The 56,699-nt window shown below is 69.5% G+C and carries 54 protein-coding genes and 1 tRNA gene (1 of these 55 running past the window's edge); 36 read left to right on the plus strand and 19 right to left on the minus strand.

What is annotated here, in order from left to right:
- The 7 genes from pknB to Q1V88_RS06610 form a co-directional block, all read right to left on the minus strand.
- Positions 1 to 1,209: Stk1 family PASTA domain-containing Ser/Thr kinase (gene pknB, locus Q1V88_RS06580; RefSeq protein WP_300679547.1), on the minus strand; the 1,209-nt coding region annotated here is incomplete at its 3' end.
- Entirely contained in the window at positions 1,206 to 2,783 is a 1,578-nt protein-coding gene (locus Q1V88_RS06585) for a serine/threonine-protein kinase (protein WP_300679550.1), read from the minus strand. The genes Q1V88_RS06585 and pknB, both read right to left, overlap by 4 nt.
- Positions 2,780 to 4,276: a penicillin-binding protein 2 gene (locus Q1V88_RS06590; RefSeq protein ID WP_300679552.1), complete on the minus strand. Its 1,497-nt coding sequence runs from the start codon at positions 4,274 to 4,276 to the stop codon at positions 2,780 to 2,782. Before Q1V88_RS06590 ends, Q1V88_RS06585 begins: the two co-directional genes overlap by 4 nt.
- Complete coding sequence (locus tag Q1V88_RS06595) at positions 4,273 to 5,685, minus strand: FtsW/RodA/SpoVE family cell cycle protein (protein ID WP_300679555.1); 1,413 nt, start codon at positions 5,683 to 5,685, stop codon at positions 4,273 to 4,275. Before Q1V88_RS06595 ends, Q1V88_RS06590 begins: the two co-directional genes overlap by 4 nt.
- Positions 5,685 to 7,028 carry a protein phosphatase 2C domain-containing protein gene (locus tag Q1V88_RS06600; RefSeq protein WP_300679558.1) on the minus strand — a complete coding sequence of 448 codons (1,344 nt, stop codon included), beginning with the start codon at positions 7,026 to 7,028 and terminating at the stop codon, positions 5,685 to 5,687. Before Q1V88_RS06600 ends, Q1V88_RS06595 begins: the two co-directional genes overlap by 1 nt.
- Positions 7,025 to 7,492: an FHA domain-containing protein gene (locus Q1V88_RS06605; protein WP_300679561.1), complete on the minus strand. Its 468-nt coding sequence runs from the start codon at positions 7,490 to 7,492 to the stop codon at positions 7,025 to 7,027. Before Q1V88_RS06605 ends, Q1V88_RS06600 begins: the two co-directional genes overlap by 4 nt.
- Before the next feature lie 42 nt (positions 7,493 to 7,534).
- The gene (locus tag Q1V88_RS06610; RefSeq protein WP_300679564.1) at positions 7,535 to 8,245 is read right to left on the minus strand and encodes a DUF3662 and FHA domain-containing protein; all 711 of its coding nucleotides are present in this window, start codon (positions 8,243 to 8,245) and stop codon (positions 7,535 to 7,537) included.
- A gap of 161 nt (positions 8,246 to 8,406) precedes the next feature.
- Here Q1V88_RS06610 and Q1V88_RS06615 point away from each other — a divergent pair.
- The 3 genes from Q1V88_RS06615 (at position 8,407) to Q1V88_RS06625 (ending at position 10,572) form a co-directional block, all read left to right on the plus strand.
- Positions 8,407 to 8,490: transfer RNA gene (locus tag Q1V88_RS06615), tRNA-Leu, on the plus strand.
- Positions 8,491 to 8,933: 443 nt separating this feature from the next.
- Positions 8,934 to 9,467: a hypothetical protein gene (locus Q1V88_RS06620; protein WP_300679567.1), complete on the plus strand. Its 534-nt coding sequence runs from the start codon at positions 8,934 to 8,936 to the stop codon at positions 9,465 to 9,467.
- Between the two features lie 67 nt (positions 9,468 to 9,534).
- Positions 9,535 to 10,572: an ImmA/IrrE family metallo-endopeptidase gene (locus Q1V88_RS06625; RefSeq protein ID WP_300679569.1), complete on the plus strand. Its 1,038-nt coding sequence runs from the start codon at positions 9,535 to 9,537 to the stop codon at positions 10,570 to 10,572.
- 446 nt (positions 10,573 to 11,018) lie between these two features.
- Here the strand turns inward: Q1V88_RS06625 and Q1V88_RS06630 are convergent, their stop codons facing one another.
- Together Q1V88_RS06630 and Q1V88_RS06635 are read right to left on the minus strand one after the other, a co-directional pair.
- Complete coding sequence (locus Q1V88_RS06630; protein ID WP_300679572.1) at positions 11,019 to 12,239, minus strand: SIR2 family protein; 1,221 nt, start codon at positions 12,237 to 12,239, stop codon at positions 11,019 to 11,021.
- A gap of 198 nt (positions 12,240 to 12,437) precedes the next feature.
- Positions 12,438 to 12,836: a hypothetical protein gene (locus Q1V88_RS06635; protein ID WP_300679575.1), complete on the minus strand. Its 399-nt coding sequence runs from the start codon at positions 12,834 to 12,836 to the stop codon at positions 12,438 to 12,440.
- Positions 12,837 to 13,355: 519 nt separating this feature from the next.
- Between Q1V88_RS06635 and Q1V88_RS06640 the strand changes: the two genes are divergently transcribed.
- From Q1V88_RS06640 to Q1V88_RS06650, 3 genes are all read left to right on the plus strand, one after another.
- The gene (locus tag Q1V88_RS06640) at positions 13,356 to 14,285 is read left to right on the plus strand and encodes a hypothetical protein (RefSeq protein WP_300679578.1); all 930 of its coding nucleotides are present in this window, start codon (positions 13,356 to 13,358) and stop codon (positions 14,283 to 14,285) included.
- 83 nt (positions 14,286 to 14,368) lie between these two features.
- Positions 14,369 to 14,665 carry a hypothetical protein gene (locus Q1V88_RS06645; protein ID WP_300679581.1) on the plus strand — a complete coding sequence of 99 codons (297 nt, stop codon included), beginning with the start codon at positions 14,369 to 14,371 and terminating at the stop codon, positions 14,663 to 14,665.
- A gap of 116 nt (positions 14,666 to 14,781) precedes the next feature.
- Positions 14,782 to 15,447 (plus strand): methylenetetrahydrofolate reductase, encoded by a 666-nt coding sequence (locus Q1V88_RS06650; RefSeq protein ID WP_300679583.1) that lies wholly within the window; start codon positions 14,782 to 14,784, stop codon positions 15,445 to 15,447.
- Positions 15,448 to 15,512: 65 nt separating this feature from the next.
- Here Q1V88_RS06650 and Q1V88_RS06655 read toward each other — a convergent pair whose 3' ends face one another.
- Positions 15,513 to 15,680, minus strand: coding sequence for a hypothetical protein (locus Q1V88_RS06655; protein WP_300679586.1), 168 nt, complete (start codon positions 15,678 to 15,680; stop codon positions 15,513 to 15,515).
- Positions 15,681 to 15,947: 267 nt separating this feature from the next.
- On the opposite strand from Q1V88_RS06655, the gene Q1V88_RS06660 reads away from it, so the two are divergent.
- From Q1V88_RS06660 to Q1V88_RS06750, 19 genes are all read left to right on the plus strand, one after another.
- Complete coding sequence (locus Q1V88_RS06660; RefSeq protein WP_300679589.1) at positions 15,948 to 16,655, plus strand: hypothetical protein; 708 nt, start codon at positions 15,948 to 15,950, stop codon at positions 16,653 to 16,655.
- 89 nt (positions 16,656 to 16,744) lie between these two features.
- The gene (locus Q1V88_RS06665; RefSeq protein WP_300679591.1) at positions 16,745 to 18,097 is read left to right on the plus strand and encodes an MmgE/PrpD family protein; all 1,353 of its coding nucleotides are present in this window, start codon (positions 16,745 to 16,747) and stop codon (positions 18,095 to 18,097) included.
- Between the two features lie 124 nt (positions 18,098 to 18,221).
- Positions 18,222 to 19,058 carry an alpha/beta hydrolase gene (locus Q1V88_RS06670; RefSeq protein WP_300679594.1) on the plus strand — a complete coding sequence of 279 codons (837 nt, stop codon included), beginning with the start codon at positions 18,222 to 18,224 and terminating at the stop codon, positions 19,056 to 19,058.
- A gap of 45 nt (positions 19,059 to 19,103) precedes the next feature.
- Positions 19,104 to 20,270 carry a flavin reductase gene (locus tag Q1V88_RS06675; RefSeq protein ID WP_300679596.1) on the plus strand — a complete coding sequence of 389 codons (1,167 nt, stop codon included), beginning with the start codon at positions 19,104 to 19,106 and terminating at the stop codon, positions 20,268 to 20,270.
- The gene (locus tag Q1V88_RS06680) at positions 20,267 to 21,577 is read left to right on the plus strand and encodes an MFS transporter (protein ID WP_300679598.1); all 1,311 of its coding nucleotides are present in this window, start codon (positions 20,267 to 20,269) and stop codon (positions 21,575 to 21,577) included. Before Q1V88_RS06675 ends, Q1V88_RS06680 begins: the two co-directional genes overlap by 4 nt.
- An 87-nt stretch (positions 21,578 to 21,664) precedes the next feature.
- Positions 21,665 to 22,423: an IclR family transcriptional regulator gene (locus Q1V88_RS06685; protein WP_300679601.1), complete on the plus strand. Its 759-nt coding sequence runs from the start codon at positions 21,665 to 21,667 to the stop codon at positions 22,421 to 22,423.
- 120 nt (positions 22,424 to 22,543) lie between these two features.
- Entirely contained in the window at positions 22,544 to 23,722 is a 1,179-nt protein-coding gene (locus tag Q1V88_RS06690) for an acyl-CoA dehydrogenase family protein (RefSeq protein ID WP_300679604.1), read from the plus strand.
- A gap of 268 nt (positions 23,723 to 23,990) precedes the next feature.
- Complete coding sequence (locus Q1V88_RS06695; protein WP_300679606.1) at positions 23,991 to 25,175, plus strand: substrate-binding domain-containing protein; 1,185 nt, start codon at positions 23,991 to 23,993, stop codon at positions 25,173 to 25,175.
- The gene (locus Q1V88_RS06700) at positions 25,172 to 26,713 is read left to right on the plus strand and encodes a sugar ABC transporter ATP-binding protein (protein ID WP_300679609.1); all 1,542 of its coding nucleotides are present in this window, start codon (positions 25,172 to 25,174) and stop codon (positions 26,711 to 26,713) included. The genes Q1V88_RS06695 and Q1V88_RS06700 overlap by 4 nt, the downstream gene beginning before the upstream one ends.
- Positions 26,714 to 26,715: 2 nt before the next feature.
- A complete protein-coding gene (locus Q1V88_RS06705; RefSeq protein ID WP_300679612.1) occupies positions 26,716 to 27,795 on the plus strand; it encodes an ABC transporter permease in 1,080 nt (359 codons plus the stop codon).
- A gap of 29 nt (positions 27,796 to 27,824) precedes the next feature.
- The gene (locus Q1V88_RS06710) at positions 27,825 to 29,045 is read left to right on the plus strand and encodes a flavin reductase family protein (protein WP_300679614.1); all 1,221 of its coding nucleotides are present in this window, start codon (positions 27,825 to 27,827) and stop codon (positions 29,043 to 29,045) included.
- Between the two features lie 103 nt (positions 29,046 to 29,148).
- Complete coding sequence (locus tag Q1V88_RS06715) at positions 29,149 to 30,606, plus strand: aldehyde dehydrogenase family protein (protein ID WP_300679617.1); 1,458 nt, start codon at positions 29,149 to 29,151, stop codon at positions 30,604 to 30,606.
- Positions 30,606 to 32,138, plus strand: a complete 1,533-nt coding sequence (locus Q1V88_RS06720; protein ID WP_300679619.1) for a GMC family oxidoreductase N-terminal domain-containing protein — start codon at positions 30,606 to 30,608, stop codon at positions 32,136 to 32,138. The genes Q1V88_RS06715 and Q1V88_RS06720 overlap by 1 nt, the downstream gene beginning before the upstream one ends.
- A 160-nt stretch (positions 32,139 to 32,298) precedes the next feature.
- Positions 32,299 to 33,186 (plus strand): VOC family protein, encoded by an 888-nt coding sequence (locus Q1V88_RS06725; protein ID WP_300679622.1) that lies wholly within the window; start codon positions 32,299 to 32,301, stop codon positions 33,184 to 33,186.
- A gap of 2 nt (positions 33,187 to 33,188) precedes the next feature.
- Complete coding sequence (locus Q1V88_RS06730) at positions 33,189 to 34,403, plus strand: acyl-CoA dehydrogenase family protein (protein ID WP_300679625.1); 1,215 nt, start codon at positions 33,189 to 33,191, stop codon at positions 34,401 to 34,403.
- Between the two features lie 9 nt (positions 34,404 to 34,412).
- Positions 34,413 to 34,940 carry a VOC family protein gene (locus Q1V88_RS06735; RefSeq protein ID WP_300679627.1) on the plus strand — a complete coding sequence of 176 codons (528 nt, stop codon included), beginning with the start codon at positions 34,413 to 34,415 and terminating at the stop codon, positions 34,938 to 34,940.
- A complete protein-coding gene (locus tag Q1V88_RS06740; RefSeq protein WP_300679631.1) occupies positions 34,937 to 35,758 on the plus strand; it encodes a fumarylacetoacetate hydrolase family protein in 822 nt (273 codons plus the stop codon). Before Q1V88_RS06735 ends, Q1V88_RS06740 begins: the two co-directional genes overlap by 4 nt.
- Positions 35,751 to 36,326, plus strand: a complete 576-nt coding sequence (locus Q1V88_RS06745; protein WP_300679634.1) for a carboxymuconolactone decarboxylase family protein — start codon at positions 35,751 to 35,753, stop codon at positions 36,324 to 36,326. The genes Q1V88_RS06740 and Q1V88_RS06745 overlap by 8 nt, the downstream gene beginning before the upstream one ends.
- Positions 36,323 to 37,150, plus strand: coding sequence for an alpha/beta hydrolase (locus Q1V88_RS06750; RefSeq protein WP_300679637.1), 828 nt, complete (start codon positions 36,323 to 36,325; stop codon positions 37,148 to 37,150). Before Q1V88_RS06745 ends, Q1V88_RS06750 begins: the two co-directional genes overlap by 4 nt.
- Before the next feature lie 6 nt (positions 37,151 to 37,156).
- Here the strand turns inward: Q1V88_RS06750 and ygiD are convergent, their stop codons facing one another.
- Both ygiD and Q1V88_RS06760 read right to left on the minus strand, forming a co-directional pair.
- Positions 37,157 to 38,011 (minus strand): 4,5-DOPA dioxygenase extradiol, encoded by an 855-nt coding sequence (gene ygiD, locus Q1V88_RS06755; RefSeq protein WP_300679640.1) that lies wholly within the window; start codon positions 38,009 to 38,011, stop codon positions 37,157 to 37,159.
- Positions 38,011 to 39,279 (minus strand): M20 family metallopeptidase, encoded by a 1,269-nt coding sequence (locus tag Q1V88_RS06760; protein ID WP_300679642.1) that lies wholly within the window; start codon positions 39,277 to 39,279, stop codon positions 38,011 to 38,013. The genes ygiD and Q1V88_RS06760 overlap by 1 nt, the downstream gene beginning before the upstream one ends.
- 160 nt (positions 39,280 to 39,439) lie before the next feature.
- On the opposite strand from Q1V88_RS06760, the gene cls reads away from it, so the two are divergent.
- The 6 genes from cls (at position 39,440) to Q1V88_RS06790 (ending at position 45,727) form a co-directional block, all read left to right on the plus strand.
- On the plus strand, positions 39,440 to 40,918 hold the full coding sequence (gene cls, locus Q1V88_RS06765) for a cardiolipin synthase (RefSeq protein ID WP_300679645.1): 1,479 nt from the start codon (positions 39,440 to 39,442) through the stop codon (positions 40,916 to 40,918).
- A gap of 310 nt (positions 40,919 to 41,228) precedes the next feature.
- Entirely contained in the window at positions 41,229 to 41,609 is a 381-nt protein-coding gene (locus Q1V88_RS06770; RefSeq protein WP_300679648.1) for a hypothetical protein, read from the plus strand.
- Between the two features lie 35 nt (positions 41,610 to 41,644).
- Entirely contained in the window at positions 41,645 to 42,505 is an 861-nt protein-coding gene (locus Q1V88_RS06775) for a hypothetical protein (RefSeq protein WP_300679651.1), read from the plus strand.
- Between the two features lie 41 nt (positions 42,506 to 42,546).
- Positions 42,547 to 43,818 carry a peptidoglycan-binding domain-containing protein gene (locus Q1V88_RS06780; RefSeq protein WP_300679654.1) on the plus strand — a complete coding sequence of 424 codons (1,272 nt, stop codon included), beginning with the start codon at positions 42,547 to 42,549 and terminating at the stop codon, positions 43,816 to 43,818.
- Complete coding sequence (locus tag Q1V88_RS06785; protein ID WP_300679657.1) at positions 43,815 to 44,516, plus strand: ABC transporter ATP-binding protein; 702 nt, start codon at positions 43,815 to 43,817, stop codon at positions 44,514 to 44,516. Before Q1V88_RS06780 ends, Q1V88_RS06785 begins: the two co-directional genes overlap by 4 nt.
- Positions 44,516 to 45,727: an ABC transporter permease gene (locus tag Q1V88_RS06790; protein ID WP_300679659.1), complete on the plus strand. Its 1,212-nt coding sequence runs from the start codon at positions 44,516 to 44,518 to the stop codon at positions 45,725 to 45,727. The genes Q1V88_RS06785 and Q1V88_RS06790 overlap by 1 nt, the downstream gene beginning before the upstream one ends.
- On the opposite strand, the gene Q1V88_RS06795 is transcribed toward Q1V88_RS06790, so the two are convergent.
- A complete protein-coding gene (locus Q1V88_RS06795) occupies positions 45,711 to 46,037 on the minus strand; it encodes a hypothetical protein (RefSeq protein WP_300679662.1) in 327 nt (108 codons plus the stop codon). The two genes, Q1V88_RS06790 and Q1V88_RS06795, sit on opposite strands and share 17 nt — an antisense overlap.
- 68 nt (positions 46,038 to 46,105) lie before the next feature.
- On the opposite strand from Q1V88_RS06795, the gene Q1V88_RS06800 reads away from it, so the two are divergent.
- Positions 46,106 to 47,158 (plus strand): biotin/lipoate A/B protein ligase family protein, encoded by a 1,053-nt coding sequence (locus Q1V88_RS06800; RefSeq protein ID WP_300679665.1) that lies wholly within the window; start codon positions 46,106 to 46,108, stop codon positions 47,156 to 47,158.
- Positions 47,159 to 47,226: 68 nt separating this feature from the next.
- On the opposite strand, the gene Q1V88_RS06805 is transcribed toward Q1V88_RS06800, so the two are convergent.
- Positions 47,227 to 47,808, minus strand: coding sequence for a TetR/AcrR family transcriptional regulator (locus Q1V88_RS06805; RefSeq protein WP_300679669.1), 582 nt, complete (start codon positions 47,806 to 47,808; stop codon positions 47,227 to 47,229).
- 96 nt (positions 47,809 to 47,904) lie between these two features.
- Here Q1V88_RS06805 and Q1V88_RS06810 point away from each other — a divergent pair, with 96 nt between their 5' ends.
- A complete protein-coding gene (locus Q1V88_RS06810) occupies positions 47,905 to 48,975 on the plus strand; it encodes an ABC transporter permease (protein WP_300679671.1) in 1,071 nt (356 codons plus the stop codon).
- A gap of 101 nt (positions 48,976 to 49,076) precedes the next feature.
- Here Q1V88_RS06810 and Q1V88_RS06815 read toward each other — a convergent pair whose 3' ends face one another.
- The 5 genes from Q1V88_RS06815 to Q1V88_RS06835 all read right to left on the minus strand — a co-directional run bounded on the left by Q1V88_RS06815 (position 49,077) and on the right by Q1V88_RS06835 (position 53,961).
- Positions 49,077 to 49,739 (minus strand): hypothetical protein, encoded by a 663-nt coding sequence (locus Q1V88_RS06815; protein ID WP_300679674.1) that lies wholly within the window; start codon positions 49,737 to 49,739, stop codon positions 49,077 to 49,079.
- A gap of 1 nt (position 49,740) precedes the next feature.
- A complete protein-coding gene (locus Q1V88_RS06820) occupies positions 49,741 to 50,295 on the minus strand; it encodes a SigE family RNA polymerase sigma factor (protein WP_300679677.1) in 555 nt (184 codons plus the stop codon).
- Positions 50,296 to 50,460: 165 nt separating this feature from the next.
- Entirely contained in the window at positions 50,461 to 51,822 is a 1,362-nt protein-coding gene (locus Q1V88_RS06825) for an FAD-dependent oxidoreductase (RefSeq protein ID WP_300679680.1), read from the minus strand.
- A gap of 172 nt (positions 51,823 to 51,994) precedes the next feature.
- The gene (locus tag Q1V88_RS06830) at positions 51,995 to 52,945 is read right to left on the minus strand and encodes a 3-carboxyethylcatechol 2,3-dioxygenase (protein ID WP_300679682.1); all 951 of its coding nucleotides are present in this window, start codon (positions 52,943 to 52,945) and stop codon (positions 51,995 to 51,997) included.
- Positions 52,942 to 53,961 (minus strand): zinc-binding dehydrogenase, encoded by a 1,020-nt coding sequence (locus tag Q1V88_RS06835; RefSeq protein WP_300679686.1) that lies wholly within the window; start codon positions 53,959 to 53,961, stop codon positions 52,942 to 52,944. Before Q1V88_RS06835 ends, Q1V88_RS06830 begins: the two co-directional genes overlap by 4 nt.
- A 100-nt stretch (positions 53,962 to 54,061) precedes the next feature.
- On the opposite strand from Q1V88_RS06835, the gene Q1V88_RS06840 reads away from it, so the two are divergent.
- The 3 genes in view from Q1V88_RS06840 to Q1V88_RS06850 are tightly spaced (at most 18 nt apart) and all read left to right on the plus strand, a layout consistent with a single transcriptional unit that may run on beyond the window.
- Positions 54,062 to 55,387: an aromatic ring-hydroxylating dioxygenase subunit alpha gene (locus tag Q1V88_RS06840; protein WP_300679689.1), complete on the plus strand. Its 1,326-nt coding sequence runs from the start codon at positions 54,062 to 54,064 to the stop codon at positions 55,385 to 55,387.
- Between the two features lie 18 nt (positions 55,388 to 55,405).
- The gene (locus Q1V88_RS06845; protein ID WP_300679691.1) at positions 55,406 to 55,759 is read left to right on the plus strand and encodes a non-heme iron oxygenase ferredoxin subunit; all 354 of its coding nucleotides are present in this window, start codon (positions 55,406 to 55,408) and stop codon (positions 55,757 to 55,759) included.
- Positions 55,752 to 56,699: the 5' portion of an FAD-dependent oxidoreductase gene (locus tag Q1V88_RS06850; RefSeq protein ID WP_300679694.1), read on the plus strand. The gene runs 351 nt beyond the window's last position; only the first 948 of its 1,299 coding nucleotides appear in the window; its start codon is at positions 55,752 to 55,754; its stop codon lies off the right edge, out of view. The genes Q1V88_RS06845 and Q1V88_RS06850 overlap by 8 nt, the downstream gene beginning before the upstream one ends.

Here is a 56,699-nt window from a genome sequence, read left to right on the forward strand (position 1 = left end):
ATAGCTCTGCACGTCGGGCTGCAGCTGCGCGTCCCCGATCTTCTGGCGCGCCTGGCTCTCGCTGAGGTTCACCACGTTCGGCACCTGGACCTGGTCGGGCGCCGACGGGAAGAGCTTGGGCCAGAAGATGATCCCGGCGACGATCAGCGCGAGCACGGCGAGGGCGACGCCGATGATCACGCCCATGCGCGGGCCGCGGTCGTCATCAGCGTCGTCTACCAGCGGGACGAGCGAGGTCTGGCCCGTGGGCATCCCGGTGACGACCGTCGTACCGGCAGCAGGCGTGACCGGTGCGGCGACGACCGAGATCGGCCGGCCGTCGAGGTAGCGCTCGATGTCGTTGCGCATCGCCGCGGCCGACTGGTAGCGGTCCTCGACCCGCTTGGCCAGCGACTTCATCACGATCGCGTCGATCGCGGGCGGCAGGTCCCCGTCGTGGTCCGAGGGGGGAGCGGCCTGCTCGCGGACGTGCTGATACGCGACGGCCACCGGCGAGTCGCCGACGAACGGCGGCCGGCCCGTGAGGAGCTCGTAGAGGAGGCAGCCGGCGGAGTAGACGTCCGAGCGCGAGTCCACGGTCTCGCCACGGGCCTGCTCGGGCGAGAGGTACTGCGCGGTGCCGACGACGGCCGCGGTCTGGGTCATCGTGCTCGAGGCGTCGGAGACGGCCCGGGCGATGCCGAAGTCCATCACCTTGACGTCGCCGCTCGGGGTCAGCATCACGTTGCCGGGCTTGATGTCGCGGTGGATGATCCCGGCTCGGTGGGAGTAGTCCAGGGCCGACAGCACGCCGGAGGTGATCTCCAGGGCGCGCTCGGGCAGGATCTTGCGGCCCTCGCGGAGGATGTCGCGCAGCGTGCGGCCGGCGACGTACTCCATCACGATGTAGGGCTGCTTGATCTCGTGGCCCTCGTGATCGGCGTCCTTGACGGTCTCCTCGCCGGTGTCGTACACGGCGACGATCGCGGGGTGGTTCAGGCTGGCGCTGGACTGCGCCTCCCGGCGGAAACGGGCCTGGAAGGTCGCGTCGGAGGCCAGGTCGGTCCGCAGCCGCTTGACGGCGACGACACGACCCAGTCGCGCGTCGGTGCCCTTGCGGACCTCCGCCATCCCGCCCCGGCCCAGCAGCTCGCCGAGCTGGTAGCGGCCACCGACGGTGACCGGGGGTTTGGCGCCGCTGCCGGCGTTGTCGGCGTGGTCGGGGCTCATCGGATTTCCTTCCGGGCCGCGGGAGAGCTCGTCTCCGCGCTGGGGGTGGTGCTGGGCGACGTCGAGGTCGTCGGCGTCGGGGTCGGCGTGGGGGTGGGTGTCGGCGTCGGCGTGGGTGTCGGCGTCGGGGTGGGCGTCGGAGTCGGCGTCGTGCTGGGCAGCGGCCCGTAGTAGGCCACCGAGACGGTGTCGCCCGCGCTCAGACCCGTGGTCGGATCGACGGCGGCGACGGTGTTCGGTGTCTCGTTGCCGGGGTTCGGCACCCGGTGGCTGGTCGGCTTGAGACCCAGCGCCCGCAGATCAGCCAGTACGTCGTCCACGTTGCGCCCCACCATCTGGCTCTCGGTGAGACTGAACGTCGAGGCCGAGGCCGACGGCGAGCTGCTCGTCGACGGCGTGGTCGTGGGGGACGCGTCCGAGGTGGCCGACGGGGTGGTCGTCGGCGCCGGGGTGGACGGCGAGCCGTCGCCGCGCAGCATCAGCCAGCCCAGCAGGGCGATCACCGCGATCACGGCGACCGTGATGGCGATCGCCCAGCCGATCCGGGACCGCTCCTCGTCCTCAGCGGCCGCTGAGGCGCCCGCTGCCGTCCCCGCAGCCGTCGAGGGTCCCCGAGTGCCACCAGCCGCCGCTGCGGCGCCCAGGGCGCCCGCTCCGGCCGTCGGGAGGATCTGGGTCGCCGGCGTCACCGTCGTGACGGCGGTGGCGTCCGACACCGGCGGCACCGGGGCGATCACGTGCGGGGCGGTGGGGTCCATCGCGGCCCGCAGCGCTGCGGCGAAGACCGCACCGTCGGCGTACCGCTCGGCAGGCTTCTTCGTCAGGGCCTGCATCACCACCGCGGCGATCGCCGGGGGGACGCTGCTCGGCAGCGGCGGGACGGTGTCGTTGAGGTGCGCCAGCGCTGTCGCGACCGGGCTCTCCTTGTCGAAGGGCCGCACGCCGGTCAGGCACTCGTAGGCGACCACGCCGAGCCCGTAGACGTCGGAGGCAGGGGTGGCGGACTCGCCGCGGGCCTGCTCGGGGGAGAGGTACTGCGGGGTGCCCATCACCGCGCCGGTGCCGGTCAGCGCCATCGCGGAGAGGGCACGCGCGATGCCGAAGTCGGTGATCTTGAGGGTGCCGTCGGCGGTCACCAGCAGGTTGGCCGGCTTCACGTCACGGTGCACGATCCCGGCCCGGTGGGCCGCGGCCAGCGCATCCCCGGCCTGGGCGATCAGTCCGGCCACGATCGCCGGGTCCATCGGCTCACCGCGCCGGATCAGGGCCGACAGCGGCTGGCCCTCGACCAGCTCCATCACCAGGAACGGGCGCGCCAGTCCGTCGTCGTCGATCGAGCTGCCGACGTCCCAGACCGCGGCGATGCCGGGGTCCGAGAGCGCTGCGGCATGGCGGGCCTCGGCCTCGAACCGGGCCCGGAAGATGGTGTCGCCGGCGTACTCCTTGCGCAGCACCTTGATCGCGACGGGGCGTCCCAGCGCGGTGTCCTCACCGCGCCAGACCTCACCCATCCCGCCGGTCGCGATCAGGGAGTCGGCCCGGTAGCGGTTGCCGTTGTCGACGAAGTGGCTCACTTCAGCACCGCCTGCATCACGGCCTTCGCGATCGGGCCACCGTACTTGCCACCACCGATGTCACTGCGCGGGATGTCGGCGCTCTGGATCATCACCGCGACCGCCACCTTGGCGTTGTCGGCCGGGGCGAAGGAGGTGAACCAGGCGTACGGCGGCACGTTGGCCTGCCCCGACTGCGCGGTGCCGGTCTTGCCGGCCACCTTCACCCCCGGGATCGCCGCGGGCGAGGCGGTGCCGACGTCGACGGTCGAGACCATCAGCTTGGTGACCTCCTTGGCCGTCGAGGCCTTGATCGCCTGGGAGAACTTCTTGGGCTGCGTGGTCGAGACGGTGTCGGAGTCCGAGGACTGCACCTCCTCGACCAGGTACGGCTTCATCACCGCACCGTTGTTCGCGATCCCGGCCGCCACCATCGCCATCTGCAGCGGGGTGGCCCGGACCTCGAACTGGCCGAAGCCGCTCTGCCCGACCTGGGCCGCGTTCATCCCGCTGGGGAAGACCGAGGTGGCGGTGATCGACTTGCCGTTGGTGCCCTGCAGGTCGTCGAAGTAGGTCTGGTTGAACCCGAACTTCTCCGCGATCTCCAGCATCTTGTCGGCACCCACGCCGATCGCGAGCTGGGCGAACGTGGTGTTGCAGGAGTTCTCCAGCGCCTGCCGGAACGCGACGCCCTTGGAGGTGCCGCAGTTGCGGCCCTCGTTGCTGATCAGGCCGCTCGAGCCGTGCGTGAGCGGCAGCTGGTACGTCGACCCGCCCGGCACCGTCGAGTCGGCGTTGTACTTGCCGTTGCCGGCCTCGATCGCCGCCGCGGCGGTCAGGATCTTGAACGTCGACCCCGGGGGCAGCGTCATCTGCACGGCCCGGTTGAGCAGCGGCTGGGACTTGTCGGCGGCCAGCTTCTCGTAGGCCTTCTGGTTCGCGGCGAAGTCGTGCGAGGAGACCTTGTTCGGGTCGAACGTCGGCGTGCTCACCATCGCCAGGATCCGGCCGGTGCTGGGCTCGATCGCCACGACCGCACCCTCGACGTTGCCCGGGAGGGCCTTGAGTCCGTCGTACGCCGCCTTCTGCGCCTTGGCGTTGATCGTCGTCTCGACGTTGCCGCCCTTGGAGCCGGTGTTGGTCAGCAGGTCGGTGAGCCGGTTGACGAAGAGCCGGTTGTCGTCACCGGACAGCACCGAGTTCTGCGACTTCTCCACGCCCGTGACGGCGCCGCCGTAGGCGAAGTAGCCGGTGATCGGGGCGTAGATCTGCGGCTGCGGGTAGGAGCGCTGGTACTTGTACAGGTCGTCGCTCAGGATCGACTGCGCGATCGGGTTGCGACCCACCAGGATCGCCCCCCGCTCGCGGGAGAACTCCGCGTCGATCACCCGGCGGTTGCGGTTGTCGGCGTTGTAGGAGCCCGCAGCGAAGTACTGCAGGTAGGTCTGGTTGATCAGCAGAGCGGCGAAGAGGACGCCCAGCATGATCGAGATGATCCGGATCGGCTTGTTCACGGGTGGGTCCCTCGGATCACCTGAGTGGCAGTGTCGTCGGTCGGCACCGTGAGATCGGGCAGCGGTCGGCGGGCATGGTCGGAGATCCGCAGCAGCAGCGCGATGATCACCCAGTTCGCCACCAGACTGGAGCCGCCGTAGGAGAGGAACGGCGTGGTCAGACCGGTCAGCGGGATCAGGCGGGTGACGCCACCGACCACGGTGAAGACCTGGAGCCCGATGCTGACCGCCAGACCGACGGCCATCAGCTTGCCGACGTCGTCACGGCTGATCAGGGCGGTGCGCAGGCCACGCTCCACGATCAGGGCGTAGGCCACGATGATCGCCATCACGGCGCACAGGCCGAGCTCCTCGCCGATGCTGGAGATGATGAAGTCCGAGTTCGCGTACGGCACCCGGTAGGGCTTGCCCTCGCCGAGGCCACGGCCGATCAGGCCGCCCCAGGCCTGACCGAAGAGCCCCTCGACCAGCTGGAACGAGCCCGGGCTGCGGTCGTAGTACTCCATCGGGTGCAGCCAGATGTCGAACCGGTTGCGGACGTGCTCGAGGAAGCCGATCTTGCCGCTGAAGAGCCAGATCGCGCCGATCCCGACCACGAACAGGGCGCCGCCGACCGCGAGCCAGCCGGTGCGCTCCGTGGCGACGTACAGCATCACGATGAAGAGGCCGAAGAAGAGCAGTCCCGAGCCCAGGTCGCGCTGGGCGAGCAGGACACCGAGGCTGACCAGCCACATCCCCAGGATCGGGCCGAGGTCACGGCCGCGGGGCAGGTCGATGCCGCCGACCCGCTTGCCGGCCAGGGCCAGCGCGTCGCGGTGCAGCACCAGGTAGCCGGCGAAGGAGACCACCAGCAGCACCTTGGCGACCTCGCCGGGCTGGAAGCTCAGCGAGCCGACATGGATCCAGATCCGGGCGCCGTTGATGTTCTTGCCGATCCCCGGTGCCATCGGCAGCAACAGCAGCACCACCGCGGCCAGGCCGAACGTGTAGGTGAACCGTTGCAGGTTCCGGTGGTCGGTGAGGAAGACCAGGGTGGCGATGAAGAGGGCGACGCCGAGCGTCATCCAGAAGAGCTGCTTCGCGGCGAAGTCCTGCTTGCCCGAGGCGAGGTCGAGGCGGTGGATGATCGCCAGCCCGAACCCGTTGAGGGCCGCCACGATGGGGAGCAGGACGGGATCGGCGTACGGCGCGACCAGGCGGACCGTCACATGGGCGGCCAGGATCAGGCCGACCAGCCAGCCGCCGTAGCGGTAGATGTCGGCCGGGACCCGGTGGTCGACGCCGAGGCCGACCGCGGCGTAGGCGCCGATGCCGACGACCAGCGCGAGGATGATCAGGCCGAGCTCGGCGTTGCGCCGGCTGCGGTGGACCAGGCTGGTGGAGCTGGGGGCAGGTGCGAGGGAGACCATCAGGGCGTTCCGCTCGGTGAGGTGGTCGGTGTGGCGGTGGGGGTCGGAGTCGCGGTCGGTGTCGCGGTCGCTACCGGGGGTGCGGTGCCCGCGTCCGGGGTCTGGATCCGGGTGGCCAGGGTGCGGACGTAGTTCTCCGCAGCGCTCCGGCTGGTCTGGGCGACGCCCTCACGCACTGAGTCGGCGTCGAAGTCCGACAGCGAGCTGACCGTCACGTTGGTCGCCTCGTAGGGCTTGCCGAGCTCGATCCCGATGATCGAGGTGGGCAGGCCGCGGTAGATCGTCACGGTGTCGCCGTCGGCACCGACGTAGAACTGGCGCTGGGTCCAGGCGAACGCCACGCCGCCCGCGGCCCAGAGCAGACCGAGGACGAGTACGCCGGCCAGCAGCCGGCGCACCCAGAGCCGGCCCATCGGCGGGCGGGGCGCGTACCGGGCGAGCTCGGAGTCGATCGGGTCGTCGACCCGGGCGCCCTCGGGCAGGTCGTCGGTGACGGCACCGAGGGGGAGGGGTTCGAGCTCACCGGTGTCACCACCGCGGTGGCCCTTGAAGATCTTGCGCCGACGCAGCTCCGCGGCCGCACCGACCAGCTGCGGGATGGTGTCGACCGTCGGCTCCTCGCTGACGTCGGCGACCAGGCAGGTGACGTTGTCGGAGCTGCCGGCGTCCAGGCTGGCCCGGATCAGCTCCACCGCCGCGAAGTCGGGGGTGCCGGTGCTGAGGATGTCGGTCAGGCGGGCGTCCGAGAGCGAGCCGCAGACGCCGTCGCTGCACAGCATCAGCCGGTCACCGGCCTCCAGCGGCACCACGAACAGGTCCGGCTCGGCCTCGCGCAGGCCGTCGATCGCCCGCAGGATCAGGTTGCGGTGCGGGTGGTACCGCGCCTCCTCCTCGGTGATCCGGCCCTCGTCGACCAGGGTCTGCACGAAGGTGTGGTCGTGCGTGATCTGGGTGAGGCGGCCACCGCGCAGCAGGTAGGCCCGCGAGTCGCCGACGTGGCCGACCGCCAGCTGGGTGCCGTCGAAGAGGCCGACGGTCGCCGTCGTCGAGGTGCTCGACAGGGACGCATCGGTCTCGATCAGCTCCGCGATCCGGTCGTGGGCACGGTGCAGCGCCCCGGCCACCTGGGTGAGCAGGTCCTCGGCGGTGTGTTCGGGCGTCGGGGGCCGGTCCAGGTTGCGGATCTGGCTGACCGCGGTCGAGCTGGCGAGGTCACCGCGGGCCGCGCCGCCGACACCGTCACAGACGGTGAGCAGCCAGGGGCCGGCGTACCCGCTGTCCTGGTTGTCCTTGCGGATCCGGCCGACGTCGCTGATCGCGGCGAACTGGAGGTGCAGCGTCATTTGCGCAGCTCCAGGATGGTCTTCCCGATCCGGACCTGCGTGCCGAGGGTCAGCGTGGTCGGCTGGGTGAGGCGGACCGCACCGATGTAGGTGCCGTTCGTGGAGCCGAGGTCCTCGACGAACCAGGTGTCGCCGTTGGTCGCGATCCGGGCGTGCCGGGTCGAGACGTAGTCGTCGTCGAGCCGGATCGCGGCGTCGGGGCCGCGGCCGATCAGGATCGGCGCGAGGGCGAGGTCGACCCGCTCACCCTTGTTGCTGCCGTCGACGACGTACACGTGCGTCGGGACGCCGCGCTTGGGCGCCTTGGGCTGCTTGGCGGGCTTGCCCGGGGCACGGCCGTTCTTGCCCGGCTCGACTCTCGCCCCGAACAGATCCGAACGCAGCACCCCGACGGTGCTGAGCACGAAGATCCACAGGATCGCGAGGAACGCGATCCGGATCAGGAAGAGGGTCAGCTCGCTCATCCGGTCACCTGCCCGGCTCGGGGACAGGGGACAGCCATCGCGTCAGGCACTGGGCTCCTCGATCAGGTGGACCGTCATCACGGTGCGGCCGATCTTGACCTCCGTGCCGTCGTCGGCCAGCGCACTCTGCATCTTCTGACCGTTGATCAGCATGCCGTTGGTGGAGCCGAGATCGTGCACCTCGATCCGCGGGAAGGCACCCGCGGCGTTGGTCACCCGGAACTCGACGTGGCGGCGGCTCACGCCCGGGTCGTTGATCCGCAGATCGGCGTCGGAGCCGCGGCCGACGGTGACGGTGGTGTCCAGCGGATGCCGGGTGCCGTTCACCTCCAGGACGGCGTGCGCCCGGGTCAGACGGGTGTTGCTCGCGTCACCGCTGACCTGCGCCTTGGCCTCGCTGCGGATCCGGAAACGGCCGGTGGTCAGCTCGGTGTCGGGGGCGAACCCGATCGTGATCCGGCCGGGGAAGACGTAGCCCTGCGCGTCGGCGTACTCGCGTAGCTGGTGGGTGAGCTCGCCCTCCAGTGCGCTGTCGTACGGGCGCAGCCGCTCCAGGTCGGTGCCACTCAGCTCGACGTGGAAGTCGTTGGGCACCAGCTTGCGCTGGCGGGAGAGCACCTGAGCGTTGTTGTCGCACTCGCGCTGGAGGGCCGCGGCGATCTCCACGGGCTGCACAGCGCTGCGGAAGGTCTTCGCGAACAAGCCGGACACGAGGGACTCCAGCCGAGCCTCGAATCGTTGCAGTGCGCTCATCGCCCCTCCTTACGTTGTGAGATCAGCGCCAAGAGCCCGACGGGGAAACCGGGCTCGCTTGATCGTAACGGGGACCGCGCAGAGGGGGAGGGATGCGCGCCGGTTTGGGCGCCCGTCGCCGGGTCCGCTAGTCTTCTCTTGCTCCGGTTCGCCGGGGTGACGCGCGAGTGGCGGAATAGGCAGACGCGCACGGTTCAGGTCCGTGTGTCCGAAAGGACGTGGGGGTTCAACTCCCCCCTCGCGCACGTCAGCCAGAAGGCCCCCGATCTACGGATCGGGGGCCTTCTGCATTTCCGGGTCTGCGGAGTGGCCGCTGGAGCCGGCGCGGTCCGTCGCCGTGACCAAGAGGTCGTGTCGAGACTGCCGTCGCCGGGCGACGTCGAGCGAGGGGTTGGGGGCACCTGAGGGCGAGGCGCCTTCTGGCGCCGCGCCGTGAAACCCAGGTGAAGCGCCAGTGCGCGTTCTACGTGCAATACTGAAGTCAGTCCTGCTGGGAAGCGGCTGGACGCCACCTGAGGAGGTTTCTATGGTTCCAGCGTCGCCCGCCGAAGCTCTCGGTGCCCACACTCAACCTCTACGCGCAACCCTCGTCGATGCGATCCGGTCTCGGCACGACCTCGCCGCCGATGGGCACCTGGCGACTGGTTCGCGGTATGCGATGGGTTTCGGGAGTCAGTGGCGTGACCTGATGGACGACGCGCGCGAGGCTGTGACTAAATACGGGTTCCCGACGTGCAAGCTGATGCCGGGCGGCATTTCGGTTCCGATCGTCAACAACTGCCTGATTTACGTATGGCGCATCCCGTCGGCCCCTAACGCGGTCCGCAACTTTGCCTCCAGCCCGACCCGACAGGGTGGCTTCGAGGCTCAGCTTCCCCAAGGGATGCTCTTTGAGCCGACCTTCCCGGACAGCGCCATCGACGACCCCGCTGACGAGCCCCACGAGTTGGTTCGTGTCGTGAAAGAGGTCAGTGACGGCGTCATGCCCGTGGTGCTCGTGATGGTCGACTCCTCGCCGCGCCTTCTTCAGTCGATCAGTTGGGCAGTCGCGACCCTCGACGAAGAGGGCAAGGTGGACCTGAAGGGCGAGGAGACGATTTGGGAGGCCGAGCTCGTCGACGTCCAGGTTGAGACCGCTGAGGTCGAGTCGTTCGACAGCGGCGTGCCGGCGGTCCCCGTCGTCGAGGTTCAGGAGCAGGGGAGGCCACACTCGGATGCGTGATGACGCACCCAGCCTGTTCGACCTCCGCTCCGGGGGCGGACGTTCCGGCCGTTTCGAGCCTGCGCGTTTGACGCAGGCTCGGGCTCTCGCGGGACTCAGCAAGGCCGATCTCGCTGGTCAGGTCGGAGTCTCGGCCGCCGCCATCGGACAATACGAGGCTGGCATCACCTCACCGCGCCCGGACGTCGTCGACAAGCTCGCCGAGGCGACGAGTATGAAGTCGGACTTCTTCAACGTCGGCCGACCGCTGGCCCGGATCAATGAGGTCAACGCGCACTTCCGCAGCCTGCGTTCGGCCAGAGTGAGTGACCGACAGAAGGCTTTGGCGACCGCGACGCTGGTCTGGGAGCTGACTTTCGCGCTCGAGCGCTACGTACGCTTGCCCGAGGTCGACCTTCCAGAGGTTGGGCCCGGGACAACGCCCGCTGAGGCGGCCGCGCTGCTACGACGGCACTGGAAGCTGCCGGACGGGCCAGTACGACACCTCACGGCCACTGCGGAGTCACACGGCGTCGTCGTCGTCATCCGGCCGCTCGCAGAGATCGACGCCGTCGATGCTTTCTCGCTCAAGATCGTCGAACGGCCGATCATCGTGATGACGCCGCGCCGGAGCGAGAACGTCTTCCGCCACCGGTTCTCGATCGCCCACGAGATCGGACATCTCCTGCTGCACGATGACGTCAGTGAGCCCACCGCAGCGATTGAGCGTGACGCCGACGAGTTCGCTGCAGCCTTCCTTACGCCCGCAACCTCCATGGATGTCGCTTTGCCAGCGAGACTGGACCTTGCGGTTCTTGACCGGCTTGGCCGGACGTGGGGCGTGTCCTCAAGTTCGTTGGTCCGCAGGATGGTTGAGCGGGGCCGTACGACCGAGTCCTCCGCCCGGCGGGCCTACCAGCGGCTTGCGCGGTCCAACGACCCAGCTGCCGATCCAACAAGCGCGTACCCCGGAGAGACGCCAAGCCTCCTAAAGCGTGCTGCAGAGCTTGCCGGCGAGCACGGCACGACTATTCCTGCTATCTCCGAGGCTGTACGACTCAATCCGAGCATGGTGAGGGGCCTGCTGGGAGACGCGGATCACCGCCCTGTGCTCCGCCTCGTTTGACCCGTCGGCCGTTCGCCGCTCAGGGAGCGGATTTGCCATGCGAACGCCACATCAAGGGTTGCGGTGGGCACGTCGGACGGAATGGGTACGAACGACGGAGCACCAGTCGACGTCGGCGAGGACGAGAACGGAAACAGCGGCAGCTGGCATTACCAAGCCGCTCCCATGCCTGCGACTTCCGGAACCACGACGAGTGCCCGTGGGTGGCCGAGCATCCATCTTGGAAGAGAGGTGAGCGCGTAGTTGAACAACAAGAAGGGGGGCCTTGGCCCCAGGCAGGTCTGCTTGAGGATGATCAAGCCGCCAGCACCGAGCCACGCATTCCCATCGTGATAACGCCATCCTGCGCCTGTGCTACTTCCCGGCGCGCTAGGGAGGAGTCAGGCCTGCAACTAGCGTGGGCTAACTGAGCGCGTGGATGGCCTGTCGAGACGGTGGCTAGCTCTTCATAGGTCAGCGTAATTGGGCGCGAAGTACGGGCTCTCGGCCTCGTGGGGCAGGCCAGAACCCGGCTGTCGACGGATCCAGCGGACCCCGTAGTCCTCGAGAAGGGCGGCGAGGGTGAGGCTTGGGAGGTTCTCGTCGTCGAGGAGGTCGTCGTCAGACGGCCCGTCGGCGAACCCGCTGAATCCGATTGTGCTGACGGCATATGCCTGGAAGCGGCCGGTGGGCCAGAGGTTGTCAACGGTCTCCCGGGCAGCGGACTCGTTCTCTGCGACGGCCACCAGCCTTGCGGGCTGAGAGGGCATGTGGTCTTGAAGTAGTTGGAGGAAGTGTCGCTCTCGTGCCCGCCAACCGATCGCGACCATAGTCGTTACCTTTCCTAGGTCGTCGGTCAGGGCTTCTCGGTGATCTGGCGGCATGGTGAACACCGACTTGCGGCGCACGGGAATCGAAAGGGCCGGAAGCCAGACCTTCGTCAAGTCCTCTGGATCCTGATAGTCGAATCCGTCGTCGTCCACGGGGGGATCGGTCTGTTGCCACTCCTCAAGCCACTCAAGAGTGTGGGCTTCCTTGATCGCTTGATGCCAGCCCGCTTCGCCGATTAGGAGCTCTTGGTGATTGAGACTCCACCGTGCTGCCTGGCGCCATAGGACCGATCCGTGTGGCTTGTAGATATGGATGTCGTTGGAGGAGGTGAAGTCCGCCAGGTCATTGATTGGGTGGCCGAATGCGCGGTCGACCGCCTGTTCCAAGAGCAGGTCGTAGTTAAAGCTCACGCAACTGATCGGGTGGCGCCCTTCGGGGTGCTGACCCTCAGCATTCCAGCGGTCGACAGCGCTGAGCGCTTGGACGTAGTTGGTCAGGCCCTGACATTGCTCGGCCCAGTCGCTCGGGATTTGGGTGAGCAGCCGTGCAAGGTATCCGCGGAAGGCCAGCAGTTGCGCTGATCTTGCCGGGTAGGAGTTCGCGGAGGCGCTGATCTTTTCCAGGACCTCCTCGACGTCTTCGCCGCGCGCGACCGCCTTCCGGAGATCCATGATGATCGGTGCTGCTCTTGGGAATTCGGCGACGATGTTCTGGCCATCGATGCTTGGTGGGGTGAACAACTCTTTGGCAAGGGGCGGCCGGGAGTCGCCATAGAGGTACTCCTCTTCCGGGTAGCCAGGGCGCCGGAGGGGGTCGCTGTCGAAGGATGCCCCTGCGCCGAAGACGAACATCAGCATGGACGGTTTCTAGCACCCAGCGCTTTGGTCCGTACTCCGTTCGTGCCGACTCTCGGGATTGCGCCACCGTCTCCCAGCCGTGCGATCAGTGCCCAGCTGGCGTGTCGCGGATCCGCCCGCGTCTCGATCGGGGCGGTAGCGCCAGTTCGAAACGGGCGGCGCACGCATCAGAGGAGGAACCGGGGCCGGTGCCCTCGCCTAGCGGCCGACCGCGGCGGCAGCACGGTCCAAGAACTGCTCGAGGAAGTGGAAGTAGCTCTCCCGCTGTTCGTCGCTGAACTCAGTCTCCAACGAATCGACCACGTCCCGTTCAAGCGCGGACCTTGCGTGACTTGCAGCTATCCATACCTCGTCGGGTCCAAGGATCTGCAACTGGTGGAGAGCGCCTACGAGGTCCTTGTCGTCGGTCCTGTAGTTCGTGGTCCGGGGAACATAAGCTGCCAGGTTCGCCTCGACATCGTTCTGGATTCTTCCGAGGTCGGCTAGAACCTCGGCGTACAGAACTTGACGATGTTCGCGCAAGAAGTTGGCCCGGTCGGCCTCGTTACTAGCGTGAACCCCCACGAGAACGACCGCGATCGCGGTGAGCGTGGCCACGAACGGGCTAAGGACCGTGGCCCACGGCACGAATCTATCGATCCGTGACCGAGCTTCGGCGCTGGTCGCTGGTCCTCCGATGATCACGGCTGGTGCGGCAGCGAGCCTTCGTACGTACGGCATTCGTCGAACAGTAGCGGCGAAGTCATCCGGTCGCTCATGAGTCGGGTAACGTGCGACGGTCCTCGTTCCATTCATTGCTCTCGAGGCCCCGATCCTGACGGCGAGGGCGTCGAAGCTAGGCAACGTTCTACCGACTGTCGGGGCCGAGTGGAGCATCTCGGCCTGGAGACTCGAGGTTAGGCGGGCGCCTTGGCGTCGCTGCTCAAATCGATTCACGCTGGGCTGACCCTTCTGGGGTGCCTGAAGGGGTCAGCTCTAGTCAGGCGACTTTTCTGGACAAGTTGACCGCATGCTTGTGTCGCCCGGTTGGCTTGGAGTCATCGATTTATTCGCATGTCGAGTTCATCTCCCACACACGGCGGCCGATTGAATTTGACACTGGTTTCGGTGGACCCAATGTTCGCCGAGGTGATGAAGGGAGAACCACGGGTGGCGCTCGGCATTCCATACGCGATTGATGTCCTTGGAGACAAGTTCGATCGGTGGGCTATTGAGAGTCCGACTCCGCCGTTCACTCGTCCGCTCCGCTGTGGCGGCTGTGAGGTTGCAGTGGGCCCGGTGCATGGCTACCTGACACGCGACGGCAAGGCGCGAGTCGACCCGCTGTATCGCCTCGCGAAAGGAATGCGTCACGAAGAAGGTCGTCGGTACGACTTCGACGCTCAAGCCAGCGATCTCCAATGCAGGCACGTCGGAACTGTCACGAAGGACGGCGACACGTACATCCTCGTCCTCAATCTGGCATCCGAGGGGGAGGTGAAGCCTCGTCGCGAGGGCGACGCCACGTCACGCAGCAGGGCTGCTTTCACCAGAGGTCGCACCCCCACAATTGATCAGACGCTCCGCGCTGCGACGGAGATCGTCCGATTAATCCGGGCCTTCGCTCACGACCCGAAAGCCCGTGAACGGTTTCGTGCTCGATACGGTGATCTCGTCATTTCGTGGGACGATTTCTGCTTCGACGCGGCCCATGACATCAAGCGGCTAGACCGGGCACTTGCGGCTACCGATCCAGCGTCGGAATATCCAAGAGCTGTTGTCGGTCGCGTCGAGGAAATGGGGGCTGATAGCAACAACAACCCCGTCGCTCACTTCGCCGTTCGAGATCCAGGTGACCATCGACCGGTCAAGGCGGCCGATGACATCCCTATCAAGCCAGTCATACGCGTCACGACAAACCCGCTCCCCGAGACCATCACCGTGGGCAACACACTGGTTGCCTACGGCAGGTGGAGGCACTTCAGCGCAAATACCGGAAGGGCTCACTACGTGACTCTGTGGCTAGACGAGCACCGCGCGGCGGTCGCGCGACTCGCCGGCGATTAATCCGGCCGGCCGACGCAGCCTTACCCGGACCGCATCGGCTCAACATGCTGCTAGTTGGGGTCCGAAAGTGGATATTTACTGTCATGCCGCTTGAGGGATACGTGGCGACGGCTTCGGGAGACGAACAGCGCTACTGGCGGATGCGGCGGCAGGTCAGCGTCGCACGATGCGCGCGGGTCTCCTATCTGACTCACGACGGTCGGCGCGACGTCGAGGCCGACCTCGGCCTCTACGCCCGACTGGTCGAGGCACGACCGCCGCACTGGTCGCCGTTGGAGCACGTCGCACGCGTGGCGATCCCAGGCGAGTCGACGGCGAATCTGCGGGGCTGGACCGCGTTGCGGCAGGTCCTGGACACGTCGACGGGAGCACCGCTGTGATCTGCGAAAATAGTGGGGTGCCTGGTGCTGCTGAGTTCGAAGTGATGTGCGAGATCGAGCCGGCGACGGGCCCCGATCTCACCCGAGTACGACGTCAGATCGCGCTCCTGAGCGGTGTGGCTGACACGTTCCTGGTCCCCGACAACCACCTGGGCCGCGCCACCGTGTCGAGCATCGCCGTGGCCCGCGAGGTGGCGGCGCTGGGTGGGACGGCGGTGGCGTGCGTGAACAGCCGTGACCGCAACCTGCTCGGCTTCCGTCGCGATCTGCTCACCGCTGCCGCCTACGGGGTGGACCGGTTCCTCTTCGTTCGCGGTGATGCGCCGAGCGTGGGGGAGCGTTCGACCGATCTGACGGTGCGCCGGATGATCGACGAGGCGCATGCCTACGAGGAGCGGACGTTCACCGTCGGGGCCACGGCCCGGGCCGGCGTACCGCTTCCGTCGTGGAAGAAGTCGGCTGACTATCTGCTGACCCAGGCGTCGTTCGAGGTGGAGCCGCTGCTGGCGTGGCGGGAGACCGTCGACTACGAGGGTCGGATCTTCGCCGGGGTGCTGGTGATGGCCAGTGCCGCGATGGCGCGCACGATCGCGGCGCAGGTCGCCGAGATCTCGGTGCCCGAGGAGCTGATCGCGTCCCTGGACAGCGACCGTGACGTCGGGGTCGACCGGGCGATCGAGCTGATCGGGGAGATCAGGGACTCCGGCGCGTTCGACGGCGTGCACCTGGTGCCGGTCGGTCGGTACGCCGACGTCGCCACCCGACTGCGCGCGCGCCGCTGACCCGCTGACTCGCAGTCCCGCTGGCGCGGCGGGGCTCCGGCTGGGAGTGGTTCAGCCCGAGGGGCTCAGCCGCGCTGGCCGGCCGCCATCGACAGGATCTGCTCGCGGGTGTAGCTCAGCTGCGGGTGCGCCTCGGCGAGGTGACGCTCGACGGCGCTGACGAACGCGTCCTCGTTCGTCGCGGCCAGCGGGATGCCGCAGGGGCAGGTCAGGGAGCGGAACTCGGTGCTCATGGGGCAAGCCTAGGCCGCTTCGGGCCGCGGGTGCGTGCTGACTGTGGGGCTGAGGAGCCCCTTCCCGCGCCTCGCACCCGCCTCTTCCGCAGGCGTTCAGTCTTCGCTTTGTGTTCAGTTATCTTGAACGTCAGCGAAGAACCGAACGGAGGCCCGGATGACGTCGTACGACGAGGTCATCCGGCGGCCAGCGGGTCTTCACGATCGTCGACCGACACCGCGCTGGCAGTCATGGCGACGCGTACGCCCCACACCAAGGGCGCCCGCATGAGGGCCGGGGTGGTCACACCGGTAGCGGTGGCTGCTTTCCTTGTTCTGGCGGCCTGCAGTTCGGTCGGGCCGGATCAGGGCGCGTCGTCGCCCGCTTCGGCGGTGGCCACATCATCGAGTGCGGCCTTGGTTCCTGAGCCGGTTCGGACCCCGATCAAGGGCGCGACGGGCTACGCGGCGACGCCACCTACGCTCACCGCCACACCGCGCCTCGAAGACGCCGTTCGGCTCGGCACAGCCAGCCGAAGTCGGGCAGGAGCAGAGCAGTTCGCGGTGATGTTCTCCCAGCTCCAGATCGACGTGGACTCCGACGCGGACGACGAGGAGATGGTGTCTGCCCTGGTCAGCCCCAGCGCTCCGGAGGAGTTCAAGAACTACCTCGTGCAGGACCGACACAACCTCCGGGTCACTCACACAGGACGTCGGTTCGACGAGTCCTCCCCAGCCTGGATTCGTTCCGCAGCCACCCACGGGAATGACTCGCCCACCAAGGTCTCGGTGGAGCTTGCGGCAGAGACTCTCTCCAACATCCAGCTGGAGGGCGGACGGATCTTCATGGTCACCCGGATCGACGTCTCCTGGGACAAGGACCGATGGGTGGTGACCGACTTCGCCAATGGCTTCGTCGGGGACACCCCGATAGGTGCCCACGATCTCCTCAGGGATTCGCTCAGCGGTCCAGGGTGGCGGCAGCTCCGTCCTTGAACGGGGGATCGGCTCGGGCGCTGCTGTGGTTCCGCCTCGCAGAACAGGATCCTGGGCGGAACCGGACCCGCTGCCTAGCCTCGGGCGCCATGAGTGCGCAGAGTGGAACGTCCGGAGCGACCGAGGCGATCGCCGACTTCGTCGTACGACCCCGCGAGGCTGGCGCCACTGCCGAGGCGGTCGGTCGGGTCCTGCTGGACACGGTCGCTGTCGCGATCGCGGGCCGGGCTGAGCCGGCGACCGCGGTGCTGCTCGACTGGGTTCTCGGTGAGGGGAGTGCGGGCACCGTTCCGGTCTGGGGCGGCGGCGTGCAGCTGAGCCCGTCGCGGGCGGCACTGGTCAACGGGACGGCTGCGCATGCACTGGACTGGGACGACGCCGTGCCGAGCATGCCGATGCATCCGGGGGCGGTCCTGATCCCCGCGTTGCTGGCCCAGGCCGACCCCTCCACGCCGGGGCGGGCGCTGGTGGCGGCGTACGACGTCGGGTCGGCGGCCTTCCGGGCGGTCTCCGAGGCGCTCCCGATCGAGGAGCACTACGGCCGTGGCTGGCACAACACCTCCACGACCGGTCGGCTCGCCGCCGTCGCCGCGCTCGCCCACCTCAGCGGCCTCGACCCGACGCAGACCCGGCACGCACTGGGGATCGTCTCCTCGTCGGTAGCGGGCTCACTGGCGAACTTCGGCACGATGACGAAGCCGCTGCACGCCGGACAGGCTGCCCACGACGCGGTCGTCGCCGTCGAGCTCGCCCGCCGTGGCTTCACCGCGCACCCCCACCAGCTGGAGGCACCGCGTGGCTTTTTCGCCCTGTACGGCGCCACCAGCGGACTCGACGACCGGCTCGCCCGACTCCCGCAACGGCTGGAGCACTGGGCCGACGCCTGGGTCGAGGACTGGGCGATCAAGCTGCACCCGTCGTGCTTCGCCACCCATCTGGCGGTCGATGCGGCCCTCGAGCTGCGATCCGACCTCGATCTTCGCCAGGTCGGCGCGATCGAGGTCACCGTGCCGAAGGCCTCGACGGGGCCGCTGCTGCTGCGGCGTCCCAGCACGGGGTTGGAGGCCAAGTTCACCCTGCACTACACGGTGGCGAGGGCGCTGGCGAGCGGGCCGCTGCGGCTCGCCGACTTCGTCGACGACCGTCTCGCCGACCCCGAGGTGGATCGCCTGATGGGACTCGTCACCCTCACCCTGGGTGATCCGGGGCCGACCCGGGTCACCGTCATGCTCGAGGACGGCACCAGCCGCACCGCCGAGGTCGCGGTCTCCTACGGCGATGCCCGTCGGCCGCTGAGCGACGCCGACCTGGAGGCGAAGGCACGGACCGCGCTCACCGGCGCCGGCTGGTCCGAGGCCGATGCGGTCACCCTGATCGGGGTGCTGCGGGCGTCGCCGTACGCCTCCGACCTGCGGGCCCTCGCGGGTGCACTGCGCCGGTGAGGACCCCCTGAGAACCCAGCTGAGAACCCGGCGCGTGCCGGTCCGTGGCACCACTTCCTACGCAGGGTGACCCCGCTCACAGCACGCTGAGGATCTGCCCCGACCGTCTCTGAGAGGACGTCCCATGACGCTCGACCTGACCGATGCCGCCACGACGAAGCACGTGACCCTGCCTTCGGGCACGGTGAAGTACAACGTGGCCGGCTCCGGCTATCCGGTGATCTTCCTGCACGGCAGCGGCCCCGGAGCGACCGGCTGGAGCAACTTCGGCCCCAACATCGCCGAGCTGGCCGAGCAGTTCACCTGCTACGCCCCCGACATGCCCGGCTGGGGTGACTCCGACCCGGTCAGTGCCGAGGATCGCAACCACGTCCAGTCGGCCCTGGAGTTCATGGACGCGCTCGGCATCGAGAAGGCCGCGTTCGTCGGCAACTCGATGGGTGGAGCGACCACCATCCGCTTCGCCGTCGAGCACCCGGAGCGTCTGTCCCACCTGATCACGATGGGGGCCGGTGCGACCGGGGTGAAGCTCTTCGGTGCCGGAGACGGGCCGACGGAGGGGATCAAGATCCTGCTCAAGGGCTACCGCGAGCCGAGCCTCGCCACGATGCGCGAGCTCGTCGACGTGATGAGCTTCGACTCCGGCGATCTGGCTGAGGAGCGCGCCCAGGTCCGGCTCGACGCCGTGCTGCGCCGCCCCGAGCACGCCACCAACTTCCTCTCCGGTCCGCGCCCGGCCCGCGACTTCCCGGCCGAGCACCTGCTGGCCGGGATCACCGCGCCGGCCCTGCTGATCCACGGCCGCGACGACCGCGTGGTGCACCCGGAGAACGGGCTCAAGCTCAATGCCCTGATCCCGAACAGTCGGCTCTACCAGATCAACAGGTGTGGTCACTGGGCGCAGATCGAGCACGCCGCGGAGTTCAACCGCGTGGTGGCCGACTTCATCACCCACGCCTGACCCACTCCACCCGACCCCCGCTCGACCACCCGCTGGAAGGCAGCCATGACACAGACCGCACTGGACCCGGGACGCTTCCGTGAGGTGCTCGGGCACTACCCGACCGGCGTCGTGGTGGTGACGGCGTTCGACGACTCCGGGACCCCGGTCGGGATGACCGTCGGCTCGTTCAGCTCGGTCTCGCTGGATCCGCCCCTGGTCACCTACCTGCCGATGCGCAGCTCGCGGACCTTCGAGCGGATCCGGTCGGCGCCGGTCTTCTGCATCAACATCCTGGCCGGCGACCAAGAGGACCTGTGCCGCCACTTCGCCTCGGGGCCACGTGACTTCCAGCGTCTGGGCTGGCACGTGTCCCCGGGCGGCGCCCCGGTCCTGGAGGGCACGGTGGGGTGGATCGAGTGCACGACGTACGACGTCACCGAGGCGGGTGACCACTACCTCGTGCTCGGCCAGGTCCGTGCGCTCGAGGTCGAGCGTCCGGTCCAGCCGCTGCTGTTCTTCCAGGGCGGGTATGGGCGGTTCACCCCGCGTTCCTTGATCGCCTTGCCCGAGCGGGACCTGATCGCCGGCGTGCAGCTGGCCGAGGTCGCCCGCTGTGAGCTGGAAGGGCTGACCCGGGATCTCGGTGTCCAGGCCTCGGCGATGGCCGAGGTCGGGGGACAGCTGGTCGTCGTGGGGGCCACCGCGGCCCCGGGCCTCCCGGTCGACCCGCCGCCCGGCGATCGGGTGCCGCTGCGGCCACCGCTGGGCGAGCTCTACGTGGCCTGGCAGGGACCGGAGGCGGAGGAGGCGTGGCTCGCGCAGCTCCGGCCCCACAGTGAGGAGCTGCGTGAGTCCTACCGGCGGCGCCTCGCCCTGGCCCGCGAGCGGGGGTGGGCGATGGCTCGGGCCTGCCGGGTGCCGGAGGCCGAGTTCTATGCCGACCTGCGTGCCTACGGTGCCAGCGACCTGACCCCCGAACGGGCTCGCCAGGTCGAGGCCCGGATCGCCGAGGTCTCGGAGAGCTACGAGCCGGTCGAGGTCGAGCCCGGCACCCGCTACGACGTCACGTCACTGGTCGCTCCGGTCTTCGGACCCGAGGGAGCCGTCGAGCTGGTGATCCGGATCTGTCGGCTGCCGGCCGGTGCCGACGGGCTCGAGGTGGAGGGCTGGATCGCCCGGCTGACCGAGGCGGCCGCCCGGATCGGACGGGCCCTCGGTCCGACGGAGTGAGCACGTCGTCGACGCCGAGCGGCCTGCGCTACGCCGCGCGGGCCTTCGCGCACCGCAACTACCTGCTGTTCTGGTGCGGTGCGCTCGGCTCGAACGTCGGCAGCTGGCTGGCCAACCTGGCCGTGCCGTACGTGCTCTTCCAGCTCACCGGTAGCGCGCTCTGGGTCGGTGCGGCCAGCGTCGCCCAGCTGCTTCCCGGTGTTCTGCTCGGCCCCTGGGGTGGCTCGTTGGCCGACCGGTGCGATCGGCGCCGGGTGCTGCTGGTCACCCAGACCGGGATGGCGGTCTCGGCGAGCTGTCTGTGGCTGATCTGGGCCACCGGCGTCGCCACCCCGTGGATGTTCATGGTGGTGCTCGGCATGGTCAGCCTGTTCCAGGGCGTGAACCTCCCGGTCTGGCAGTCCTTCGTCAACGACCTCGTGCCCCGCGAGGACCTCAGCTCGGCGGTGGCATTGAACTCCCTGCAGTTCAACGGCGCCCGAGCGCTGGGACCCGCGCTGGCGGGGATCCTGATCGCGACGCTCGGTCCTGGGTGGGCGTTCTTCCTCAACGGGATGTCCTTCGTCGGTGTGCTGCTCGCGCTGGCCGCCGTACGGCTGCCGTCGGCGCCTGCCCCGCCGACACCGCGACCCCAGGTCCTGCGCGACTTCGTCGCCGCCGTTCGCTACGTCGGCGGCCAGCCGGGCATCCAGATCGCGATCCTGCTCTCGGTGATCGTCGGTGTGCTCGGCAACCCGATCTTCACCCTCACCGTCGTCTTCGCCGACGACGTCTTCCAGGTCGGCGCGCTGGGCCTCGGGCTGATGGGTGCCGCACTGGGTGCCGGCAGCCTGCTGGTGGCACCGCTGATCTCCGGTGGCATCCCCGGGCTGACCCTCGGTCGGATCACCCGTCTCGCCCTGCCCTGGTACGGCGTGATGCTGATCGGCTTCGCGCTCTCGGGGCGGTACGCCGTCGGCTGCCTGCTCCTCGTCGGCGTGGGGATGGGGTTCATGGCCCTGATCGCCTCGGCCAACACGGCGATCCAGCTGATCGTCGCGGGGCCGGTTCGGGGCCGGGTGATCTCGGTACGGATCGTGGTGTTCAGCACCTCGATGCCGCTCGGCTCGGCGCTCCAGGGCTGGGTCGCCGACCAGGTCGGTGCCCCGGCCACCGTGGCGGGTGCCGGCGTGCTCGTGCTGGTCGCGGCGGTGCTGCTCTCCGGTCTGGATCGGGGGCGCTGGCTGGCCCGCCTCGACGACCCGCACGACGAGGCTGTGCCACCTGGTGGCACGACTTTGGCCCCCACCTCTTCCGGCCACGGGTGACGGCGGTCACACTGCTGGCGACGCAGTCGGGTCGACGGGAGTGAACAGGTGACGGTGATGACCGAGGCAAGGCCGAACGAGGGCGTGATGACCTCCGTGACCAAGGCACTGATCCTCCTGGACGCCTTCCGGCAGGTCGGCCCGGTCGCCGGGGTCAGCGACCTCGCCCGCGCCACGGGCCTGCCCAAGTCGACGGCGTTCCGGCTGCTGAACCAGCTCGCCGCCAACGGCTTCCTCAACCGCAACGGCACCGACTACCGGCTCTCCCAGCACGTCTTCGAGCTGGGCAACTCGGTGCCGATGTGCCAGCCGGGAGACCTGCGCAGCATCGCCGGCCCGTTCCTCTCCGAGCTCTTCGCTGCCTCCCGGACGGTCGCGCACCTGGGCGTGCTCGACGATCTGGACGTGCTCTACCTCGACAAGATCCAGGGCCGTACCGGTGCGCACGTCCCGACGGTGGTCGGCAGCAGGGTGCCCGCGTCCTGCACGGCGCTGGGCAAGGCGATCCTGCCGTTCGGGCACCGGGACTCCATCGAGCGGATCCTCCAGGCCGGGCTGGAGCGCCAGACCCGCTACTCGATCGCCGCGCCGGGGCTCTTCGTCAGCGAGCTCAAGCAGGTCCGTGAACGCGGCGTCGCCTTCGACCGCGAGGAGTCCGCACTCGGGCTCACCTCGGTCGCCGCGCCGATCATCTGGCGCGGTGTCGCCATCGCCGCGATCTCCACCTCGGGGCCGACCGGACGCTTCGACCCGGTGCTCTACGGCTCCCAGGTGAAGGCGGCCGCCAACGAGATCGCCGCGCTCTACGGCGCCCACATGCGGGACCTGGAGCTCGAACGGGAGTAGCCGTTTCACTCCCTGGCACGTCCTCGTCGCGCTGCTGTGACGTAGGTCGCACCATCGTGACTCGGCCGAGTGTCGGCCACGGCCCTGCGGGGCCACGGAGAGCACGAGACGGAGTGCAACGTGAACGAGGTGCGCGAGCGGATCGCCAAGATCGGCGACTTCCTGGAGGAGAACGGACCCGCCTGCGAGGAGCTGGGACGGCTGACCGACGAGGCCGCCGAGCGCCTGCGTTGGAGCGGCATCGTGAAGATGCTCCAGCCGCGCGAGTACGGCGGCGAGGAGGCCCACCCCGTCGACTTCTTCGAGTCCGTGATGGAGGTCGGGTCCCGGTCGGGCTCGATCGGCTGGGTCTCCGGCGTCGTCGGCGTGCACCCCTGGGAGATGGCTCAGGTCGACCCGTCGGTGCAGGAGCAGGTCTGGGGAGCCGGGGCACCCGACGGCACCGACACCTGGATCGCGTCGCCGTACTCGCCGCTGGGTCGTCTTCGCCGGGTCGACGGCGGCTATGTCTGCAACGGGCGGTGGTCGTTCTCCTCGGGCACCGACCACTGCTCCTGGATCATCCTGGGGGCACTCGTCACCGGCGCCGACGGCACCGTCGACCGTAGCGAGCCGGTGCGTCACATCATCCTGCCGCGCAGCGACTACGAGATCGTGGCCGACTCCTGGGAGGTGATCGGGCTGGAGGGCACCGGCAGCAAGGACGTCGTCATCACCGACACGTTCATCCCCGACGTTCGCGTGATCGACCCCGACGCGCTCCCGGACACGCTCGCTGAGCGCGGCCGGGACAGCGCGCTGTACCGGATGCCGTTCGCTGTGATGTTCTCCGGCGTGATCGCCTGTGGCTCGCTGGCGATCGCCCAGGGGGCGCTGCGCTCCTTCGTCGAGTACGCCGGCACCCGGGTCGACTCGAAGGGGTCGGCCGCGGCCAGCAACCCGCACCAGCTGGTCGCCCTGGGGGAGGCCAGCGCCGACATCGCCGCCAGCCGGCTCCAGTTCCTCGACGACATCAAGCGGATCTACGACCTGGCTGCTGCCGGTGCCGAGATCCCGGCCGCCGCCCGACTGGAGGTCCGACGCAACCAGGTCCGGGCCGTGCGCCGGGCGATGAACGCCGTCGACTCCCTCTTCGTCCACGCCGGTGGGGCGGCGCTGCGCCGTGACCAGCAGTTCCAGCGGTTCTTCCGTGACATGCACGCGGCGATGAACCACGCGAACAACGCCGCCGAGATCACCTACGAGGGCTACGGTCGCCACCTCTTCGGGCTCTCCGTCCCGCCCGGCGTGCGTTACTGACACTCCTCGCGGGGCTCGTGACGCCCCGCCTCCTCGGCCCCGCCCTGGCCGCGCCTGCGTTGGCGCGGCCAGGGCGTTCGTCGTGGTGCTGCCGGGCAGGGGAACGGCCCGCCGGCCGGCGTACGGCAGCGGGGTCGGCGACCTGGTGCGGAGCCTGTGCCATCCCGCGAAACGAGGCGCTGGCTGTCCCCGAGCGGCGTTCCTACTGTGACGCGCACCACATCCGGTGTCGGCCGTCCAGCACGGTCAACGAACGAAGGACAAACTCATGTCACTGTCGCGACAGCGCGGTCTCCGCGCTCGGATTCTCGGGATCGCCAGTATCTCCCTTGCAGCTCTCGCGCTCTCGGCGTGCGGCAGCAGCGACACCTCCGCCACCGGGGGTGAGGCCACCGCCGGTGCCAGCGCCTCCTCGGCGTCGGTCAGCGACGCCAAGGCCGCCATCGCGAAGCTCGAGCAGCCGGTGGCGTCGTGGCCCGCAGCGACGAAGCTGTCGAAGACCACCGACCTGAGCGGCAAGAAGATCATGGTGATCCCGCTCGGCGACACCATCCCGGTGCTGCACGGCTTCGGGCTCGGTGCCAAGCAGGCACTGGAGCACCTCGGCGCCACTGTCGACGTCTGCGACGGCAAGGTCAGCCCGACCACGGTCGCGACCTGTCTCCAGCAGGCCCAGGCGCAGAAGGACTTCGCCGTCATCTCGTTCTTCGTCTCGTACCCGATGGACGCCAACGCCTTCGACGCTCTGGCCAAGTCCGGCACCAAGGTGATCATCGCCGGTGACTCGCCCGAGGAGGGCAAGAGCTACCACGAGAACATCGGCTTCTTCTCCTTCGGCGAGAACCTGAAGACCCTCGCGCAGCACTCCGCGGAGGCCGCGATCGCCGAGGAGGGCGACAACGCCCACGTCATCTGGATGGGACAGACCGACTCGGCCGACACCGTCGCCGCCGCCACCGAGGGCCAGGCCCGGATGAAGGAGCTGTGCCCGAAGTGCACGGTCGTCCTCGACCGCTACAGCACCGCCAACGCCGACCAGATCGCCTCCAACCTGAGCGCGCTGCTGGTGCAGAACCCGAAGACCAACATCGTCGTGCTGCCGGTCGACACGATCGCCTCCAACGCCCTTCAGGGCATCCAGAGCGCCGGGTTCGCCTCCAAGGTGAAGCTGATCTCGACCGGCTCGGACCTGTCCGGCCTCCAGCGGATCAAGTCCGGCCAGCAGGCCCACGACTTCGCCGCGCCGGTGATCTATGACGGCTACGCCGCGGTCAACGCCCTGATGCAGCTCGCCGCCGGTGACACCGTGACGCCGCTGCAGAACGTCACCCGCGACATCACCAAGAACAACATCGACTCGATCACGATCAACGACACCGAGTACTTCACCTCGCACTGGTTCGGCTCCGACACCTTCATCCAGGACTTCTACACGGCCTGGGGCGCGAAGTGACCACGCCGCGGCTCGAGGCACGCCACACGAGCAAGACGTACGGCGCCACCACGGTGCTCAACGACGCTCACCTCGTGGTGCAGCCCGGTGAGATCCACGCCCTCGTGGGCCAGAACGGCTCGGGGAAGTCCACCCTGGTCAAGATCCTCACCGGGTACCACGCCCCGGACCGCGGCATGACGCTCGCCGTGGACGGGAAGCCGCTCGCGCTTCCCGTCCAGTGGCGGGCAGCACAGGCGGCCGGTGTGGCCGTCGTCCATCAGGACATGGGCCTGATCGGACACCTCAGCGTCAGCGAGAACATCGGGATGGGGAACTTCATCCACTCCCGCCTGACCGGCAAGATCAACTGGCGCAAGCAGGCGATCGCGGCACGAGAGACGCTCGAGCGCCTCCAGGTCGACGTCGACCCGCACGCCACGGTCGACTCCCTCCCAGCGGCCCATCGCGCCGGGGTGGCGATCGCCCGGGCACTGCGGGGGATCACGCCCGGCGAGGGCCTGCTGCTCCTGGACGAGTCGACCCGCTCGCTGCCGCGCAGCGAGCTCGCCCACGTGCACGCACTGATCCGGCGGATTGCGGCCTCGGGCACCTCGGTGCTGATGGTGAGTCACAGCCTGGAGGAGGTGCTCAGCCTCACCGACCGGGTCACCGTGCTGCGGGACGGAGCGGTGGCAGGCTCGGCCGTCGAGACCGCCACCCTGACCGAGGCCGACCTCGCCCGGATGATGCTCGGCACGACCGTCGACGCTGTCACGCGGGAGCCGGCCGAGCTCGAGTCCGCCGGGCTCGCCGCCGAGATCACCGACCTGCGGATCGGCGGGCACGACCCGCTCGACCTCCGCGTCCGCGCCGGGGAGATCGTCGGCGTCACCGGGCTGCCGGGCACCGGGTTCGAGCAGCTGCCGTACTTCCTCGGTGGAAGTCGGCGCAGCGCGGGCACGGTCGTCACCCGCCGGGGACGGATCGACCTCGAACGGACCTCGGTCGAACGAGGGATGCGTGCCGGCGTGGCACTGGTGCCCGAACGACGGATCGACGAGGGGCTCGCCGTCGACCTCAGCATCAGGGACAACCTCGCGCTGCCCGGACTCAACACCCGCGGCAGGCCGTGGTTCCTGCCTCGCGGCTGGCAGAACCGGCTGACCGAGACGTCCATCGAACGCTTCGGGATCAAGGCCCGCGGCGGCAGTGACCTGGTGCGCGAGCTCAGCGGCGGCAACCAGCAGAAGGTGCTCTTCGCCAAGTGGCTCGCCACCGACCCCGACCTGCTGGTGCTGCACGAGCCCACCCAGGCCGTCGACGTCGGGGCCCGGGCCGATCTGCTCGGCGCGATCTGCGCCGCGGCGGACCAGGGCACCGGCGTGATCCTGATCAGCACCGAACCGACCGACCTGGTCGAGATCTGCGACCGGATCCTCGTCATCCACCCCGGGCGGCCGCCGCTGGAGCTGCGCACCACCGACCCCGACGACGTCCTGGACGCCGTCTACGCCACTGCCGAGGCGACCGCCTCGCCTTCCACGACAGGAGCCTGACCATGACCGAGCACTCCCTGACCCGCGACCAGCACCGGGTGACCAGCCAGGTCAGCGACGACCGCACCCCCGACAAGCTGGTCCGCAACGGGCCCCGCCGTACGCCGCGTCCCTCGGGTCCCGGACGGATGCCGCACTGGGCGGGCTTCCTGCTCTCCCGTTACGCCCTGGTCGGTGTCTGGGCCCTGATGGCGGCGTACTTCTGGGTGCGGGTCCCGGAGCTGTTCGGCACCCACGCCGCCTTCTCCTCGATCTTCGGCTCCCAGCAGGTGCAGGTGTTCCTGGCGATGTCGGTGCTGGTCACCTCGGTGGCCGGAGAGATCGACCTCTCGGTCGCCTCGGTGATGGGGCTGACCGCCGCGGCGATCCCCGTGCTGGCGACCCAGCACGGTGTGCCGCTTCCGCTGGCCTGTGCGATCGCGCTGGGCATGGCCGTGCTGGCCGGCCTGGTGAACGCGTTCTTCGTCGTGATCATGAACGTCTCGTCGTTCGTCGTCACCCTCGGCATGGGGACGTTCCTGATCGGTGTCGCCCAGGCGATGTCGCACACCCAGGTCGTCTCGGTGCAGAGCGAGGGGCTGGCCAAGCTCTCCATCCACCAGGTCTTCGGGATGCCGATCTCGTTCTACTACGGCATCGCCCTCGCGCTGCTGATCGCCTACGTGATCGCGTGGACGCCGTTCGGTCGCGCCGTCGTCTTCGTCGGTGCCAACCGCGAGGTCGCTCGGCTGGCCGGGATCAGGGTCAACGCGATCCGGTTCGCCTCCTACATCCTCGGTGCGCTGCTGGCCGGTCTGGCCGGCCTGATCCTGGTCGCCACCGTCGGCGGCTTCGACAGCTCGACCTCGATGAACTTCCTGCTGCCCGCACTGGCCGCGGTCTTCCTCGGCACCGCCGTGATCCAGCCCGGAGCGTTCAACGCGATCGGCACCCTGGTGGCGATCTACTTCCTCCAGACCGGCATTTTCGGACTCCAGCTCCTGGGCTACTCCGGATGGATCCAGAATGTGTTCTACGGTATGGGCCTGGTGGTCGCTGTGGCGCTCGCCAAGGTGATCCGGGACCGCTCCGCCAAGGCCTGACCCGCCACCCGTCACTCGGAGGGAATGCGATGACCCAGCAGGTGCCGCCGAAGGCGGTCGCCGTCGACGAGCCACAGATCGAGCCGCGCCACTTCCGCGAGACCTTGGGGCACTACCCCACAGGCGTCGTGGTGGTCACCGCCACGACACCCGAGCACGGCCGGGTCGCGATGGTGGTCGGATCGTTCACCTCGGCGTCGCTGGAGCCGCCGCTGATCGCGTTCATGCCGCAGCGCAGCTCAGCCACCTTCGCCAGACTGCGCACGGCCGACTCGTTCTGCGTCAACGTGCTCGCCGCCGATCAGGAGGACCTCTGCCGGCGGATCGCCACCGGTGAGGCCGACCTGGATCAGGTCGGGTGGACGCCGGGGCCCACCGGGGCACCGATCCTCGACGGCGTGGTGGCGTGGATCGACTGTGCCTGGCACGCGGTCACCGACGCCGGCGACCATCACATCGTGCTCGGCCGGGTCGAGGGCGCCGACGTCGTACGACAGGCGCAGCCGCTGCTCTTCTTCCAGGGCGGGTACGGCCGCTTCTCGCTGCCGTCGCTGGTCGCCACGGCCCAGCCGGACCTGTTGCAGGGGATCCGGCTGGCCGAGCTGGCCCGCGACCAGATCGAGGCAGTGGCCGAGGAGTTCGGGGCCGAGTGCAGCGTGCTGACCACCGTCGGCCAGGACTCCGTCTGCGTCGCGATGGCGACCCGGTCCCAGCAGCAGAGCCACGTCTCGCTGGGCTTCCACCTGCCGCTCGTGCCACCGGTGGGCTCGGTCTTCATCACCTCCCTCGGATCGGTGGCGATCAACGACTGGCTGAGCCGGGTGCCGGCCGCCGACGATGCGATGCGCGAGCGTCTGATCGGGCAGCTGGAGCGAGTCCGGGAGCGCGGCTACTCACTGTCGCTGCACGGCCCGCTCAGCGACGCCGAGATCTACGACATCACCCGCAACTACTCCTCGCCCGACCGCCTGCCCGAGGACGAGCGTCGCTTCCAGGCGCTGATCCGCACCACCGCCGATCTCTACGAGCCCGACATCGATCCGGCAGGCACGTACGACCTGCACTCGATCGTCGTACCGGTGGAGGGGCCGATGCAGCTCGTGCAGATCGTGCTGCGGCTCTCCTCGACCCCGATGGGCGCCAGCGGTGCCGACGTGCTCGGCTGGGTGGAGCGTCTGCAGGAGGCGGCGCGGGTCGTGTCCGAGCGCGTGGTGGCGGCCTCGGCCGCCCAGCTGGACGCCTGGAGCTGACCCTTTCCACTACGTGGAACGCCGGGCTGGTCCTGTCTCCTCGGGATGAGCAAGGTACGTGTGATCCCGCTCACACGAGCTCATCTGTGCAAGGAGCCCATTCATGGCAGACAGTACGGCGACCCGCCCGGTCGCACCGCGCGCGTTGATCGACGGCGACCTCGTCGCGGCTGCTCAGACCTTCGAGGTGCACGCGCCCGCCACCGGCGAGGTGATCGCCTCGGCCCCCGACTGCGACCTCGCCGATCTCGACCGCGCTGTCGCCGCCGCCCGCCGGGCCCAGCCCTCGTGGGCCGCTGACGAGGAGGCCCGCCGGGCCGCGCTGCATCGCTTCGCCGACCTGATCGGGGAGCGTGCCGAGGAGCTCACCGGGCTGCTGGCCGAGGAGACCGGGCACCCGGTCCCCGCCGCGGTGTGGGAGGTCGACGGGGCCGCCCATCACGTCCGCTGGGTCGCCGACGCCCAGGTGCCGGCGTACGACCTGCCGGACCTGAGCGGGGATCGGACCGTCGCCGAGCACGTCCCGGTCGGGGTGGTCGCCGCGATCGTGCCGTGGAACGCCCCGCTGGTGATGGCAGCGCACAAGCTCGCCGCCGCGATCCGGGTCGGCAACACGGTCGTGCTCAAGCCCAGCCCGTTCACCCCGCTGGCCACGTTGCAGCTCGCCACGCTGGCGGCCGAAGCGTTCCCGGCCGGCGTGGTCAACATCCTCTCCGGCGGCGACACCCTGGGCCGGACGATGACCACCCACCCCGGGATCGACCTGGTCTCCTTCACCGGCTCGGTGGAGACCGGGCGGGCGATCATGGCTGCGGCAGCGCCCAGCCTGAAGCGGCTCACCCTGGAGCTGGGCGGCAACGACGCCGCCATCGTGCTCGACGACGCCGACCCCGACACGATCGCCGAGGGGCTCTTCCAGTCGGCGTTCATCCTGTCGGGCCAGGTCTGCCAGGCGATCAAGCGGCTCTACGTGCACCGCTCCGTCTACGACGCGGTCGTCGAACGGCTCGCCGCGATCGCCACCGCCGTCCCGGTCGGCGCGCCGACCGAGCCCGGGGTCGCCGTCGGACCGCTCACCACCGAGCAGCAGCTGCGCCGGGTGGAGGAGCTGGTCGAGGACGCTCGCGCTGCCGGCGGCCAGATCCGTGCCGGCGGACACCGGCTCGAGCGTCCGGGCTACTTCTACGCCCCGACCATCGTCACCGGTCTCACCGACGCCGATCGCCTGGTCGCCGAGGAGCAGTTCGGCCCGGCCCTGCCGGTGCTGGTCTTCGACGAGATCGACGAGGTCGTCGAGCGGGCCAACGGCACGCCGTACGGCCTGAGCGCATCGGTGTGGACCTCCGACCCGGCTCGCGGTGCCGAGGTCGGTCGCCGGCTCGTCGGTGGATCGGTCTGGGTCAACAAGCACGCGGGCGTCGACCCCGGCATCCCGTTCGGCGGCATGCGCCAGAGCGGCATCGGACGTGAGAGCGGGCTGGCGGGCCTGCTCGCCTTCACCGAGCTGCGCACGATCACCGTCCCGGGCGGAACGGCCGCCGCGACGGAGGAGGTGGCCTGATGAGCGACTACGACTACATCATCGTCGGCGCCGGGGCTGCAGGCTGTGTGCTGGCCAACCGACTCAGCGCCGACCCGGGCTGCCGGGTCCTGCTACTGGAGGCGGGGCCCGATGTCACCGGCGCGCAGACCCCCGAGTTCTTCCGAGGTCGTGTGTTGGAGACCGGCCTGGCGATGACGCCGGGAGCGATGCGACTGCCCGACTACTACTGGACCGGAGTGCTGGCCCGCCGCACGCCGGAGGGTGAGGCGCTGCCCTACATCCGCGGCAAGGGCACCGGTGGCAGCTCGATGGTCAACGGCATGGTCGCCGTCCGCCCCGAGGCCGCCGACCTGGACGCCTGGGCGAAGGACTTCGGTGCCGTCGGATGGTCCTGGGAGGAGTTCCTGCCGTACCTGAACCGGCTCGAGCACGACCTCGACTACGCCGACAAGCCCTGGCACGGCGGCGACGGCCCGATCCCGATCAACCGCGAGCCCGAGTCGGGCTGGGGCGACGTCGACCATGCGCTCTACGAGACCGGCCACGACGCCGGCTATGTCGAGCACGACGACTACAACGAGCCTGGCAGCACCGGCATCTCCCGCTACCCGAGCAACACCAGTCCCGAGGGGCTGCGCGTCTCGGCCAACCACGGGTACCTGGATCCGGTGCGGTCACGGCCCAACCTGGAGGTCCGCGGGCGGGCCGAGGTGGTCTCGGTGGCGACCAGCAGCGGCCGCGCCATCGGCGTACGGCTGGCGGACGGCACGGTGATCGAGGTGGCTCCCGGCGGTGAGGTGATCCTCTCCGGCGGGGCCGTGCACACCCCTGCGATCCTGCTGCGAAGCGGGATCGGCCCGGGCGCCGAGCTGACCCGGCTGGGGCTGGAGGTCGTCGAGGACCTTCCGGTCGGCGAGGGGCTTCAGGACCATGCCATCGCGTTCGTCGACTTCACTCCGACCGAGGATCGGTTCATCGCCGAGGACCTGCGTCCGACGAACGTCGCGATCCGCTTCTCGTCGGGCCTTCCCGGTACGACGGCCAATGACGTGGCCATCGTCGGCACCAACCACAACTACTGGTTCGGCAACTCCGACTCGGGGCTCGGCATCCAGCTCAACGAGTCCTGGGCGCGGGGTCGGCTCACCCTGCCCTCGGCCGAGCCCGGGGTGGACCCGGTGATCGACCACCGGCTGCTCGGCGAGGAGACCGACTACCTGCGGATCAAGGAGGGGATCGACCGGGCGCTGGACCTGATGGCCCGTCCGGCATTCCGTGAGCTGATGGTGGGTGAGCCGCGCGGTCCGCGGACGCGGGAGGAGATCTTCGCCCAGGTCAAGGATGTGGTGCACGCCTGCTCAACGGCCCGGATGGGGTCGGCCGACGACCCTGCGGCGGTGGTCGATCCACGCTGTCGGGTGCTGGGCGTCGACAACCTCCGGGTGGTCGACGCCTCGATCATGCCGAAGGTGGTCAGCGCCAACCTGCACCTGACGGTGATGGCGATGGCCGAACGCGCCAGTGACCTGATCCTGGCTGACCGGGGGTAACCCGGAAGTCGGCGGTGAGTAACCCGGATCTCGGCGGTGGTGAAGCCGGATCTCGGCGAATGGGCCGGCCATGCCGCACCGTGGCACACGGTGCGTGCGTGGCCGGCTTCTTCATTGAAGCCTACGGATGAGACATCCATCACACCCCTGGGAGAACATGATGACCGCGACCGTTCGGAGCCTCGGCTACACGATCCTCGGCTGCACGGACCTGGACCAATGGCGCGTCTTCGGCACCGAGGTCCTCGGCCTGGAGCTGGTCGAGCACACCGACACGTCGGTGCGCTTCCGCATGGACGAGTACGGCTACCGGGTCCAGGTGGAGCTCGGTGCTCCGGCAGGCGTCCACACCATCGGCTGGAGCGTGCTGGGCGCCGACGAGCTCACCGAGGTGATCGCCCAGGTCGAGAAGCTCGGCTACGAGGTCACCCGCCACGGCGTCGGCTCGGAGCACGCCCGGGCGCGCAACGTGGTCGACGTGGCCTCGTTCACCGATCCCGACGGAATCACCGTCGAGCTGTTCTACGCCGCCGAGCAGGCGCTGACCCCGTTCGTGTCGGCCGTCGGCACCCAGTTCGTCGCGAACCGCGAGCTCGGCCTGGGCCACGTCTTCCAGCTGGTCAGCGACGTGGACCGGTATCACGAGCTGTACCGCGACGCGCTCGGCTTCACGCTCAGCGACTTCATCGGCCCGGCGACCTTCTACCACTGCAACCCGCGGCACCACTCCTTCGCCTTCGTGCCTACCGGCAACGACGACCGCAACCGTGCCCAGGGCGTGGGCCACATCATGATGGAGACCACCGACATCGACGGCGTCGGTCGGGCGATCGACGCGATGTACGAGTACGGCAGGACCTACGGCGCCGTCGAGAAGGCGACGCTGGGCAAGCACACCAACGACAAGATGATCTCGTTCTACGTCGAGACCCCGTCGGGCACCCAGATCGAGTACGGCACCGGCGGCATCGTCATCGACGACGCGACCTGGGTGCCCACCCAGTACGGCTCGGCCCACTACTGGGGCCACGACCGGGAAGGGCTGTGACAGTGAGCGAGCAGATGCAGACCGGCGCACCTCGCCACACCGGTCTCCTGGACCGGATCGCCGCGGTGGCCGACGTCCTGCGCAAGGACGCCCCCGCCTGCGACGAGATCGGTCGGGCCACGGCGCTCACCGAGGACGCGCTGCGATCGACCGGGGTGGTGAAGTTCCTGCACCCGGCCGACTTCGGAGGCCTGGAGGGTCACCCCACCGAGTTCCTCGAGGGATGCGTCGAGCTGGCCTCGATCTCCTCGGCGGCCGGCTGGATCGCCGGCGTGGTCGGCGTGCACCCGCACGAGGTGGCCCTCGCCGATCGCCGACTCCAGGAGGAGATCTGGGGTGAGGGCACCGAGCTCGGTGCCGAGACCTGGATCGCGTCGCCGTACGCACCGGGCGGTGTCGCCGTCCCGACCGAGGGCGGCTACCTGTTCACCGGGCGCTGGGGCTACTCCTCGGGCACGGACCTGTGCCAGTGGGTGACCATCGGCGGCTGGATCGCCGACGCCGACGGCGAGGTCCGGGACCGGTCGGGCTACCACTTCGCCCTGCCCCGCTCGGACTACGAGATCGTCGGGGGATCCTGGGAGGTCTTCGGCCTGCGCGGCACCGGGTCGAAGGATCTCGTCGTCAAGGACGCCTTCGTGCCGTCGTACCGCGTCATCCCGACCGAGGAGATCACCGAGGGCTCGGCTGCTGTCGGTGCGGGCCGTGGCGATGCGCCGATCTACTACCTGCCTCGCAACGTGATGTTCGCCGGAGCCGTCACCGCCGCCACGGTCGGGATCGCCAAGGGCGTCGTCGACACCGTGCTGGAGATCAACCGGGAGCGCCAGGCCCGGCACGGCAAGGCCTCTCAGGACCCGTTCCAGCTCGCCGCACTCGGGCGGGCCACGGCCGAGGTCGACTCGGCGGTGGTCCAGATCCTGCACGACATGGACCGCGCCTACGCCTACTGCCTGCGCGGCGAGCTGGTGCCGCTCTCGGTGCGCGCCGAGATCCGGCGCAACCAGGCCGCCGCCTCACAGCGTGCCGCCAAGGCCGCCGACGACGTCTTCCGGATCTCCGGCGGCGTCGGCATGTACGCCGAGTTCGGCCTGGAGCGACGCTGGCGCGACAGCCAGGCGGCGCTGCACCACATCCACAACCTGGCCGAGCCGGTCTGGCAGTCCTGGGGACTGCTGCACTTCGGCTTCCCGGGCATCCCGACAGTGAAGTTCTGAGGAGTCACGATGGCAATCGCCGAACTCGGCCACGTCGGCCTCTGGGTCGACGACCTCGACCTGATGCGGACGTTCTACACCGACCTGATGGGGCTCACCGTCACCGACGAGGACCTCGACCTCGGCATGGTCTTCCTCTCGGCCCGGCCCGAGGTCGAGCACCACGAGCTGGTGCTCGCCCGCGGCCGCCGGACCACGACGGAGACGAAGCTGATCCAGCAGGTCTCCTTCAGGGTCGACTCGGTGGAGTCGCTGCTGGAGTTCCACCACGCCTTCCAGGCAGCCGGGGTCACGGTCCAGCAGGAGGTCACGCACGGCAACGCCTACGGGATCTACTTCTGGGACCCCGAGGGCAACCGGGTCGAGGTCTACCACCGGGTTCCGGTCGACGTCCGGCAGCCGTTCCGCAAGGACCTCAACCTGGACCAGCCGGTGGAGCAGGTCATCGCCGAGGCGGAGCGACTGCTGGCAGCCGGCGGTCCTGCCTACAGCGGCTCGGTCGGGGGAGCCCAGCACGGGACGGAGGACCTCCGATGAGGCTCGCCTCCGTCCTGGTCGACGGAGCCCCGCACGCTGCGCGCGTCGAGGGCGACGACTACGTCCTGCTCGACTCCTGCGACCTGGGTGAGCTCCTGGCGCACGATGACTGGCGTCGGCTGGCCACGGGTGTCGGTCGACGGGTCGGGGCCGACCAGGTCGAGCTGCGGCCCGTGGTCCCCGCCCCGCCGAAGATCATCTGCCTGGGACGCAACTACGCCGCCCACGTCCGCGAGGGCGGCCACGAGCTGCCTGAGGTGCCGGTCCTGTTCGCCAAGCACACCGCGTCCCTGGCCGCACCGAACGCCGACATCGCGATGCCGGCGGTCAGCGACCAGCTCGACTGGGAGGTCGAGCTGGCCGTCGTGATCGGGAAGGCCGGCCGGGCGATCGCCGTGGCCGACGCCCTCGACCACGTCGCCGGCTACACCGTGAGCAACGACTTCAGCGTCCGTGACTGGCAGAACCGCACCAAGCAGTGGCATGCCGGCAAGGCGTGGGACGACCTCACCCCGCTCGGTCCGCACCTGGTCACCGACGACGAGCTGCCGCCGGGCGCCAGCGGCCTGGAGGTGATCTGTGAGGTCGACGGCGAGGTGATGCAGCAGGGCAACACCGCCCAGTTCATCTTCGACGTCGCGACCGTCATCGCCGACATCTCCACGTTCACCCGCCTCATGCCCGGCGACGTGATCCTGACCGGCACCCCCTCCGGCGTCGGCAACGCCCGCGACCCGAAGGTCTTCTTGCGCCCGGGGCAGACCGTGGTCACCCGGGTCGAGCGCGTCGGCGAGATCAGGAACCTGATCGTTGAGTGAGCCACGCCTGGCCCTGCTGCGCCCCGCCGACCTGAGCGGGGCGCAGCAGGAGCTGTACGACGAGCTCTGCTCGGGACCACGGGCCGACGCCGGCCGACCTGCAGGTCCGGTCGATGCCGAGGGCCGCCTGACCGGTCCGTTCAACGCGATGCTGCTGAGCCCGGCCGTCGGAGCGCCCCTGCAACGGCTGGGCGCGGCCCTGCGCTACGCCTCCGACCTCGACCCGGTGGTCCGCGAGCTGGCGATCCTCGCCGTCGCCGCCCACCACGACTCGGCCTACGAGCGCGCCGCACACCGCCGGGTGGCGACCCGGCTCGGCATCTCGGGGACGGCGCTCGACGCTGTCGAGGCCGGAGAGGTGCCGGCCGAGCACCCCGAGGCGGCCCCGGCCCTGGAGCTGGTCCGCCGCCTGCTGTCTGCTGATCTGCCCGACGACGCCGCCTACGACCGGCTCCGGACCGCGCTGGGGGAGGCGGGCCTCTTCGAGGTCAGCACCCTGGTCGGCTACTACTCCACCGTCGCGACTCAGCTCGCGCTCTTCGGTGTCACCCCAGGAGGATCACGATGACCGGGACCGATCTGAGCCCCGAGGCCACCTCGCGCACCGTGGTGGCGGGCGGTGTCGCCGTACACCTGCACGAGGCGGGGCCGGCGGGGCCCGCTCCGCTGCTGCTGCTCATCCACGGCGGGGCCCCGGGTGCCTACGGGTGGGGCAACTTCGGCCAGAACCTGGCGACCTTCGCTGAGCGGTTCCGGACCGTGATCGTCGACCTGCCCGGGTACGGCGACTCTGATCCGATCGACACCGGCGGTGGGCGCTACGGGGCGTACGCCGACGTCTTCGCCGACCTGATCGTGCAGCTCGGCGAGGAGCGCGCCCACGTGGTCGGTCTCGCCACCGGTGGTGCTGTCGCGATGGCGATGGCGCTGGCGCACCCGGAGCGGGTGGACCGGCTGGTCCTGGTCAGTACCGCCGGCGGCCTTCCGCTCTTCACCCCCTCGCCGAGTGAGGGACAGAAGGCGATCCGGAGCTACTACGGGGGCACCGGGCCGTCGCGGGAGAAGATGGCCGCCTACCTGGAGCTGATGCTGCACGACGCCGACCTGATCACCGACGCCCTGGTCGAGGAGCGCTATCAGGCCAGTGTGCGGGCCCGCGGCCGCGAGTCGGGAACCCCGGAGCCGCTGTGGTCACGGCTGCACGAGATCGGCGCGCCGACGTTGGTGATCTGGGGCCGCGACAACCGGATCCAGGGCTACGACAACGCGCTCTTCCTGCTGCAGCGGATCCCTGACGTCGAGGTGCATCTGTTCGGCAGCACCGGTCTGTGGGTGCCGTTCGAGCGGCGGGAGCGGTTCGAGCAGCTGGTCACCGGCTTCCTCGGCGTCTGAGCCCGGCTAGAGGTTGGTGTCGTCGGCCGGCGTCCCGGCCGGCAGCGGCGCCGACACGGTGTCCCCGATCCCGGAGGTGTCGCACTCCAGCCCCAGCGTGTACGCCGTCATGGAGAGCGATCCGGCGGCGTAGCCGTCGACCAGCAGATCCAGGGGCTGCTCGCCGGCGGCCCCGGCGACGTACAGCAGTGGCAGGAAGTGGTCCGGGGTCGGCACCGCGGCGTCGAAGTCGGGGTGGGCGTCCAGGGTGGTGACCTCGGTGGGGCGGGTCAGCAGCAGCTCGCGGGCGGCGTCGTCGAAGCGGTGGGCCCAGTCGAAGCCGGTGTCGGGCTGGCGGAAGTCGACGGCGCGCAGGTTGTGCACGATGTTGCCGCTGCCGATGATCAGCACGCCCTCGGACCGCAGTGCGGCGAGCTTGTGGCCCAGCTCCAGGTGCTGGTCGAGGGGCTTGAACGCGTTCAGGGACATCTGCACCACCGGCACCGTGGCGTCGGGGAAGGCATGGAGCAGCACCGACCAGGTGCCGTGGTCGATCCCCCAGCTGTCGATGTCCTGGCCGACCCAGCGCGGCTTGCAGACGTCGGCGACCATCTCGGCGACGTCGGGCGCCCCCGGTGCCGGGTACTCGACGTCGAAGAGCGGCTGCGGGAAGCCGTAGAAGTCGTGGATGGTCCGCGGTCGCGGCATGGCGGTGACGGCGGTGGCGTTGGTGTACCAGTGCGCCGAGATCACCAGGATCGCGCGCGGGCGGGGCACCGCCTCGCCGAAGCGCCGCCAGGCCTCGGTGTACCGGTTGTGCTCCAGTGCGTTCATCGGGTTGCCGTGGCCGAGGAAGGCCATCGGCATCAGGTCGGTGCTCATCAGGCGTCCTTGTTCGTCGGAGCGAGCCAGGCCAGTGCCGCCACCACCAGGGCGGAGGTGCCGGTGTCGCAGGTGGGCTGGATCACCGGAGCGAACGCCGGCGAGTGGTTGACCGGGAGGTCCTGGGAGATCCGGCCGGCGTCGGCCGCGCGACGGTACTGGTCGGGATCGGTGCCACCGATGCCCCAGTAGGTCGAGGGCACTCCGAGGGCGGTGGGAAGGTCGCCGAAGTCCTCGCTCGCGGTCTGCTGGTCGAGCTCGACGGCGTGGTCGCCGAAGTGGGCACTGAACGCCTCGGCGACCCGGGCGGTCACCTCGGTGTCGTTGTCGGTCAGGGGGAAGCGGTCGAACAGCTCGAACTCCGGCGGCTTCGGGCTCCCCGATGCCTCACACTCGGCGACCACGATCCGTCGGATCGCGGCCAGCACCTGGGTGCGGGTGGCCTCGCTGTAGGTGCGGACGTTGAGCTGGAGCTGCGCGGAGTCGGGGATCACGTTGCTCTTCGTGCCGGCGTGGATGCTGCCGACGGTGAGGACGGCTGTCTGCGTGGGCGGCACCTCCCGCGCCACGATGGTCTGGAGTCGGAGGACGATCATCGAGGCCAGCACGATCGGGTCGATCGTGGCCTGCGGCATCGATCCGTGCCCGCCACGGCCGAAGACCGTGATCCGCATGCTGTCGGCCGCGGAGAGCACCGGGCCGCTGCGGGTGCCGACCGACCCGGCCGGACCGACCAGGACGTGCTGGGCGAAGGCGACATCCGGGGTCGGGATCAGGTCGGCCAGGCCGCCCTCGATCATCCCGCGGGCACCGTCGCCGGCCTCCTCGGCCGGCTGGAACACCACGACCACCGTGCCCGACCAGTGGTCGGTGCCCTCGGCCAGGAGCTGAGCGGCCCCGAGCAGGCAGGTCACATGCAGGTCGTGGCCGCAGGCGTGCGCGACCGGCACCTCCTCGCCGTCGGCCGTCGTCGCTGTGGCCGTGCTGGCGTAGTCGAGCCCGGTGTCCTCGCGGACCGGCAGGGCGTCCATGTCGGCACGCAGCAGTACCGTCGGGCCGTCCCCGTGGCGACGTACGCCGACCACACCGGTGCCACCGATCTGCTCGTGCACCTCGTAGCCGCTCAGACGCAGCCGATCGGCGACCACCGCGGCGGTGCGTCGTTCCTGATGGGAGAGCTCGGGATGACGGTGGAGGTCTCGGTAGAGGTCCTCCTGCCAGCCCCGCACGCCGGCCAGTCCCTCCAACACCTGCTCGACTACGGTCACGGCGCCTCCGGAGGCTGGTCCCGCGTCGCTGAGCGGGGTCATCGACAGCCTAGCTCCGCCCCTAGCTCCGCCGGGGGTGTCATCCGGTCGGAGAACGGCGTCGGCCGATTAGGCTCGCGCCAGGATCGGGCGCTCGGCCGCGGTCTGCGAGGAGGACCCGATGCCCGCCCTACCTGCCGTGATCAGCGCCCTGCTGGTCGTGCTCGACGTCGCGCTGGTCATCGGAGCGCTCTTCGTGCTCCCCGGCGGCCGTCGGCCCCAGACCGCGATGGCCTGGGTGCTCCTGATCACCGTCTTCCCGCTCGGCGGCTTCCTGATCTTCCTCACCTTCGGGCGCACCAGCGTGGGGCGCAAGCGGCGCCAGCAGCAGGAGGAGATCAACGCCGACATCCTCGCCGCCGTGCCCTGGGACGAGGTCGGCGACGACAGCCGTGCCGACGACCTGCCTCCGCTGGTACGCCGGATGGTGCACCTCAACCGTGAGCTGGCCGCCCTGCCCCTGACCCACGGGAACTCCGTCCATCTGATCGAGGACTACGCCGGCTCCCTGGAGGAGATGCGGGCCGCGATCGAGCAGGCGCGCGAGTACGTCCATGTGCAGTTCTACATCTCTGCCTGGGACGACCTGACCAGCCCGGTCTTCGAGGCGATGCTGCGCGCCGTGCAGCGCGGAGTCACCGTGCGCTTCCTCTACGACCACCTCGGCTCGCGGGGAATCCCGGTCTACCGGGAGCTGCTGCGGCGCCTGGAGGGCACCGGCATCCAGAGCGCGCCGATGCTGCCGATCATGCCGCTCAAGGGCGAGATGCGCCGTCCCGACCTGCGCAACCACCGCAAGATCCTGGTCGTTGACGGGCTGGTCGGCTTCTCGGGCTCGCAGAACCTGATCGAGCCGGGCTACGACAAGCCGAAGAACCACCGGATCGGCCGGGAGTGGGTCGACCTGATGGCACGCCTCCAGGGCCCGGCGGTGCGCGAGCTCGACGTCGTCTTCGCGACCGACTGGTTCAAGGAGACCGGCGAGGACCTGCGCACCCTCTTCGACCTGCGCACCGAGGTGGCGCCGGTGCGCGAGGGCGACCTGACCGACGTCGGTGTCCAGGTGGTGCCGAGCGGGCCCGGGTTCGCCAGCGAGAACAACCTGCGGCTGTTCAACGCGATGATCTACTCCGCGGAACGGCGGGTCTCGCTGACCAGCCCGTACTTCGTCCCCGACGACTCCCTGCTGTACGCCGTCACCACCGCCGCCCAGCGTGGGGTGGAGACCGAGCTGTTCGTCTCCGAGGCGGCCGACCAGTTCATGGTCGCCCACGCGCAGAGCTCGTACTACGAGACCTTGTTGGACGCGGGGGTGCGGATCTGGCTCTACCCCGAGCCCTACGTGCTGCACGCCAAGCACTTCACGGTCGACGACTCGGTCGCCATCGTCGGCTCCTCGAACATGGACATCCGCTCGTTCGCCCTCAACTATGAGGTCGTGATGATGATGACCGGGCCCGAGATCGTACGTCGCCTCGAGGCCGTCCAGGACGGCTACCGCTCCCTGTCGCGCGAGCTCACGCTCGAGGAGTGGAAGGCGCGGGGCCGGGGGCGTCGGGCGATCGACAACCTGATGCGGCTGACCGCCACCCTGCAATAGGCGCCTATTCCCCTGCCATCGCTGACTCAATGCGTTTCCGTAGTTTAGAGGCGCTGTCTATGGTTTGATTCGGGATATTCCTGAGGAGGAACCGCGTGAGCGGTTTCGGTGGCAGCCTCAGCTCTACAAGAGCCTCAAGACGCCTCGCCGGTTACCGCACTCAACCTTTTCCATGGAGTGGCGGCGACGATACGCGGTCTAGACCTTATGGCATCGGTCGAAACCGCCTGGCTATAGTCCTGCGCGTATCGACTTGACTCAAAATTAAGGGGAGTAGGATGCCAAAAAGATATTTGCGGCGGCGGGGGTAGTGGCCGCTACAGTCGCCGTCTCGTCGCCGGCGATGGCGGGAACGCCGACTGCGAACGCGTCTAATGGACAAGGCACCACGATCCGGGCGGCGCTGGCGGTAAACTACGACGGAAGTGGCTATCGCTATCGCGCATACGGACCGAACGGATGCACGCAGCGGGTCACTGACGCCGACAACGACATCACGGTGATGGCAAACGGCTGGAACGACGCAGCTTCGTGGGCCACGGACATCACCGGCTGCTCCATCCGGTTGTTCGTCAACGGCAGCTTCACCGGGTCGAACAGCGGCTGGCTGAATTTCCAGGGAGGTCACGCTGTCGATGACATGGGTGCCGGATCCTGGAACGACATCACCTCGTCGTGGCAGGTCAGTTGAGTTCTCCACGTCGAGCCAGTGCGAGGGCGGCCGTCGTGGCTGCCCTCGCACTGGCTGTCGCTGCGTGCGGGAGCGCTGAGAAGACAGCGGTTTCCGAGCCGCCGATCAGCCCCGTGCCTGTGACGGCCATCTCCCAGATCAGTCCGCCCGTGGCGGCGATCAGTCCCTCCGTGCAAGACAATCAGGTGTTTGGGCGCGCCCAGTACGCGTTGACGCGTGCATGTGTACGTCGATTCGGTGTCCAGTACACCGATGTGCCAATCGCCTCCACACCGCTGCTGGAAGGTTTTGACCGGCGCTTCGGAACCGTGGAGCGCGCCGACGTCGAGCGGTGGGGATTCCAGTCTCCTTCTCGCGCGGGGGCACAGGGTGACGACAAAGCTGCGGGGTGGAATCCGAGCGCTCGGGAAGCTGAAGTGGTCACTGGTAAGGACCGCGCTGGCGCTCCCTCGAGCCTGAAGGATGCGGCGGGTAGGTCGGTCCCCAAGGGGGGCTGTGCGCTCGACGCCTGGCGGCAGTTGCAAGGGGACGCGGCATCCGCCAGAGACTTGGTCGAGAAGGTGCAGTCCGATGCCTACAGACGCGCCTTGGCGGACTCCCGGGCGGTGAAGGTCCAGAGTGAGTGGTCGGCATGCATGAAGGACCGCGGCTATACGTTCGCTCACCGGTGGGACGCGGGAAACTCGGTGGCCAACCGAGGTCTCGACGTGCAGAAGCTGGTCGCCGTGGCTGATCTTGGCTGTGCGCAACAGGTGAATTATCTCGGTGTGATGTACGCACTCGAATACGCCTATGAGCAGCGTGAGTTGGACTCGCGAGAGGCCGAAGTCATCCAGGTCGTGGCTGGCAAGCGGGAGATCATGGCACGCGCTGCGGCTGCATTGCGAGGACAATGATGCGAGGGCGTACGACACGTCGACGGCCCAGTGTTCGGCTCGTGGCCTTCGCCGTTGCCGCGATCGTTATCTCCTTCGCGACGGGCCTGGTTGCCCATCGCTTCGTCCGCTCACCGGCGCAGGCTGCTGCCGACGCGGCACCGCCGCCGCTTTCGGTCATCACGGCTCCCGTGCGCCACCAACGTGGCGTGATCTCGGTCCGGTTCGACGGCTCGCTGCAACACGCTGAGAGCACCGCGATCCGCCCACCCGAGGCCACTGCGGGTTCCGGCCGGCAGGTTGTGACGAAGGTGTCGGCGCGGGAGGGCGGCCGTGTCACTGCCGGCCAGTCGCTCGCCGAGGTGAACGGGCAGCCGATCCTCATCCTGCCCGGCGTCATCCCGAGTTACCGGAGTCTGACCCTCCGCGACGCGGGGCCCGACGTACGCCAGTTGCAGGCAGGGCTCACTGCTGTCGGTATCAGCACCCATGGGGATCCGACCGGCGTCTTCGATGCAGGGACGGCCAGCGCCGTGTCGATCCTTTTCGACCGCGCCGGCTACCAGGTGCCCCGAACCGGCCTCGAGCAGGTGGCCTCGGCCAGACAAGCGGTCGAGGTCGCTCGTCGGAGTGTGCGAGCCGCCCACTCCGATCAACAGCGTCACGCGGCCGAGGCCGCGATCTCCAGCGCCCAGGCGGCGTTGGCCGCCGCCGAAGCCGCAGCGAGCATCTACCTCCCGCAGGGTGCGATCGCCTTTGTTCCGCATCTGCCGGCCGACGTGGTCTCGCTCCCGATCTCCCCCGGCGCAGATGCTCCAAGCGTGGTGGCGACGCTGGAAAGCGGGGCCGTTCGAATCGTCGGTGAGGCTCAGGACGGGGGATCCAAGGACCGCGTTCATGTCGGCGACGCGGCGTGGGTGACCACGACGACCGGAACCCGGAGACACGGAGCGGTGGCCTCGGTGACAAAGGTTCGGCCGGCCGCCGACGACCCGGGCGGCGTGGCCAAGACGGTCGTGACCGTCGAGTTGGATCACCCGTTCCGTCGAGGACGGATCGGGGATCAGGTTCGCGTCGAGGTCCAGGTCGCCACCTCGGGCAACTCCGGTCTGTCGGTCCCGGTGGGTGCCGTCACTCAGACGGCGGACGGGCTCACCTCGGTGTCGGTCGTCGAGGCCGGAGGCTCGGCCAGGACGGTCAAGATCATCGCGGGCTTCGTCGGCGACGGATACGTGCAGGTCCGCCCCGTCGACGGCGGCCTGCATGAGGGGGACCAGGTCGAGGTCGGGCTCGGCAACACCGGTGGCGACAACGCCGGCACCGGCGGATCATGACAGCCGCCTCACCGATCGTGAGTCTGCGCGGTGTCGGACGTGTCTTCGACCGTGACGTCAAGGTCCCTGCGCTCGTGGACGTCGACCTCGAGATCACGGCCGGCTCGCTCACCACAATCTCGGGGGCGAGCGGGTCAGGCAAGTCGACGCTGCTCAATATCTTGGGCCTGCTCTATCGCCCGACCACTGGCTCCTACCTGCTGGACGGCGCCGACACCGGTGCCATGAGCGATCGCGAACGGAGCGCGATGCGGGCCGAAACCCTGGGTTTCGTCTTCCAGGCCTTCCACCTGATGGCGCGTCGAACGGTGCTGGACAACGTCATGATGGGAACGCTTTACCGCGGGCTTCCACGCCGTCGCCGCCAGGAGCTCGCGCTGGACGCGCTGACCTCTGTCGGACTCGACAGTCGCGCAGACCAACCGGCCCGCACGCTGTCGGGCGGTGAGCGACAGCGCGTAGCGATTGCACGTTCACTCGTCGGTGCCCCGCGGCTACTCTTGTGCGACGAGCCGACCGGAAACCTGGACTCCGCCAACGGCACCGCCATCGTCGAACTCCTCAGAGGCCTCCTCGCCACGCGAGCAATCGCACTGGTGGTCGTGACCCATGATCCGGCGATCGCAGCCGTGGGGGATCGACAGTTCCGGGTCGCCGATGGACGGGTCGCGACAGTGACGCCGGGCGGCGCCCCCTGATGGCCCAGGTGCGTGCCCTCGACCTTGTCGACGACGTCGTCCTCAGCCTCCAAGAGCAGCGCCTTCGAAGTCTGCTGAGCGCGCTGAGCACAGCGCTCGGCGTCGGGGTGGTCGTGGTCGTACTCGGCCTGACCGCGACCGTGACGCAGCAGGTTGACCGGAGCTTCGACGCTCTCACCTCGACCGAGGTCACCATCTCGCAGCAGCCGAAGGTCGATGCGCGGGTGTGGAGTATGGCCTTTCCTGCCGACGTCGAGGCGAGGATACGTGCGGTCGCGGGCGTTCGACAGGCCGGCCTGAACTGGGAGGTGCCGGGCGTCAGCACGGTTTCCGCCGGCCCGTCGGGGGCCACCTCGGTCGTATCGACCGGTAGCCAGGTCCTAGCCCTCTCCCCATCGGCGCTCCGGGAAGCAGGCATCACCCTCGAGAAAGGACGGTTCTACGACGGATTCGCCGAATCGACCTCCGCCCGAGTCGCGCTGATCGGCCCTGGCCCGGCCCGCGACCTCGGCATCAGCCGGCTCGACACGCGCCCGGCCGTCTTTGTGAACGGAACGCCGTTCACCGTGGTCGGAATCCTCGCTGACACCCAGCGGCACCCCGAATTGTTGGGGGCGGTCGTTCTCCCGCTTGCCACAGCAGTGACGGAGTTCGGCCAGCCAGAACCTGAGTCACCGGCCAAGGTGTGGGTGGAGGTCAAGCCCGGCGCAGCACAAGTCGTCGCCCGTCAGTTGCCGATCGCGGTCGATCCGGCAAACCCGGCCGCCTTCGGCGCGGTCGCTCCCCCCGACCCGCGCACACTGCGCCAGTCGGTGAACAGCAGCCTGACCACCCTCTTCTATCTGCTGGCGGCGGTGTGCCTTGTCGTCGGGATGGTCGGCATCGCCAATACAGCCTTCATCTCCGTGCTGGAGAGGGTCGGCGAGATCGGCCTGCGGCGCGCTCTAGGAGCGCGAAGACGCCATGTCGTCGCGCAGTTCTTGGGCGAATCCGTGCTGATCGGGTCGCTGGGCGGATTGGCCGGGTCCTTGGTCGGCGTCCTGCTGGTGATCGCCATGTCCATCCAGCGAGGGTGGTCGGCCGTGGTTCCGCCGTGGCTCCTCGTGGTCGGCCCTGCCTTGGGGGCCATCACCGGGCTCATTGCGGGAATCTACCCCGCGCTGAAGGCAGCGAAGCTCGATCCCGCGGAGGCGCTCAGATCCGGGACTTGAGGGACTGCCGTGAACATCGACCTGGGCGTGATGCAGAAGTTTGTGACGGTGGCGGAGTGGTGGGAACCGCCCACGACCCCGCTAGGAATGACCAGGACGGTCGGCCCCGGCCGGGGCGCAGGTCGTCGATCGCGGCGAAAGCGGCGTACACGGTGAGGTCGAAGAGGCTGCCGAAACCGTGGTTGGCAACGAACAGGACCGGGCCGTCCGGCAGGGGGGCGTCGATCTCGACGCTCAGGCGATGGAGCGTGCGGACGATGGCGATCCCTGCGGTGCGGGCGGCGTGCACGCTGGTCGCGACGGGTGACATGGCCTGATCCTGACGCCTCCCCGAGCGGCGTCTGGGCATATTTGGGTCGGCTCGCGCCTTGGACAGATGTGAAGGTCAGTGGTGAGCGCAAGGTCCCGGGCGGCAAGCTGGTGCGGGTGGATGGTTCGGTCGAGGATGGCCGACTGGTCGACGTGGTGGTCTCGGGAGACTTCTTCCTGGAGCCCGACGAGGCGCTGGACGACATCCGTGCGGCGCTGGAGGGGATCAGTGTCGAGACGTCGTTCGACCAGGTCACCGCGCTGGTGGAGGCGGCCCGTGGCGAGGCGGTCATGTTCGGCTTCGCGCCGCGTGACGTGGCGCTGACGGTGTTCCGGGCGCTGGGGCGCGCGACCACCTGGGACGACCACGAGTTCGAGTTGGTCGACGCCGGCCCGTTGGAGCCGCTGATGCAGATGGCGGTCGACGAGGTGCTGGCCCGCCAGGTCGCCGATGGTCGTCGCAAGCCGTCCCTGCGGATCTGGGACTGGGCCTCGTCCGCGGTGATCATCGGCTCCTACCAGTCGGTCGCCAACGAGGTGGACCTGGAGGCCGCGGCCGCGCACGACATCTCCGTGGTGCGTCGGATCTCCGGCGGTGGCGCGATGTTCGTCGAGCCGGGCAACACGATCACGTACTCGCTCTACGTCCCCGACACCCTGGTCGCCGGGCAGAGCTTCGCGGAGTCCTATGCGTTCCTCGACGCCTGGGTGCTGCGCGGTCTGCGCGGCCTGGGGGTCGATGCCAGCTACGTCTCACTCAACGACATCGCCTCACCGCAGGGCAAGATCGGCGGGGCCGCGCAGAAGCGGCTGGCCGCCGGTGCGGTCCTGCACCACGTCACGATGGCCTACGACATCGACGCGAACAAGATGCTCGAGGTGCTCCGGATCGGCCGGGAGAAGATGTCGGACAAGGGCACCAAGTCCGCCGCCAAGCGGGTCGACCCGATGCGTGCCCAGACCGGCCTGGAGCGGGCTGCCGTCGTCGACGCGCTGGTGGAGGAGTTCCGTAGCTCCTACGGGCTGCGCACCGTGCCGATCGACGCGGCGACGCTGGCCGAGGCCGAGGCCCTGGTGACCTCGAAGTTCGCCACCCCGGAGTGGCTGCACCGCATCCCGTGAACTTGGGGAAAGTAACCCTGCAGGCCCGGTGACCTTGGGGAAAGTAACCCCACGCGCCGTTACTTTCCTCAAGTTCGGGCCAGGGAGACTGCCACCTCCGCGATCGCCTGCACCGTCGCGTCGTCGACCGCCCCGGTCAGGGCGGCGCGGTGCAGCAGAGCTCCCACGGCGACGTCGAAGGCCAGGTCTATGGAGTCCGGATCCAGTGACCAGGCCGCGGTGATCCGGGCCTCGAACGGCTCCCGGATCGCTGCCCGCAGCGCCGCCCGCAGGTCCGCGTCCCGGCTGGCCTCGGCGACCAGCGCCGCCAGCAGCGGGTGCACGGCGTCGTCGGCGATCCGCCCGGCCAGCCATGCCACGGCAGTGCGCAGACCGGCGTCGCGGTCCTCGCCCTGGACCGGCGGCTCCCCGAGCACGCCGACCAGCGCGTCCAGCACGAGGGCGGCCTTGGAGTCCCAGCGTCGGTAGAGCGTCGTCTTGGCCACCCCGGCCGCCGCGGCGATCTGGTCCAGGGTGGTGCCGGCGTACCCCTGGCGACGGACGAGGTCGACGCAGGCGCGGTGCGCGTTCGCGGTCACGTCGCGTCGCGGCCGCCCGGCTCGCCCGGTGAGGCCGGAGCTGCCGGGGCCGGCGGCGGGGGTGTGTGCCATCTCATGCCTCTCGCGTGATCGACGGTTTGGCTGACAGGGTGTCCTCAGACGTACTCTGACACTAACGATACTCGCAGTAGCGTAATTGGAGTGGTGATGACCCAGAAGCCTCGCTTCCTCGATGAACTCAAAGACGCCATCTCGGTGCGGACCGTCGGGCTGGTGCTGGGCGTGCTGTTCGTCCAGATCGCCTTCATCTTCTCGTACGTCGGCGCCTTCCACGCCCCGAAGGCGCACCAGATCGACGTCGGCGTCGTCGCCCCCGCCCAGCAGGCCACCGCGCTGCGCGACAAGCTCAACGCCGCCGACGGCAAGCCGCTGGCGGCACGGGTGATCTCGTCGGAGGCCGATGCGAAGGCCCAGATCCAGCGCGGTGACCTGGTCGCCGCGCTCGTCGTCGACCCCACCTCGACCCAGGACACCCTGCTCGTCGCCACCGCCCGCGGCGCGGCCCTGGAGACCGCCGTCACCCAGATCGCCACCGCGACCGAGACCCAGCAGCAGCGCACCTTTACCACCACCGACGTGGTGCCGCTGCAGAGCGGCGACGCCCGCGGGATGAGTGGTTTCTACCTCGTGATCGGCTGGCTGGTCGGCGGCTACCTGGTGGCCGCCCTGCTCGGCGTGGCCAAGGGCTCGCGGCCCGCGACCCCGCGCCGCGCCCTGATCCGGCTCGGCGCGATGGTGCCCTACGCCCTGGCCTCCGGGCTGACCGGCGCCCTGGTCGTCGACCCGTGGCTCGGCGCGCTGACCGGCCACTTCTGGGCCCTGACCGGCGTCGGCACGCTCCTGGTCCTGTCCAGCGCGACCATCACGATGGCCCTGGAGGTGCTGGCCGGCACCGTCGGCATCGGCCTGACCGTCCTGCTCTTCGTGGTGCTCGGCAACCCGAGCGCGGGCGGCGCCTACCAGTACGAGCTGCTGCCCGGTCTGTGGCGCGGCATCGGGGAGTGGCTGCCTAACGGCGCCGGCACCAGCGCCCTGCGCGAGATCGTCTACTTCGGCGGGCACGGTGCCGCCGGCGACATCTGGCTGATCGTGGCGTACGCCGTCGTCGGAGCGGTCGTCACCTACGGCGCCTCACTCCTGCTCGCCCGGCGCAACGAGGCACGGGACCGCGAGATGGATGCGGACCTGGAGCAGCACCCCGGCGCACACCGCGCCTGAGCGGCGTACCGCTGTCGGCCTCGACCGCGAGCATCGACTGACCGCACGGAGAAACGTCGGCATCTCTCCCGAGAAGGAGATGCCGACGTTTCCCCTTGCGCTCAGCCCACGCCCTGGACCGCCTGGTCGGTGACGGTGATCCCGGAAGCCATCTCGACCAGCTGCGCGTCGCTCAGCTTGATCGTGTTCCAGACCTGCACGTCGACCGGGTGACCCTGGGCGTCGGTGTAGGAGAGCACCCGGGTGCCGTCGCTGTCGGCGGTCTGCCAGATCACGCCGTGGTGCTGGCCGACCGTCACCGCGGTGCCGGTGTGGCTGGTGGGGGCGTCCTTCGAGGCGAGCATGATCGTCACGCGATCGGTGAACTCGTCCGGGTGGGCGCCGGAGTCGCCGGGCCCGGCCAGGACCAGGGAGTCGCTGGTCGAGCCGATCACCCGGAACCCCTCGGGCACGGTGGTGAGGTGGAAGCCCTCGGGCTGGGCGCCGGTGTAGGCGACCAGGCGGACCCCGGAGGTGGCCGGCGTGGAGATGGCCGGGCTCGGGTTCGCCTGGGGTACGTCGCGCGGCGTGCTGTTCAGGGCCGCGGTGGCGAAGACGCCACCCACGGTGAGGACGCCGAGCGCCCCGACCGCACGGCGGTAGTGGGTGCGCCGCACGGCACGGCGGCCCCGGGTGAGGTCGGCCATGACGAGGGACTCGTCGGCCGCCGTGGTCGTGGTGGTGCCGCCACGGCTGCGCAACTGGGTGAGCAGATCGTCGGACATGTCAGTTTCCTTCCCAACGGGAGATCGGAAGAGGAGCCGACGCGGTGTCGGCGATCGGGCCCGAGGACCCGGGAGCGGCGGTCGGACCGAGGAGCGTGCGCAGCTTCTCCAGTGCCCTGCTGGACTGGCTCTTCACGTTGCCCTCCGAGCAGCCCAGGAGCTGGGCGGTCTCGGTGACGCTGAGATCCTCGACGTAGCGCAACGTCACGACCGCCCGCATCCGGGGCGGCAGTGCTCGTAACGCGGCGTCGAGCGTCTCATCGGCCGTCACCGGATCGGTGACCGCGCGCTCGGGGAGCGCGTCGGTGGTGATCTCGCGGCGGGTGCTGGCCCGCCGCCGGTGATCGATGAACGCGTTGACCAGGGTGCGCCGTGCATAGGGGACCGGGTTGGCCCGGGCGCGACCCCAGCGCCGGTACAGCTGGGTCAGGGTCTGCTGCACGAGGTCCTCGGCATGATGCCCGTCTCCGACGGTGAGCTGGGTCCCCCAACGGACCAGCTCGCCGCGATGCAGACGGACGAACTGGACGAACTCGTGTTCATCGCTCTTCTTCACGCTGCCCTCCTCGTCGCGGTGGCTCGGTGCCTCCGCACCCGTACAACGTGACCTCGGGCTCGGGAGGTTGCATCGCGTCCCTGCGGTGCCCAGTAAACGCCTCAGGGGCCCGCTCCGACACGGAGCGGGCCCCTGAGGAGCGATGCGTCTGAGCGCGGAGTGCGCTCAGGCGCGGGAGATCGCGATCATCTCCTCGCGCGGCACGACCTTGACCCGCTCGCGGGTCAGCTCGTCGGTGCTGGCGGCGGCGCCGAGGGCCCGCTCGTGCTCCTCCAGCTTGCCCCAGCCCTCCTCGGTGGTGAACTCCACGCCGCGGGCGGTGAGGTGCTCCACGATGCCGGCCGGGTCGGTGACCTCGGGGGCGGGGAGGGAGTCGAGGTCGGCCAGCAGGTGGTCGACCGTCTCCTTGGCGTCGGACTTGGTGTGGCCGATCAGGCCGACCGGTCCGCGCTTGATCCAGCCGGTGACGTAGACGCCGGGGACCTGCTCGCCCTCGACCTCGCTCAGCACCCGACCGCCGGCGTTCGGGATGACACCCTTGCGGTCGTCGAACGGCACGTCGGCCACCGGCGAGGAGAGGTAGCCGATCGCGCGGTAGACGGCCTGGACCGGGGTGTCGACGAACTCGCCGGTGCCCTTGACCGAGCCGTCGCCCTGGTACTCGGTGCGCTCGGTGCGGATCGCCACGACCTTGCCGTCCTCGCCGAGGATCTCGACGGGGTTCTGCATCATGTGGATGACGATCTTGTGCGGCGCGCCGGTCGGCTCGGCCTCGAGGTACTTCAGCAGGGTGTCGACGACGAGCTTCACGGACTTGGCGCCCGAGATCTCGGCCTGGCCGGCGTCGTCGATCTGGAAGCCCTCCTCCTCGACGATCACGTCGACCGACGGGCTGTGCGAGAGCTCGCGCAGCTCCATCGGGGAGAACTTGATGTGGGCCGGGCCGCGTCGGGCGAAGACGTGGACCTCGGTGGCCTGGTTGGCCTTGAGGCCCTGGTAGACGTTGTCGGCGATCTCGGTGACCAGCTGCTCGTCGGCCGGCTTGGCCAGCATCCGGGCGACGTCGAGGCCGACGTTGCCCGCGCCCAGGACGGCGACGGACTGCGCGGTCAGCGGCCAGTCCCGCGGAACGTCGGGGTGACCGGCGTACCAGGAGACGAAGTCGGCGGCGCCGTAGGAGCCGTCCAGGTCCTCGCCGGGGACGTTCAGGTCGCGGTCGGCCATCGCGCCGGTGGAGAAGATCACCGCGTCGTAGTACCGCTTGAGGTCGTCCAGCTTGAGGTCGGCACCGAAGTTGACGTTGCCGAAGAAGCGGATCCGGTCGTTGTCGAGCACCCGGCGCAGGGCCTTGATGATCTCCTTGATCCGCGGGTGGTCCGGTGCGACGCCGTAGCGGACCAGGCCGTACGGCGCGGGCAGGCGCTCGATCACGTCGACCGACGCACCCTCGTACTCACGGGTCAGAATGTCAGCGGCGTAGATGCCGGCGGGGCCACCACCGACCACGGCAACGCGAATGGGACGCACTTGAGGTCCAGCCTTTCAAGGAAGATCTACCCACCCAGCGTAATAAGGATCGCCTCACCCGCCGATTCGGCGGCTGAGGCGTGAGACGGCGGCCCGAAGCATGAGACGCTGCGGGCCACCGTCAGGACGCCAGTCAGGACGCCGGTCAGGACGGCGAGCCGGGCGACGTGGGCTACTGCGCGGTCGCCACCGCGAACCCGGCGATCCACTCCGGGATCGCCTCGTAGAACCGGCTCGTCATCGCGTACGGCCCCGACGCGGCCAGGGCGGAGAACGCCGCGATCCAGGTGCGTACCTCGTGCGAGGAGTGGCCGCCGTGCTCGTTCATCCACTCCACGGTCCAGCCGTCCACGTCGGCCAGCGTCCCCTCGGCGAGCAGGTCGAGCAGGTCGTTGTCCCACTCCGGGTTGATCGGGATCATCGAGGCCTCGCCGGCGGCGTAGGCCCGCCCGGCGTCGACCACCCGCTGCTCGCCGCGGGCACGCTGCTCCGGCGTCGGCGCGATCCCCTCGATCAGGGCGTCGGCCACCCGCGGCGGCGCACCCTCGAGCACCGGCACCGGCGGGTCGTGCGAGAGCCCGCCCGAGGCCAGGAAGAGCACCCGCAGGTCGAGATCGGCACAGACCGCGCCGATCGCCTCGCCCAGCGCCCGGATCCGCGACAGCGGCCCGAGCGGGGTGGCGACGCCGTTGATGAAGACCGGGATCACCGGGACGGTGTCCAGGCCGCCGAAGAGCACCTCCAGGGGCTGGACGGCACCGTGGTCGACCGTCTGGCGGGCCGAGACGGTGAGGTCGATGCCGCGGTCCAGGACGCCCTGGGCGATCCGGTTGGCCAGCTCGGTCGGCACCGACAGCTCACCCGGGGTCGAGTCGAAGTCGCCGATCGAGGTGGCGGCCGTGGCCAGGCAGAACGGCGGCATCTCCTTGTAGAAGAAGCCGTTGTAGTGGTCGGGGTGGAAGAGCACGACCAGGTCCGGGGCGAACTCTGTGACGAAGGCCTTCGCCTCGGCGACGGCGGCCTCCACCCGGGCCAGCACCTCCGGTGCCGGGTCGTTCTTCCCGATCAGGGGTGAGTGGGACAGTCCCACCACTGCGCTGGTGGCCGCCTGGGCGGTGCTCATGCCGTTGCTCCGTTCGTCTCGGTGTGGTGGTCGGTGCCGTCGTGGTCGTGCGGTGGGTGGATCACGATCTTCCCGGCGAGGTCGCCGGCGATCATGAGCCGGAAGGCGTCATGGATCTGGTCCAGGTCGAAGGTGCGGTCGATCGTCGGCCGTACGCCGGTGGCGACCAGCATCCGCAGCAGCGCCTGGAACTCCACCAGCGTGCAGCCGGTCGAGCCGATGATGCGCTGCTGCTGGAAGAAGACCCGGCCCAGGTCGGCGGGCGGGTTGTAGCCCGAGGTGGCGCCGGCCACGACCAGCGTGCCGCCCGGGCGCAGGCACTTGAGCGAGTGCGCCCAGGTGGCCTCGCCGACGGTCTCGATCACAATGTCGACCTTCTCCGGCAGCCGGCCGCCGGTCTCGACGGCGTGCGCGCCCCAGGACTCGGCCAGCGCCCGCTTGGAGGCCGAGCGCGACGTCGCGTAGACGGTCGCCCCGGCCGCCAGGGCCAGCTTGATCGCGGCCGAGGCGACCCCGCCGCCGGCGCCCTGGACCAGCACCCGCTGGCCCGCCTGGAGCCCGGCCTGGGTGAAGAGCATCCGGTACGCCGTCCCCCACGCGACCGGGAGACAGGCGGCCTCGTCGAAGGAGATCTCGTCGGGCAGCGGCACCACGTTGCGGGTCGGCACCACGACGTACTCGGCGAAGGCGCCGTCGTACCCCTCCGAGAGCAGGGAGCGCTGCGGGTCCATCGTTTCGTCGCCGAAGCCACGGTCGGGGGAGCCGATCACGGGGTAGACGATCACCCGGTTCCCCTCGGCGTCGTAGCCCGCGGCGTCGCAGCCGATGATCCGGGGCAGCAGCTCGGCCGGATGGCCGACGCCGCGCAGCGTCCAGACGTCGTGCATGTTCAGGGAGGACGCGACGATCCTCACCCGGGACCAGCCGGCGGGCACCTCGGGGGTGGGCACCGTGCGGAGCTCGAGGCCGGCCAGGGGGTCGGTGGCACTCTGGGAGACGGCGGTTGCGGTCAGCATGGGTCGACTGTCGTCGGCTCCGGCGACGCTCTCCAGCGACCGTTCCGGACAACGGCACACGGCATTGTCAGGGCCCCTGCGTGACCCGAGAGTCGAACCTATGACGACGACACCCAGCGCTCCGAGCGGCGAGCTGAAGCGCCCCGCCGAGCTCTTCCGTCCGATGGACGTCTCTGGCCTGGTCGACGCGGACAACGGGTACGTCGACCGCGCCATCTTCACCGACAGGCAGCTCTACCAGCAGGAGCTGCGCCGCGTCTTCGCGCCGAGCTGGCTCTTCCTGGCCCACGAGGACCAGTTCAAGAAGCCCGGCGACTTCTTCACCACGTACATGGGTGAGGACCCGGTGATCGTCTCGCTGAACAAGAAGCGCGAGATCAAGGCGTTCCTGAACTCGTGCCGCCACCGCGGCGCCCGGGTCTGCCGTGCCGACTACGGCCAGACCAAGAACTTCACCTGCAGCTACCACGGCTGGTCCTTCGACCTGGACGGCGAGCTGGTGTCGGCTCCGAACCAGGCGACGTACCCGGAGAGCTTCTCGATGGCCGACTGGGGCCTGGTGCAGGTGCCCCACATCGAGACCTTCCACGGCCTGATCTTCGGCACCTGGAACCCGGACCCGGTCCCGCTGCGCGAGGCGCTCGGCGAGATGGCCTGGTACATGGACGCGATGCTCGACCACGACGACGAGGGCACCGAGGTCATCGGCGGCGTGCACAAGTGGGTGCTGGAGGGGAACTGGAAGCTGGCCGCCGAGCAGTTCGGCACCGACTGGTACCACGTCAACATGTCCCACGCCTCGGCGCTGATGGTGATGAGCCCGACCGGCAAGGGCCCCAAGGACGAGATCGTGCACCGCACCGGTCGCCAGTTCCACAACGAGGCCGGCCACGGCGCCGGCTTCCCGGTGCACCCCAAGAACCGCTTCGACGCCCGCACCGTCCACCAGCACGTTGACTACGACGCGCTGCGCGAGCGTCTGGGCGACGCCCGGGTCGAGGGGCCGCTGACCAACGGTCACGCCACCGTCTTCCCGAACTTCTCCTACCTGCCGGTCAACGGCTCGATCCGGATCTGGCACCCCAAGGGTCCTGACCAGATGGAGGTCTGGGCCTGGACGATCGTGGACAGGTCGTGGCCCGCGGAGGTCAAGGAGGCCCAGCGCCTCTACAACCTGCGCACCTTCGGTCCCTCGGGCATCTTCGAGCAGGACGACGGCGAGAACTGGTCGGAGATCCAGGCGATCTCGCACGGCTTCGTGACCAACTCGGTCCCGCTGAACTATCAGATGGGGCTGGGCCGGGACAGCGAGGACGGTGTCTACCCGGGCACCACGTCGGAGCTCTACTCCGACTCCGCCGGACGGGCGTTCTACGCCGCCTGGCAGCGCCAGATGAACACGCCCGCGTGGCACGAGAACCACTGAGAAACAGGAGCACCACCCATGACCGCTGGTATTCGCGTCGCAGCCCTCGATGAGATCCCCGAGGGCGAGGGCATCGCCATCGACGCCTCGGTGACCGGCACCGAGGACAACATCGCCCTCCTCCGGGACGAGGACGGCGAGGTCTTCGCCCTCAACGACACCTGCACCCACGAGATCGCCTCGCTGGCCGAGGGCTGGGTCGAGGACGGTCACGTCGAGTGCCCGCTGCACTCCTCGCGGTTCTGCCTCAAGACCGGTGCGGTCGAGGGCCTGCCGGCGACCAAGGACACCGTCGCCCACCGGGTCGAGGTCCGTGACGGCGAGGTCTACCTGTTCCCGGGCGAGAAGCCCGGTGAGACCTCCGGTGAGTGAGGTGACCGGCCCCGCCGCGGGGACCGTCGGTCGGATCCTCGTCGTCGGCGGTGGCATCGGCGGCGTCTCCACCCTCGCCGCGCTGCGTGCGGGCGGGTACGACGGCGAGCTCGTGCTCATCGACCGGGCGGCGTTCCCCTACGACCGCCCGCCGCTGTCCAAGGCGTACCTGGCCGGTGAGTGCGACGTCGAGGACCTCGCCCTGCAGCAGCCCGGCTGGTACGCCGAGCACCGGATCGACCTGATCACCGACGCCGACGTGACCGCGATCGACCCCGAGGCCGGGACCGTGACCGTGTCCCGCGACGGCGCGGTCACCACCCTGACCGGCGACCGGATCGTGCTGGCCACCGGCGGACGGGCGATCGTCCCCCGGATTCCGGGGATCGACTCGCCGCGGGTGCACGTGCTGCGCACGTTCGCCGACGCCGACGCGCTGCGCGCCCTGCTGGTGCCCGGCGCCCGTGCCCTGATCGTCGGTGCCGGCCTGATCGGGGCCGAGACCGCCTCGACGGCCCGCGAGCTCGGTGCCGACGTGGTCCTGGTCGACCCCGTCGACCCGCCGATCGCCGCCGCGGTCGGGCCGGACCTGGCCCGCTGGCTGCACGACCAGCACGCCGTCGCCGGCGTCGAGACCGTCGCCACCACCCTGGAGGCCCTCCAGGAGGGTCCCACCGGGATCGTCGCCCAGCTCGCCGGGGAGACCGGCACCGAGCCGGGCCGCGAGTTCGACGTGGTGCTGGTCGGTGTCGGGATCACCCCCGACACCGCCCTGGCCGAGGCCGCCGGTCTGGAGGTCGACCGGGGTGTCCTGGTCGACGCCGGCCAGGTCACCTCGCACCCCCGGGTGCTGGCCATCGGCGACATCGCCCGGCTGCGCGACCACGGCCGGACCGAGCACTGGGAGGCCGCTCAGCGTGACGGCCAGCGGGCGGCGGCG

This window comes from Nocardioides sp., from assembly GCF_030150155.1.
In the GTDB taxonomy this organism is placed as follows: Bacteria; Actinomycetota; Actinomycetes; order Propionibacteriales; family Nocardioidaceae; genus Nocardioides.

Coding starts and splice junctions, on each gene's coding strand:
- Q1V88_RS06810 (WP_300679671.1), top strand. CDS start 47,905: ATGACCCAGAAGCCTCGCTTCCTCGATGAACTCAAAGACGCCATCTCG.
- Q1V88_RS06640 (WP_300679578.1), top strand. CDS start 13,356: ATGTTCGCCGAGGTGATGAAGGGAGAACCACGGGTGGCGCTCGGCATT.
- Q1V88_RS06675 (WP_300679596.1), top strand. CDS start 19,104: ATGACACAGACCGCACTGGACCCGGGACGCTTCCGTGAGGTGCTCGGG.
- Q1V88_RS06610 (WP_300679564.1), bottom strand. CDS start 8,245: ATGAGCGCACTGCAACGATTCGAGGCTCGGCTGGAGTCCCTCGTGTCC.
- Q1V88_RS06720 (WP_300679619.1), top strand. CDS start 30,606: ATGAGCGACTACGACTACATCATCGTCGGCGCCGGGGCTGCAGGCTGT.
- Q1V88_RS06710 (WP_300679614.1), top strand. CDS start 27,825: ATGACCCAGCAGGTGCCGCCGAAGGCGGTCGCCGTCGACGAGCCACAG.
- Q1V88_RS06685 (WP_300679601.1), top strand. CDS start 21,665: ATGACCTCCGTGACCAAGGCACTGATCCTCCTGGACGCCTTCCGGCAG.
- Q1V88_RS06815 (WP_300679674.1), bottom strand. CDS start 49,739: ATGTCCGACGATCTGCTCACCCAGTTGCGCAGCCGTGGCGGCACCACC.
- Q1V88_RS06645 (WP_300679581.1), top strand. CDS start 14,369: ATGCCGCTTGAGGGATACGTGGCGACGGCTTCGGGAGACGAACAGCGC.
- Q1V88_RS06660 (WP_300679589.1), top strand. CDS start 15,948: ATGAGGGCCGGGGTGGTCACACCGGTAGCGGTGGCTGCTTTCCTTGTT.
- Q1V88_RS06695 (WP_300679606.1), top strand. CDS start 23,991: ATGTCACTGTCGCGACAGCGCGGTCTCCGCGCTCGGATTCTCGGGATC.
- ygiD (WP_300679640.1), bottom strand. CDS start 38,011: ATGAGCACCGACCTGATGCCGATGGCCTTCCTCGGCCACGGCAACCCG.
- Q1V88_RS06790 (WP_300679659.1), top strand. CDS start 44,516: ATGGCCCAGGTGCGTGCCCTCGACCTTGTCGACGACGTCGTCCTCAGC.
- Q1V88_RS06795 (WP_300679662.1), bottom strand. CDS start 46,037: ATGTCACCCGTCGCGACCAGCGTGCACGCCGCCCGCACCGCAGGGATC.
- Q1V88_RS06845 (WP_300679691.1), top strand. CDS start 55,406: ATGACCGCTGGTATTCGCGTCGCAGCCCTCGATGAGATCCCCGAGGGC.
- Q1V88_RS06735 (WP_300679627.1), top strand. CDS start 34,413: ATGGCAATCGCCGAACTCGGCCACGTCGGCCTCTGGGTCGACGACCTC.
- Q1V88_RS06605 (WP_300679561.1), bottom strand. CDS start 7,492: ATGAGCGAGCTGACCCTCTTCCTGATCCGGATCGCGTTCCTCGCGATC.
- Q1V88_RS06840 (WP_300679689.1), top strand. CDS start 54,062: ATGACGACGACACCCAGCGCTCCGAGCGGCGAGCTGAAGCGCCCCGCC.
- Q1V88_RS06600 (WP_300679558.1), bottom strand. CDS start 7,028: ATGACGCTGCACCTCCAGTTCGCCGCGATCAGCGACGTCGGCCGGATC.
- Q1V88_RS06750 (WP_300679637.1), top strand. CDS start 36,323: ATGACCGGGACCGATCTGAGCCCCGAGGCCACCTCGCGCACCGTGGTG.
- cls (WP_300679645.1), top strand. CDS start 39,440: ATGCCCGCCCTACCTGCCGTGATCAGCGCCCTGCTGGTCGTGCTCGAC.
- Q1V88_RS06830 (WP_300679682.1), bottom strand. CDS start 52,945: ATGAGCACCGCCCAGGCGGCCACCAGCGCAGTGGTGGGACTGTCCCAC.
- Q1V88_RS06705 (WP_300679612.1), top strand. CDS start 26,716: ATGACCGAGCACTCCCTGACCCGCGACCAGCACCGGGTGACCAGCCAG.
- Q1V88_RS06715 (WP_300679617.1), top strand. CDS start 29,149: ATGGCAGACAGTACGGCGACCCGCCCGGTCGCACCGCGCGCGTTGATC.
- Q1V88_RS06805 (WP_300679669.1), bottom strand. CDS start 47,808: ATGGCACACACCCCCGCCGCCGGCCCCGGCAGCTCCGGCCTCACCGGG.
- Q1V88_RS06785 (WP_300679657.1), top strand. CDS start 43,815: ATGACAGCCGCCTCACCGATCGTGAGTCTGCGCGGTGTCGGACGTGTC.
- Q1V88_RS06740 (WP_300679631.1), top strand. CDS start 34,937: ATGAGGCTCGCCTCCGTCCTGGTCGACGGAGCCCCGCACGCTGCGCGC.
- Q1V88_RS06835 (WP_300679686.1), bottom strand. CDS start 53,961: ATGCTGACCGCAACCGCCGTCTCCCAGAGTGCCACCGACCCCCTGGCC.
- Q1V88_RS06665 (WP_300679591.1), top strand. CDS start 16,745: ATGAGTGCGCAGAGTGGAACGTCCGGAGCGACCGAGGCGATCGCCGAC.
- Q1V88_RS06655 (WP_300679586.1), bottom strand. CDS start 15,680: ATGAGCACCGAGTTCCGCTCCCTGACCTGCCCCTGCGGCATCCCGCTG.
- Q1V88_RS06670 (WP_300679594.1), top strand. CDS start 18,222: ATGACGCTCGACCTGACCGATGCCGCCACGACGAAGCACGTGACCCTG.
- Q1V88_RS06630 (WP_300679572.1), bottom strand. CDS start 12,239: ATGCTGATGTTCGTCTTCGGCGCAGGGGCATCCTTCGACAGCGACCCC.
- Q1V88_RS06725 (WP_300679622.1), top strand. CDS start 32,299: ATGACCGCGACCGTTCGGAGCCTCGGCTACACGATCCTCGGCTGCACG.
- Q1V88_RS06595 (WP_300679555.1), bottom strand. CDS start 5,685: ATGGTCTCCCTCGCACCTGCCCCCAGCTCCACCAGCCTGGTCCACCGC.
- Q1V88_RS06620 (WP_300679567.1), top strand. CDS start 8,934: ATGGACGACGCGCGCGAGGCTGTGACTAAATACGGGTTCCCGACGTGC.